At 40.6% G+C, this 57,671-nt stretch carries 58 protein-coding genes (1 of these 58 running past the window's edge); 42 read left to right on the top strand and 16 right to left on the bottom strand.

All coding sequences use genetic code 11. The features are described 5' to 3' along the window. Nucleotides 1-190: 190 nt before the first annotated feature. Both AAG807_RS18375 and AAG807_RS18380 read right to left on the bottom strand, forming a co-directional pair. Complete coding sequence (locus tag AAG807_RS18375; RefSeq protein WP_341907193.1) at nt 191-2,752, bottom strand: lamin tail domain-containing protein; 2,562 nt, start codon at nt 2,750-2,752, stop codon at nt 191-193. Between the two features lie 137 nt (nt 2,753-2,889). Next, nucleotides 2,890-4,011 (bottom strand): DEAD/DEAH box helicase, encoded by a 1,122-nt coding sequence (locus tag AAG807_RS18380; protein ID WP_341907195.1) that lies wholly within the window; start codon nt 4,009-4,011, stop codon nt 2,890-2,892. A gap of 252 nt (nt 4,012-4,263) precedes the next feature. Here AAG807_RS18380 and AAG807_RS18385 point away from each other — a divergent pair, with 252 nt between their 5' ends. Further along, nucleotides 4,264-5,277, top strand: a complete 1,014-nt coding sequence (locus AAG807_RS18385) for an aspartate-semialdehyde dehydrogenase (protein WP_341907198.1) — start codon at nt 4,264-4,266, stop codon at nt 5,275-5,277. Between the two features lie 25 nt (nt 5,278-5,302). After that, on the top strand, nt 5,303-6,133 hold the full coding sequence (locus AAG807_RS18390) for a DUF6089 family protein (RefSeq protein ID WP_341907201.1): 831 nt from the start codon (nt 5,303-5,305) through the stop codon (nt 6,131-6,133). 227 nt (nt 6,134-6,360) lie between these two features. Here the strand turns inward: AAG807_RS18390 and AAG807_RS18395 are convergent, their stop codons facing one another. The 10 genes from AAG807_RS18395 to AAG807_RS18440 form a co-directional block, all read right to left on the bottom strand. Continuing rightward, a complete protein-coding gene (locus tag AAG807_RS18395; protein WP_341907203.1) occupies nt 6,361-6,939 on the bottom strand; it encodes a DUF420 domain-containing protein in 579 nt (192 codons plus the stop codon). Beyond that, nucleotides 6,914-7,585, bottom strand: a complete 672-nt coding sequence (locus AAG807_RS18400) for an SCO family protein (RefSeq protein ID WP_341907208.1) — start codon at nt 7,583-7,585, stop codon at nt 6,914-6,916. The genes AAG807_RS18395 and AAG807_RS18400 overlap by 26 nt, the downstream gene beginning before the upstream one ends. A 52-nt stretch (nt 7,586-7,637) precedes the next feature. Then, nucleotides 7,638-8,336, bottom strand: coding sequence for an SCO family protein (locus AAG807_RS18405; RefSeq protein ID WP_341907210.1), 699 nt, complete (start codon nt 8,334-8,336; stop codon nt 7,638-7,640). Nucleotides 8,337-8,361: 25 nt separating this feature from the next. Continuing rightward, the gene (locus tag AAG807_RS18410; protein ID WP_341907213.1) at nt 8,362-8,730 is read right to left on the bottom strand and encodes a cytochrome C oxidase subunit IV family protein; all 369 of its coding nucleotides are present in this window, start codon (nt 8,728-8,730) and stop codon (nt 8,362-8,364) included. A 19-nt stretch (nt 8,731-8,749) separates the two neighbouring features. Beyond that, a complete protein-coding gene (locus tag AAG807_RS18415) occupies nt 8,750-9,802 on the bottom strand; it encodes a cytochrome c oxidase subunit 3 (protein WP_341907215.1) in 1,053 nt (350 codons plus the stop codon). Between the two features lie 21 nt (nt 9,803-9,823). Beyond that, nucleotides 9,824-10,879, bottom strand: a complete 1,056-nt coding sequence (locus AAG807_RS18420; protein WP_341907218.1) for a hypothetical protein — start codon at nt 10,877-10,879, stop codon at nt 9,824-9,826. A gap of 7 nt (nt 10,880-10,886) precedes the next feature. Beyond that, on the bottom strand, nt 10,887-11,786 hold the full coding sequence (gene cyoE, locus AAG807_RS18425; protein ID WP_341907219.1) for a heme o synthase: 900 nt from the start codon (nt 11,784-11,786) through the stop codon (nt 10,887-10,889). A 423-nt stretch (nt 11,787-12,209) separates the two neighbouring features. Further along, nucleotides 12,210-13,700, bottom strand: coding sequence for a hypothetical protein (locus AAG807_RS18430; protein ID WP_341907221.1), 1,491 nt, complete (start codon nt 13,698-13,700; stop codon nt 12,210-12,212). Then, nucleotides 13,700-15,241: a hypothetical protein gene (locus AAG807_RS18435; protein WP_341907223.1), complete on the bottom strand. Its 1,542-nt coding sequence runs from the start codon at nt 15,239-15,241 to the stop codon at nt 13,700-13,702. Before AAG807_RS18435 ends, AAG807_RS18430 begins: the two co-directional genes overlap by 1 nt. Beyond that, nucleotides 15,238-16,056 (bottom strand): 3'(2'),5'-bisphosphate nucleotidase CysQ, encoded by an 819-nt coding sequence (locus tag AAG807_RS18440; RefSeq protein ID WP_341907225.1) that lies wholly within the window; start codon nt 16,054-16,056, stop codon nt 15,238-15,240. The genes AAG807_RS18435 and AAG807_RS18440 overlap by 4 nt, the downstream gene beginning before the upstream one ends. A 207-nt stretch (nt 16,057-16,263) precedes the next feature. On the opposite strand from AAG807_RS18440, the gene deoC reads away from it, so the two are divergent. From deoC to AAG807_RS18470, 6 genes are all read left to right on the top strand, one after another. Further along, the gene (gene deoC / locus AAG807_RS18445; protein WP_341907228.1) at nt 16,264-17,184 is read left to right on the top strand and encodes a deoxyribose-phosphate aldolase; all 921 of its coding nucleotides are present in this window, start codon (nt 16,264-16,266) and stop codon (nt 17,182-17,184) included. Between the two features lie 83 nt (nt 17,185-17,267). Then, nucleotides 17,268-18,752 (top strand): aldehyde dehydrogenase family protein, encoded by a 1,485-nt coding sequence (locus AAG807_RS18450; RefSeq protein ID WP_341907230.1) that lies wholly within the window; start codon nt 17,268-17,270, stop codon nt 18,750-18,752. A 119-nt stretch (nt 18,753-18,871) separates the two neighbouring features. After that, the gene (locus tag AAG807_RS18455) at nt 18,872-19,753 is read left to right on the top strand and encodes an aldehyde dehydrogenase family protein (RefSeq protein WP_341907232.1); all 882 of its coding nucleotides are present in this window, start codon (nt 18,872-18,874) and stop codon (nt 19,751-19,753) included. Nucleotides 19,754-19,799: 46 nt separating this feature from the next. Then, on the top strand, nt 19,800-20,546 hold the full coding sequence (locus AAG807_RS18460) for a class I SAM-dependent methyltransferase (RefSeq protein WP_341907234.1): 747 nt from the start codon (nt 19,800-19,802) through the stop codon (nt 20,544-20,546). Continuing rightward, on the top strand, nt 20,539-20,961 hold the full coding sequence (locus AAG807_RS18465) for a hypothetical protein (RefSeq protein WP_341907236.1): 423 nt from the start codon (nt 20,539-20,541) through the stop codon (nt 20,959-20,961). Before AAG807_RS18460 ends, AAG807_RS18465 begins: the two co-directional genes overlap by 8 nt. A gap of 477 nt (nt 20,962-21,438) precedes the next feature. After that, a complete protein-coding gene (locus tag AAG807_RS18470) occupies nt 21,439-22,020 on the top strand; it encodes a hypothetical protein (RefSeq protein WP_341907239.1) in 582 nt (193 codons plus the stop codon). Nucleotides 22,021-22,177: 157 nt separating this feature from the next. On the opposite strand, the gene AAG807_RS18475 is transcribed toward AAG807_RS18470, so the two are convergent. Next, complete coding sequence (locus tag AAG807_RS18475) at nt 22,178-22,738, bottom strand: hypothetical protein (RefSeq protein WP_341907242.1); 561 nt, start codon at nt 22,736-22,738, stop codon at nt 22,178-22,180. A gap of 238 nt (nt 22,739-22,976) precedes the next feature. Further along, complete coding sequence (gcvH, locus tag AAG807_RS18480) at nt 22,977-23,354, bottom strand: glycine cleavage system protein GcvH (RefSeq protein ID WP_341907245.1); 378 nt, start codon at nt 23,352-23,354, stop codon at nt 22,977-22,979. A gap of 261 nt (nt 23,355-23,615) precedes the next feature. Here gcvH and prfB point away from each other — a divergent pair, with 261 nt between their 5' ends. Together prfB and AAG807_RS18490 are read left to right on the top strand one after the other, a co-directional pair. Then, the gene (gene prfB / locus AAG807_RS18485) at nt 23,616-24,698 is read left to right on the top strand and encodes a peptide chain release factor 2 (RefSeq protein ID WP_341907249.1); all 1,083 of its coding nucleotides are present in this window, start codon (nt 23,616-23,618) and stop codon (nt 24,696-24,698) included. A 102-nt stretch (nt 24,699-24,800) separates the two neighbouring features. Then, complete coding sequence (locus tag AAG807_RS18490; RefSeq protein ID WP_341907252.1) at nt 24,801-25,148, top strand: ArsC/Spx/MgsR family protein; 348 nt, start codon at nt 24,801-24,803, stop codon at nt 25,146-25,148. 99 nt (nt 25,149-25,247) lie between these two features. Here the strand turns inward: AAG807_RS18490 and AAG807_RS18495 are convergent, their stop codons facing one another. Then, nucleotides 25,248-26,123, bottom strand: coding sequence for a T9SS type A sorting domain-containing protein (locus AAG807_RS18495; protein WP_341907254.1), 876 nt, complete (start codon nt 26,121-26,123; stop codon nt 25,248-25,250). 129 nt (nt 26,124-26,252) lie between these two features. On the opposite strand from AAG807_RS18495, the gene AAG807_RS18500 reads away from it, so the two are divergent. From AAG807_RS18500 to AAG807_RS18510, 3 genes are all read left to right on the top strand, one after another. Next, nucleotides 26,253-26,573 (top strand): phosphoribosylpyrophosphate synthetase, encoded by a 321-nt coding sequence (locus AAG807_RS18500; protein WP_341907257.1) that lies wholly within the window; start codon nt 26,253-26,255, stop codon nt 26,571-26,573. 225 nt (nt 26,574-26,798) lie between these two features. Further along, the gene (locus AAG807_RS18505) at nt 26,799-28,199 is read left to right on the top strand and encodes an arginine decarboxylase (RefSeq protein ID WP_341907260.1); all 1,401 of its coding nucleotides are present in this window, start codon (nt 26,799-26,801) and stop codon (nt 28,197-28,199) included. A gap of 239 nt (nt 28,200-28,438) precedes the next feature. Continuing rightward, nucleotides 28,439-28,816: a hypothetical protein gene (locus AAG807_RS18510; RefSeq protein WP_341907261.1), complete on the top strand. Its 378-nt coding sequence runs from the start codon at nt 28,439-28,441 to the stop codon at nt 28,814-28,816. Between the two features lie 273 nt (nt 28,817-29,089). Here the strand turns inward: AAG807_RS18510 and AAG807_RS18515 are convergent, their stop codons facing one another. Further along, nucleotides 29,090-29,452, bottom strand: a complete 363-nt coding sequence (locus AAG807_RS18515; RefSeq protein ID WP_341907265.1) for a hypothetical protein — start codon at nt 29,450-29,452, stop codon at nt 29,090-29,092. Nucleotides 29,453-29,580: 128 nt separating this feature from the next. On the opposite strand from AAG807_RS18515, the gene AAG807_RS18520 reads away from it, so the two are divergent. From AAG807_RS18520 to AAG807_RS18660, 29 genes are all read left to right on the top strand, one after another. Next, nucleotides 29,581-31,692 (top strand): Ig-like domain-containing protein, encoded by a 2,112-nt coding sequence (locus AAG807_RS18520; protein WP_341907268.1) that lies wholly within the window; start codon nt 29,581-29,583, stop codon nt 31,690-31,692. 16 nt (nt 31,693-31,708) lie between these two features. Next, nucleotides 31,709-32,209 (top strand): ankyrin repeat domain-containing protein, encoded by a 501-nt coding sequence (locus AAG807_RS18525; RefSeq protein ID WP_341907271.1) that lies wholly within the window; start codon nt 31,709-31,711, stop codon nt 32,207-32,209. 104 nt (nt 32,210-32,313) lie between these two features. Further along, nucleotides 32,314-33,330: an AAA family ATPase gene (locus tag AAG807_RS18530; protein WP_341907274.1), complete on the top strand. Its 1,017-nt coding sequence runs from the start codon at nt 32,314-32,316 to the stop codon at nt 33,328-33,330. A gap of 6 nt (nt 33,331-33,336) precedes the next feature. Next, entirely contained in the window at nt 33,337-34,206 is an 870-nt protein-coding gene (locus AAG807_RS18535; RefSeq protein WP_341907277.1) for a DUF58 domain-containing protein, read from the top strand. Beyond that, entirely contained in the window at nt 34,203-35,117 is a 915-nt protein-coding gene (locus AAG807_RS18540) for a hypothetical protein (protein ID WP_341907280.1), read from the top strand. The genes AAG807_RS18535 and AAG807_RS18540 overlap by 4 nt, the downstream gene beginning before the upstream one ends. Continuing rightward, on the top strand, nt 35,114-36,139 hold the full coding sequence (locus tag AAG807_RS18545; protein WP_341907282.1) for a VWA domain-containing protein: 1,026 nt from the start codon (nt 35,114-35,116) through the stop codon (nt 36,137-36,139). Before AAG807_RS18540 ends, AAG807_RS18545 begins: the two co-directional genes overlap by 4 nt. Further along, nucleotides 36,132-37,259, top strand: coding sequence for a VWA domain-containing protein (locus tag AAG807_RS18550; protein ID WP_341907284.1), 1,128 nt, complete (start codon nt 36,132-36,134; stop codon nt 37,257-37,259). Before AAG807_RS18545 ends, AAG807_RS18550 begins: the two co-directional genes overlap by 8 nt. After that, entirely contained in the window at nt 37,256-37,996 is a 741-nt protein-coding gene (locus AAG807_RS18555) for a tetratricopeptide repeat protein (RefSeq protein ID WP_341907286.1), read from the top strand. The genes AAG807_RS18550 and AAG807_RS18555 overlap by 4 nt, the downstream gene beginning before the upstream one ends. After that, nucleotides 37,947-39,722, top strand: a complete 1,776-nt coding sequence (locus tag AAG807_RS18560) for a BatD family protein (RefSeq protein WP_341907289.1) — start codon at nt 37,947-37,949, stop codon at nt 39,720-39,722. Before AAG807_RS18555 ends, AAG807_RS18560 begins: the two co-directional genes overlap by 50 nt. Before the next feature lie 88 nt (nt 39,723-39,810). Next, entirely contained in the window at nt 39,811-39,978 is a 168-nt protein-coding gene (locus AAG807_RS18565) for a hypothetical protein (RefSeq protein ID WP_013686706.1), read from the top strand. 274 nt (nt 39,979-40,252) lie between these two features. After that, the gene (locus AAG807_RS18570; RefSeq protein ID WP_341907294.1) at nt 40,253-42,328 is read left to right on the top strand and encodes a M43 family zinc metalloprotease; all 2,076 of its coding nucleotides are present in this window, start codon (nt 40,253-40,255) and stop codon (nt 42,326-42,328) included. Nucleotides 42,329-42,444: 116 nt separating this feature from the next. Continuing rightward, on the top strand, nt 42,445-42,756 hold the full coding sequence (gene rplU, locus AAG807_RS18575; protein WP_144332450.1) for a 50S ribosomal protein L21: 312 nt from the start codon (nt 42,445-42,447) through the stop codon (nt 42,754-42,756). A gap of 35 nt (nt 42,757-42,791) precedes the next feature. Further along, nucleotides 42,792-43,061, top strand: a complete 270-nt coding sequence (gene rpmA / locus AAG807_RS18580; protein ID WP_341907301.1) for a 50S ribosomal protein L27 — start codon at nt 42,792-42,794, stop codon at nt 43,059-43,061. 129 nt (nt 43,062-43,190) lie between these two features. Then, nucleotides 43,191-44,465, top strand: a complete 1,275-nt coding sequence (gene serS, locus AAG807_RS18585) for a serine--tRNA ligase (protein ID WP_341907304.1) — start codon at nt 43,191-43,193, stop codon at nt 44,463-44,465. Between the two features lie 69 nt (nt 44,466-44,534). Continuing rightward, nucleotides 44,535-45,062, top strand: a complete 528-nt coding sequence (locus tag AAG807_RS18590) for a hypothetical protein (RefSeq protein WP_341907307.1) — start codon at nt 44,535-44,537, stop codon at nt 45,060-45,062. Nucleotides 45,063-45,069: 7 nt separating this feature from the next. Next, on the top strand, nt 45,070-46,899 hold the full coding sequence (locus tag AAG807_RS18595; protein ID WP_341907309.1) for a tetratricopeptide repeat protein: 1,830 nt from the start codon (nt 45,070-45,072) through the stop codon (nt 46,897-46,899). Nucleotides 46,900-47,217: 318 nt separating this feature from the next. Beyond that, nucleotides 47,218-47,583 carry an NADH-quinone oxidoreductase subunit A gene (locus AAG807_RS18600; protein ID WP_341907311.1) on the top strand — a complete coding sequence of 122 codons (366 nt, stop codon included), beginning with the start codon at nt 47,218-47,220 and terminating at the stop codon, nt 47,581-47,583. Further along, the gene (locus AAG807_RS18605; RefSeq protein WP_144332458.1) at nt 47,571-48,119 is read left to right on the top strand and encodes an NADH-quinone oxidoreductase subunit B; all 549 of its coding nucleotides are present in this window, start codon (nt 47,571-47,573) and stop codon (nt 48,117-48,119) included. Before AAG807_RS18600 ends, AAG807_RS18605 begins: the two co-directional genes overlap by 13 nt. After that, nucleotides 48,112-48,618: an NADH-quinone oxidoreductase subunit C gene (locus AAG807_RS18610; protein WP_341907317.1), complete on the top strand. Its 507-nt coding sequence runs from the start codon at nt 48,112-48,114 to the stop codon at nt 48,616-48,618. The genes AAG807_RS18605 and AAG807_RS18610 overlap by 8 nt, the downstream gene beginning before the upstream one ends. Nucleotides 48,619-48,714: 96 nt before the next feature. Beyond that, nucleotides 48,715-49,932 (top strand): NADH-quinone oxidoreductase subunit D, encoded by a 1,218-nt coding sequence (locus AAG807_RS18615; RefSeq protein WP_341907320.1) that lies wholly within the window; start codon nt 48,715-48,717, stop codon nt 49,930-49,932. A gap of 1 nt (nt 49,933) precedes the next feature. Further along, nucleotides 49,934-50,470 (top strand): NAD(P)H-dependent oxidoreductase subunit E, encoded by a 537-nt coding sequence (locus AAG807_RS18620; RefSeq protein ID WP_341907323.1) that lies wholly within the window; start codon nt 49,934-49,936, stop codon nt 50,468-50,470. Between the two features lie 2 nt (nt 50,471-50,472). Further along, entirely contained in the window at nt 50,473-51,816 is a 1,344-nt protein-coding gene (nuoF, locus tag AAG807_RS18625; RefSeq protein WP_341907325.1) for an NADH-quinone oxidoreductase subunit NuoF, read from the top strand. Nucleotides 51,817-51,828: 12 nt separating this feature from the next. Further along, complete coding sequence (locus AAG807_RS18630) at nt 51,829-52,797, top strand: 2Fe-2S iron-sulfur cluster-binding protein (protein ID WP_341907327.1); 969 nt, start codon at nt 51,829-51,831, stop codon at nt 52,795-52,797. 1 nt (nt 52,798) lies between these two features. After that, nucleotides 52,799-53,929 carry an NADH-quinone oxidoreductase subunit NuoH gene (gene nuoH / locus AAG807_RS18635; RefSeq protein ID WP_341907330.1) on the top strand — a complete coding sequence of 377 codons (1,131 nt, stop codon included), beginning with the start codon at nt 52,799-52,801 and terminating at the stop codon, nt 53,927-53,929. An 8-nt stretch (nt 53,930-53,937) separates the two neighbouring features. Then, entirely contained in the window at nt 53,938-54,477 is a 540-nt protein-coding gene (locus AAG807_RS18640; RefSeq protein WP_341907332.1) for an NADH-quinone oxidoreductase subunit I, read from the top strand. Beyond that, nucleotides 54,477-54,989 carry an NADH-quinone oxidoreductase subunit J gene (locus AAG807_RS18645; RefSeq protein ID WP_341907334.1) on the top strand — a complete coding sequence of 171 codons (513 nt, stop codon included), beginning with the start codon at nt 54,477-54,479 and terminating at the stop codon, nt 54,987-54,989. Before AAG807_RS18640 ends, AAG807_RS18645 begins: the two co-directional genes overlap by 1 nt. A gap of 1 nt (nt 54,990) precedes the next feature. Continuing rightward, nucleotides 54,991-55,320, top strand: coding sequence for an NADH-quinone oxidoreductase subunit NuoK (gene nuoK / locus AAG807_RS18650; protein ID WP_341907335.1), 330 nt, complete (start codon nt 54,991-54,993; stop codon nt 55,318-55,320). 3 nt (nt 55,321-55,323) lie between these two features. Beyond that, nucleotides 55,324-57,243, top strand: coding sequence for an NADH-quinone oxidoreductase subunit L (nuoL, locus tag AAG807_RS18655; protein WP_341907337.1), 1,920 nt, complete (start codon nt 55,324-55,326; stop codon nt 57,241-57,243). A gap of 3 nt (nt 57,244-57,246) precedes the next feature. After that, nucleotides 57,247-57,671, top strand: the beginning of a protein-coding gene (locus tag AAG807_RS18660; RefSeq protein WP_341907340.1) for an NADH-quinone oxidoreductase subunit M. It continues 1,030 nt past the right edge of the window; the window shows 425 of its 1,455 coding nt (coding positions 1-425); its start codon is at nt 57,247-57,249; the stop codon falls past the right edge of the window.

The following is a 57,671-nucleotide window of genomic DNA, read 5'->3' on the forward strand; positions in this document are numbered from 1 at the left end:
CCCAAAAGGAACTGACTTTGATAAAATTGATCCCAAACAGGTCGCTTTTGTTGAAAATCAAATCAATCATAGACCACGAAAAAGATATAACTTTAGATCTCCATTAGAAATGTTTAACCAAAAGTTGCATTTATAAGTTGAATGTACCATTTGCGAATTCGAGAATTTTCATGTTCTCGAATTTGCTTTTTCAATCTAATTTCCCAGCTAAAGTAAATCCAACCCGTTTCGCAAATTGCTTTCCACCACCATCAACTGAAAAAGCTTCAATCACAGCAATGTAAATTCCAATAGGAGCTTTTTGGTTATTAGACATCACTCCATCCCAAGTGAAACTTCCTTGTTGACCGAGCAATTCGCTTGAAAATAAGGTATGAACCTCTCTGCCTTGATTGTCGAATATTTTCAGATTAGCAATCATTCCGATATCAAAATTGTACTGAAACAACAAGACATCCTGAAAACCATCATTATCAGGTGAAAATATGGGTTCGGTTGTTCCGAATGTTGAAGAAACACTTCCCGATTGGTACTGGGAGTTTAATTTCCCCGGAGTTCCAAAACCGATGGTTTCCGCTGCGGTATGCCAATTGGAAGCATTGGATGAAGCGCCTTCCGGATTAATTCGTTCGAGCGTTTTGTTTTCGGTATCATCAATGAGGGATAAATGCCAATCCTCGTTATAACTTACTTTATCAATCACTACTGAATTGTAAATCAGTTGAATGGTTGAAGAGTCGTTGTTCAATGATGGAAGGGAAGTCGCATAAAATCGTCCTGGAACGGCTTCCGGGAAAGTACTTTTCTGATAGTTACTGTCCGGAGTCAGTACCACATAAGATCCGGGATTCAAAAAAAAGTTTTGGTCGAACTGGACAGTATCCTCATCCAAATTTGCAATGATCAGACCATTCAGATTAATCACTTTCGACGAGCGGTTATAAACTTCCACAAAATCAGACCCACCTGTTGCAGGATCGAACAGGATTTCGTTAATCACCAAATCTCCGGCTTGTGGAATATCAGCTAGTGCAAAGTCTCCGGATAAAGTGGCTGCATTCAACCAGCAATCGCTGACTGGTCCGTAAGAAAAACTGTAGTGCTGACTCAAGGTCAAATTCTGATTGAATATAATGACAGCCTGATTACTGAAAGCAGATGCGACGGAAATGGATTGAACGGTTAAATTGGGAGTTGTTGTTATGGTTGCATTGACCAAACTGGTTGAATCCATTCCTTCCGAAAAATGAACTTCCAGGTAATTCGGGCTAAGTGCCACTAAACTCGTAAGATTTGGAACTTGAGTATCGGGAGTGATATCGTAAACTGAATTTTGAACTCCGGGAGTTCCACCATTCGGATTGTTTGAAGCGATCCAATTGGATGCATCCGAGCAAGGATCATTCGGATTGATTAATTCAAGGGTATATCCGCCGTCTTGTTTTACAGGATCCCGATACCAATCATCGGTGTAAGAAATCCGGTCAATGAGCAGACCGGTATTGTCTTTTAGAACCACATCATCACTTGAATTATTGTAGCTGGGAAAACTGCTTACACCTGAAGAACCCGGAAAATCAGGCATATTTGCGGTTGCGCAAAGGATTCGATGCTGACCGGGATTGATAAATCCGGATGTAATAGTTCCGTCTCCGCTTTGGTCACCAAGCTTCCAACCCGACAGGTCGATATATTTAGTGCTCTTGTTGTAAATTTCGATGAATTCCAATTCCGGTAAGCCAATCACAGGTGAAGGATCCACCATGATTTCGGAAATCAAAACATCACCTTTTACAGCTATTTCACCTACCAGATAAGTGAAATTTCCGGAGAGATTAGTAGCGATATTTCCAAAAACATCTTCTATACTGGAAATGGTTATCGTATAATTCTGACCGTTTGTAAGGCTTGTTCCCAAAATCAGATGAAGCAATGCTCCATTTGTTCCATCGACAGAAACATTGGAAACCGGAACTGACGGATTGATAATATAATTACTCGTTTGAAGCATAGCAGTTCCTCCAACAGGTTCACTGAACAGGAGATCCAATTGTGAATTGGTGATCACACTGGAACTTACCAAGCTTGGAGCTTGCGTGTCAATGATTTCATCTCCAATGTATACATCGTCGTAGAAGAACTTCGCTGCATTGGAAGCTGTATAGGTCTGAAATACGCCAAAATGTGTCCCAAGTAGAACCGATGCATCCGTTCCGGTGTAAGGACTTCCATAATTTGTTCCGCCACTTGCATCAACAAAGAGCTTCCAAAGACCGGCATTGTCCCGCACAACTTTCACGTGGGTGGTGAATGAAGCAGCAATTTGACCATCCGGAGCAGCACAAATCTGGGTAGAAACCCCTGAAACAATTTTAAAAAGTCTTACTGCATCTGTTGCACCGGCTTCACCAAACTGAAGATAGAACCCATCTGGATTCGTGCTTAGATCGGCTGAATTGGATGTGAGATAAACCCTTCCAAAATTGCTTGAGCTTGGAGAAAAGGTTTGACGGACCAATAGTTCCCATTGTTTATTGTCCAGAGTAGATAAATTGTGCGGAGTTGATAAATAGGAACTTGCCGCAACCGTATTACTTAGTTGTAGTTCCTGTCCAGCATTTACAATGTAGGTGGAATTAGTTCCGTTCCATGCAGGATTTGCAGTGAAATCTCCATCGGAAAAATCATCAATTACCTGATTCCAACCAAAAAAGGGAAAAAGTAGTGCAAGTACAATGAAAAGTGTTTTCATAAAAAATAAGTCGGACTAAATATACAAAAGTCCGACTTGATGAAAAAGGAATTCAATAGTTTACATTGAAATTTCTGGATATCGTGATATTTGAACATCACACTATTGCGATGTTCAAATATTCTTATTTTGCTGTATTATTTCAGTTTTCGCTCCGGGATTTGCTGATTGGTCAACTTTTGAATCGCTTTCCAGGAAGCCTTTTCTTCACTTGAACACATGGTGTATGCAATTCCGCTTGATCCTGCACGACCGGTTCTACCAATGCGATGCACATAAGTTTCAGCTACTTCCGGAATTTCGAAATTGATCACATATTCCAATTGGTCGATATCGATACCACGCGAAGCAATATCTGTTGCAATTAAAAAACTAACCGACCGATTCTTGAAACCTGCTAAAGCTCTTTCGCGTGCATTTTGAGACTTGTCTCCATGAATTGCTTCAGCTCGAAGTCCGGATTTTGTCAACTCTTTTGCTACGCGATCTGCTCCGTGTTTCGTTCGGGTGAAAACGATTGCATGGCTAATGTTCTCAGTTTTGATCAATTGTTTTAAGAAATTGCGTTTATCTGCTTTTTCAACGTAGTAAACAAACTGTTCTACAATTTCAGCTGTTGAAGAAACAGGAGTGACGCGCACATTAACCGGGTCGAATAAGATCGTACCTGCAAGCTCCATGATAGTCGGAGAAATGGTTGCCGAGAAAAAAATATTCTGCTTGTTTTTAGGCAGGCGTGGAAGAATTTTTTTGATATCGTGAATGAAACCCATGTCCAACATACGGTCCGCTTCATCCAACACGAAATGTGTGATCTTAGATAAGTGAATATGTCCTTGGTTCATCAAATCCAACAAACGACCCGGTGTTGCCACCAAAATGTCTATTCCGGCATTTAATTGGTTGACTTGTTTGTTCTGATTTACTCCGCCAAAAATCACCATGGATCTCAACTTAGAGAATTTTCCATAAGCTTTGAAACTATCATTGATTTGATTTGCTAACTCTCTAGTTGGTGCGAGTACTAAACAACGGATAGGTCTTTTCCCTTTTACCTGACCATCGGGATCCAAATGTTGTAAGATTGGTAACGCGAAAGCCGCTGTTTTCCCTGTTCCTGTTTGGGCACAACCGAATAGGTCTTTTCCTTCTAATAAACTGGGGATTGATTGTTCTTGAATCGGTGTTGGAGTAGTGTATTCTAATTCTTTTAGTGCATCCAACAAATGTGGAAGCAAGTTTAATTCATCAAATTGCATGAAATTGTTCTGTAAAATTGTCCGAACTGATTGTCACGTGTGGTGAACTTTTCCTCACTTCAAATCGGCAGAAAATGATTTTTTCCAGTGCAAAGGTACAATATTCAATTGAGAATGGATAATTGAGAATGGAAAAGGGGAGTAATTTGAAGTTAGGAATGCTATTCCTTCTAAATTATCCGTTTTCATTTTTCCATCACTTCCGCCGTATATACCCTGAAATCAGTTATTTTTGTAAAAATTTTTTTGGTTATGAGAGTAGCAGTTGTCGGAGCAACAGGAATGGTTGGAAATGTGATGTTGGAAGTTTTGAAAGAACGTTCATTTCCTATAACGGAATTAATCCCTGTGGCTTCAGAGAAATCGGTTGGTAAGAAGATCGAATTCGGAGGATTGGAATTTCCGGTTGTGGATTTGGCGACTGCTGTTACGATGAAACCGGATGTTGCTATTTTTTCTGCCGGTGGTGAGACATCTTTGGAATGGGCACCGAAATTTGCAGAAGTTGGAACTACTGTTATTGATAATAGCTCTGCCTGGAGAATGCACCCCGATAAAAAATTGATCATCCCGGAGATTAATGGAGATATTCTGACTGCTTCGGATAAGATCATTGCGAATCCAAACTGTAGTACCATTCAATTATTGATGGCTCTTGCACCACTTCATAAAGCTTATGGCGTGAAACGTGTGGTTGTTTCCACCTATCAATCAATTACCGGAACGGGAGTAAAGGCAGTTCAACAATTGGAAAACGAACGTGCAGGAATCTCGGGAGAAATGGCTTACAATTATCCGATCGATAAAAACTGTATCCCTCATTGTGATTCATTTATGGATAATGGATACACCAAAGAAGAAATGAAGTTGACGAATGAGACCAAGAAAATATTAGATCCGTCAATCTCCGTTACTGCTACTGCTGTGCGTGTTCCTGTTGTCGGTGGGCATTCGGAAGCGGTAAATGTGGAATTTGAAAAGGAATTTGATTTGGCGGATGTTCGCAAATTACTTCATGAAACAGAAGGAGTTACCTTGAAGGATGACCCAACAACGAATTCGTATCCAATGCCTCGTTTTGCACAGTCTAAAGACGATGTGTTTGTAGGAAGAATCCGAAGAGATGAGAGTCAGGAAAAGACTTTGAATATGTGGGTGGTAGCCGATAATTTGAGAAAAGGAGCAGCAACTAATGCGATTCAAATTGCCGAACTCCTGATGAAGAAAGGGATTTTGACTCCGATGACTATCGAATCACACAATTAATCGATTTCAATTTCGTTATAGCCTTATGCAGAGTAGAATTCTGGTTTTAGTGATTTGTATTTTAACTTCTTATTCATGGAGTCAAAAGGCGCACAGACATAATGGTTGGTCGCGCTCTGAAATTGGCTTTATGGCTGGAGGAAGTTATTATATCGGTGATTTGAACCAAGCTCATTTTAAGCATACGAATCTGGCGGGACAGCTCTTGTATCGTTTCAATATCAATGCACGTTTGGCTTATCGTTTAAATTTCACCTACGGGAAGATCGAAGGGTATGACAGCGAACAAAGCAATGCATTCTATAAAAATAGAAACCTCTCATTTCAATCCGATTTATTTGAATTCGGTTCAGGTATAGAAGTGACCTATTTCCCCTTTGAAATTGGAAACAGAAGATATAAGGGAACAGCTTATCTATTGGCAGAATTGTCTTTGACCCGAATTAATCCGAAGGCGAATTACAATGGGGCTTTGGTCGAATTGCAACCTTTGGGAACAGAAGGGCAAGGAACTGATTTGGCGGATAAAGGAAAATACTCACGAATTCAATTGGGAGTTCCGATTGCGGTTGGAGCACGTCTTTCACTTTCTCCGAATGTTGCTTTGAATATTGAATACGGAATCCGATTCATGTTTACGGATTATTTGGATGATGTTGGTGGATACCGTTATGCAGATCCGGTACTTTTGGCTGCTCAGAATGGTCCGACTTCAGCTGCTCTCAGCAATAGAAGTTTGGATGGAAATCGTTTCGGACAACGCGGGAATCGTGCATCCAGAGATTGGTATACCTTCTTCGGAATCGGTTTGATGATTCGTATGGGCGGAAAAGGAAATTGCCCTTCAGATTTTTAATCTATAAAATCAAATTCCTTCAGGATTCGCTGCAACTCTTTTTACTTTGTTGGAAGAAGAGAAATTTATTTGCGTTAATTCAAGTCTTCTGTCAACTTTTTTATGTTTCGCTCTACCAGTTTAAACAATTTATTATTGCGGATACAGTCCCAATTGCGCGACACTAAAATCGTATCACGACATGAAAATTTTCACCCGACAGGGAGTAAAGTCGTAATTAGGAATTATCAATGTTGATAATAAGGAGAAATCATCAAATAGACAACCACACCACTTGCAGCAACATAAAACCACAACGGCCAAGTGATTTTTGTCCACTTGCGGTGTTTATCATAGTTGCCTTCCCAAGCATGTAAATAAGAGAACAGCACCATTGGAATGACAGCAATACTTAAAATGATGTGTGTAATCAGAATCAAGTAGTAAGTGATTTTACTGGCAGATGATAAGGTTGCCAGTTCATACTTCTCCAATTCACCGCTTCCATCCAAATCCCCATAAATGGTTGAATCGGAAGTCATATGGTAAGCCACATAGCAAAGTAGGAAAAGAACAGAAAGCACCATGCAAACTTTGATGATTGCCTCGTGGAGACTGATTTTCTTCTGTTTGATAGCAACTAGTGCAACCACCAGGAGAATGGCAGTGAGAGCATTGATACAAGCATAAATCGAAGGCAAGAAAGTCAAATCAACACCTTCAATTTTGACTTTAAAGCATACGGCTACAGCAATTGGAATAACAATTGAAAGCGCAATGATCAATTTGCGAATTCCGTGTTTAGTGTTGTTTTGAGTTGACTCCATATTCAATTTCTAATAATTTGCGTAAATCGTTGTTTAACTTATCCACTTCCTTTGTTTGAGTGCCCCGATAGACACCTCTCACATAACCTTCCTTGTCAACCAGAACCATTCCATCACTATGAGCAAATCCGCCCGCTGCCATTGGATCCTTATCCGCGTGAACCATGAAATGCATCACACCTAAACGATGTGTTTTAGCTTCATCACCAGTGAAGAAATACCAGTTTTTGGTTTGGATTCCATTGTTCTTGATGTATGTTTTTAGAATGTGTGGCTGGTCTGTTTTCGGGTCGATGCTGAATGACATGAACTGAACTTCAGAAGCAAGGTCCTGTGTCAATAGATTTAACCGTTTCATTTGAGAAATCATCGGTGGACAAATACTCGGACAACTCGTAAAGAAAAAATTGGCAATCCAGACCTTTCCCTTCATTGACTCGGATGTAATCACATTCGAATCTTGATTCAGATAGGAGAAAGCGGGAATTTTAGGAAAAATGGTATCTATGGATTCAACACCATCTGTCTCAGAAAAAACAATGTCGTAATTCCCAAAATAGGGAAGTGCTTTTGGTTTCTTTTCTTGTTCTGTTTTACAACTCGTAAATAAGATTAGAATCAGCGCAACATGTAAGATCCGTTTCATTATTATTGTAATTAATTCTTTCTGTTGAACCGCGCTGCCGCTTGTTCTTTAATCAATCCACCTTGGCGGATTTCTTTTTCAATTTGAATGCTTTGATATCGTATTCCTTTTCTAAAAGAGCCATATGGTCACGCATGGTACGGATCGTACTTTCCGTTTTTCCGGGTAAAACCATTCTTAAATGATTGCTTTTATCCGATAGAAGCATGAGTTCCTGGAAACCGAATCCTCCGAAGTATTTTTTATCCTCCTGGAGTAAGGTCTGACCGTTGTGTTTGATGTTATAAAGCGCTTTTGCATCTCCGGAAACAATCAACCAGATAGAAGGGTCGAATCCTTCCACACGATCCTTTAACATGAATTCCACGTCTTTGATTCGCTTATCCGGATTTCCGGCACCATCTGTCAAAATGGAAACCAGTTTGACATGATGCAGTCTCTTTTTGTTCTCTCTAAGTGTTTGATAAATCAGTTGATCCAAGTGCCAAATAGTTATACCACAAGAATCCGGACAGGATGGTTGAATGGTTGTATACAACACAATTTGATTCTTGAAAGACTCATTGGTATAAACCTTTCCTCTGGCATCCGTAAAGGAGAATTTTGGAATTGCTCCGTAATCATCCAACTCTTTGAATTTGTGTTCGCAACCTCGAGTGGAGATGAATATTAAAATAAGAGCCGGTCCGAATAAAAGCAGTAGTGCGAACACTGATTTTAACGAACCGGCCTTAGAATTTGACTTAGCCATTGGCTATAAATCGTTTAAGTGAAAACTATCCTCCGTATGTTTCCCATGCTGTGTGAACGGCGTTAGCCTCAGTCAGAGCTATGAAAATAAGGTAAATAACAAAAATAAAATACGGAACTAAAATGCAATATTTCAATACTTTTCGTTCATCACCTAAGTGCATGAACACCAATACAATGTAACCAGCTTTCAACAATGTCAATCCGATGAATAGGATCTTAACCATCCACCACATCGGGTTGTCTTGATGAACCATTGCTCCTACAGCAACTTCAAATGCAGTAATTACTGTAAGGATAGCTGTTACTAACCAAATCTTGCGACGAATCTTTTTACCAGCCTCTTCGCTATGGTGAGCATCTAATGAATATTCAATAATATCGTCTCTTTCCATGATATATCGTTCTAAAAAATTAAACTAAGTAGAAGAATGTAAATACAAACACCCAAACTAAATCGACAAAGTGCCAGTACAATCCTGTTTTCTCAACCATCTCATAATGTCCGCGCTTGTGGTAAGTACCACGGGAAACACCTAAGAAAATCAAGATATTGATCATTACTCCTGAGAATACGTGGAATCCGTGGAAACCTGTAATGAAGAAGAAGAATTGTCCGTATTGAGATGGACCATATTCGTTGCTTTGTAAATCAGCACCGTAAATGATTGCTCCTTTTTTTCCTGAGTTAACAGATTCCCAATATTTCACTTCAGCATCTTTTCCATGGATTTTCGTCACTTTAGGTAAAGAGTGTTCGTTTCCATCAGTCTTGATGATCAACTCCATGTGTTCATCGTTGTGCTTTTTCCAAGTTGCAACTGAACCATCGTGAAGGGTGATCTTTCCGTCCTTTACTTGTCCGTTCATAACCGCTGTACGGAAATGGTGGAACAATTCGTCAGGAGTTTCTTTAATCACATCTCCAACTTTGTGGTGTTTTCCAGCTTGAACTACTGTAAAGCTTTCCAAATCTCCGAAGTGACCTTTCACAATCGCACGGGATCCTGTATGCTCTCCGGATAGGATTTCAACACTTCCGAAATGAGAACCGTGAATAAAGTGAGACCACTCCCAAGCTTGAGAACCCAAGAAGAAGAAACCACCGATGATGGTAGCAATCATCCACTTCATTACACCTTTCTTATCCATTCGGTGACCTGCTTCAACAGCCAATACCATCGTTACAGATGATACGATCAAGATGAAGGTCATCAAAGCCACATACATCAACGGATAACCATGACCTAAGAAAGGCAAGGAGTCAAAAGTCTCTTCACCGATTGGCCATGCGCTCTGCGTCGTGTGGCGCGTATAACCATAAGCAACTAACAATCCACCGAATGTCAATGCATCCGATACCAAGAAAAACCACATCATTAGTTTTCCGTAACTTACGTTAAACGGAGAAACTTTCCCGCTCCAAGCGGTTGCTGCGTCGACATGTGTTGTAGCGTGTCCAGCCATTTTATAATTTTTTGTGCAAGTTTAATGAATAAAAAGCAAAAAAAGCAACAAATAAATCCATAATACACCTAAAAAATGCCAGAAAATAGCAAGGGTGCGTATTGGAAGGAAATTATCAATTGCTAATTTGCCTGAGAATGAATGAATTGAAGCTCGAAACATGAAAAACAATGTCACCACAATATGTAATAGGTGTAAAGCAGTCATCAAATAAAGGTATGCACTTGATGTATCGGAATCACCGTCGAGTCTCAATTGTAATGGTGCAGACAGTGGGTTTCCTTTCAAATAAAGCGTTCTATCCTTATATTGAAGCTCTTGTTTCTTATAAAATATTTTAAAGTCTTTCCCGAATTTTCCTTTGTGGAAGAAATCTCCGCGACCGTCACGTAAATGCCATGAAAATTGTTCCAAACGGATCAAATCAACGGGTTTCAATTCAATGGAATCCTGAACATAGAACTTCCCATCTTTCAACTTGACCTCTTGGCTTTTATACCGAAGCGTATACTTATCCAAATTGGCAATTTTAGGATTTTTGGCCCTGGTAATTGCTTCAAATTGTTTCGCGAAAAGACCGATTTCTTTTTTCTGCTTTTCAGAAATGACTTTTCCGGCAATTAAGTAATCACTGCCGTCCACTTCCATGTATTTGCCATCCACTTCCAATTCATAATAGTCACCGTAGCGTCCTTCGGAAACTGTTATTTTAGAGGATAAAGCTGAACCGTTTTCATTGAGTTGTGAATAACCTTGCCATTGAAAATAAGCAAATCCAACTCCAAGAATAAAAGTGAGAGGAACAATTGTTTTGAGTATGGCAGCATTTCCCCTTTGTGCAATTTTGATTCCAATAAATAGAACAATACTGCTTAAGATAATCAGTGCGGTAGAAATGTAGAATGCCGGTGGGAAATCGTATTTCACCCAAAATGTATCTCCTGCACTTACAATGTAACCTGAGGATAAACCTGCAAATAACATCATGATACTGAAAATTCCCACGTAAATGAGATTTTTTCGCATTTTCTCCCGAATCTCAGGAGTCAATTCTTTGTCGTATTCTGTTTGAGACATGTGTTTTTTAAAAAAGTGTACCGTGTTTCCACAATGCCTCCATGATTTCAGGAAGATTTCTGTCGAACACGTATAAAAATTGAACTACGGGTAACCAAATGAAGGATGCAAACATGAGTTTTCGCGCATCAGCAATTGTAAGACTCAGGAAAAGTTTATAGGCTTGAAGGAAGAATAGGATGGAACAAGTTCCGGCTATAATTAATGTAATGTCGCTCGTCCAGCCCATTAGCCAAGGCAATAAGGAAAAAGGAATTAGCGCCAATGAATAGATCATGATCTGAAAAGCAGATCCTTTGGTTCTTCCTTGTTTGGAAGGTAAAAGTGAAAATCCTGCTTGTTGATAATCGTCATATACCACCCATGCAATTGCCCAGAAATGAGGAAACTGCCAAACAAATTGCACGAAGAATAACACTCCTGGAACTAATCCGAAACTATCAGATCCGGCAACAGCACCGATCATCGGAGGAAGAGCTCCTGGAAACGCACCTACAAAAACAGCCCATGTAGAAATGCGCTTCATCGGGGTGTAAATAAAAACGTAAGATACGAATGCGGCTAAACCAAGCAGCATTGACCCCAGATTTAATTGGTAAAGCATCCACAATCCGGGAAGTAAACAAAGGGCAATAACAATTAATCCTTCATTCACAGACATTTCGCCCATTGGAAGCGGTCTTTTTCCAGTTCGGTTCATGAGTACATCCAGCTCGCGTTCCCAAATTTGATTGCATCCGTTTGAAGCAGCTGTTACCAGTAAACCACCGAGCATTAAGTAAACCATTTCCAGCTTGTCGCTACCTCCAACAAACAAATATCCGGAAAGGGCTGATAGAACAACAAGGGCTGAGAGTCTGAATTTGGTGAAATTCATGTACATCTTCACTTTTTTGCCTATACCCATAATTACTCTATTTAAAGACTGTGCAAATGTACACATCAAGTTGGAAATAGCACCCAACTCTAATTCAAAATTTCAAATGGCGGTTAAATTAGATTGATTTTAGATAACAATAATTTCAAGTATTCTTTAAAATGAACCAAATGTTACTTAGTTCTTACCTATTATTAATTTCTGTGGGTTTGATTTAACTTTAAAGATACCTTTGTTCTGTATCAGGTTATGAGTTCCTTTTAGGAATCTCAAAAATCGGGTCATAGGTGTGTTAGTTTGAGGGAGGAAGTGGTAAGCCTCCCTCTTTTTTTGCCCTAAATTTCCGTGCTCTAAATTTCATATTGAAAACCGGGGTTATATATTGATAAGATTAACACATTGTTCCCAAATATCAATCTTCCAACGTCATACGATTAATTTCTTTGTTTTTGATTATCGGATCTTTCGTTCGTTGAACAGGTTACTGCGCATACCTAAACAGATCAATGGACTCGTGCGGGATTCCATTTCACCCCAACTGTATTGCATTCCCGCCTGAAGATAAAGTTCCAATTGCAGTTTACTCAAAGTGGTGGAAGCATTTGCCTGAAAGGAAAGTGCCCGCTGAGTAATTCCTTGACCAATCGTGTTTCCATATTCTTTTGGGTGGGAAGTATAGCTTTTGTAGATGTCTCCTCCATAACTGATGGAAGAATCGTCGTATCCCTTTAAGTAGAAGGAAGAAAAAAGTGTCAATTGGAAGTTCTTGAATGGAATTTGAGCTGTTGCAAGCAATTCAGCAAAATTACTTCCCAGATAATGTCCAAGCGGCAAACCGAGCGAACCGTTATTCTGTCCGGAAGAAATATGGGAGAAGGTATAAGGTCGAACCAGGTTGCCTTCGAATTGATAGGACCATTTTTTGAATTGACCTTTGACTCCCAATTGCAGACCGTATTTGTTTGCCCACCATTTAGAACGCTTTGTGATTTCTTTCAATACAAATTCATCCAAGGGCAATTGGAAATAGACGCAGTGTTTTTTAGAACCAAAGTAATAAGAGGACTGAAGTGCAAGGAGCACATTGTCAGTCGATCCCAAGCTGTATTCCTGTGGGCGGAAGAACACGAATGGATTCAGGTATTCCACTTCATAACCTCTTTTGTAGGTACTGTCCTTGGATTGGAAAATGACGGATTCCAGCAACATGATATTGAAATTCGACCCGATATTCATACTGAGGTAATGCGTTGTATTGTATTTCCAATCGCGGGTTTTGTTGGCGTAATTATTATCGTGTAAAAATTGGTAGAGTAACCCGTATTCCAGATTCCAAAAATTCACCCGGAACTGGACAAATGGATTTGGGGCAACCTGATCTCCTTGAATCAGTGAGCGGTAGCCTTCACCAAAAAACTGATTGTCTATTCCGGCACTGATGTGAAGCATGTCGTTTGGTGTATACCCCAGTCGTGTTCGAATATCTGTGAACCAATAGGCATCCCGATTTTGCATGGGTGAAAAAGCCACATGTGTTTGGGTGTAATCTTCCCTCAAACTCCAGCCCGAAGTTAACAAGGTGCGATTGTACCACTTGCCCCAAGTTTTCTCGAAATTGAATCCGACGGCTGCCCGGTAATTAATTGCAGTGTCGTATTGAAAATAACTATCCGATGCCGGAAGAATAACAAACGGTCTTTTAGCTTCTTTGGGATTGGAAAAAAGAGGGGTGTTGTTCTGCTTGATTTCAATGATAAACGTGTCAGAAGTGTTTGTTTCCAGATTTAAGGGATTCGCACGAATCAGCGGTTGAATAGAATGATGAAGGTTTCGTTTGTAAGGAAAGTCCGGCTTTAAACTGAAATTACGAATGCGATCAATCTTTCCCTGAGAATGCCCCAGGAAGCAGATGAAAACGGTTGCTATGAGAATTTGGATCCGCATCAGAAGTCGAAATAATGATTATTTAGGGCAGTTCGAATCCCCAGGTTGAACCAATAAGACTGTTCATTTTGCAATGGATTTTTCACCATTCTCAACTTTGCCGAACCAAAGATTTCCAATCCATATCCGTGATTGAAGTTATACCCCAATTCGAAGGTCTCATAAAGCACTTGTTGATTTGTTCCGGAAGCGGCTTCGTAAACAGGTAACAATTGTCTGTAATTATCCGATTGATTCAGGTAGTAATTGGTGGAAGAACTAACGAATAAATGATTCCATTCCGCACGAAGACGGATGATTACTTCATCCACGCCAGCTCCCATCGGATGTCCGATCGGAAGATTGAAATTGCTGTAATTGATTCTCGGATTGGAAGATTTATATGCGTTTGAAGAAGTGTGATTGTATTCTACATGAACCAGATAATTGGGAGATTTGAATGGCCAATACCGGATTCCGATCTGACCCACATCACTGGATTTGGAATAGGGATTTCTCCCGTATTGTCCATACAAAAGTACTTTCCATACTCTCCAATTCAGATCGAGACCCAAGTAAGCATAACTTTTTCCATTGATTCCTTCCTGAATCGTTGCTGCACCAGGAATCGGGATATAAAACCCACCTTCGACTGCCTGTTTCTGAATGGAGTCTCCCCTTGTCCAGGTTCCACCTTCAATCAATCCGATCCGAAGATGCTCGGTCGCCTGGAAATAGATCGACCCGATACTCAATGCTTTCCGTTCGTAAAGTGCCTCCCCATTGCTGGCATAAGGAACCCGAAGTAAATTCAATCCTTGCAACCGGATTAACTGAAAATTCCATTTTTTACCCAAGGTATAATTCACCCGGAAATTCATAGTCGGGAGCGAATTGTCAGAATAGAGCATGGAGCGATAACCACTTCCGACAAAAATCGGATTATTTCCTGCAGAGACAGATAGGCTTTTCAAAACTTGCCATTGCACCATTCCGGTTGCATATGCGTAATCAAATCCATTTGTTTTAAAGGGTTTTGTACGGGCGCTTCCGGGAATCACAGCATTTACCTGATGGTAGCTTGAATCAGAGCTGTTCGGATAAAATTCCCCTCGATTGGTGACATATTGCTGAGCGTAATAAGGTAAAACAGCTTGGTTTTCATAAAAAGATCCGGAAAAAAAGACCTTGTTTTTCATGCTTCCTTCTATCCGGAGACCACGAACATTCAGGTACTGACTCATAGCGGTATCTCCGCGTTCAACACCCGATTGGATATCCAGAATGGGACTTGCCCAAATAGCACCTTCTTTTTTAATGACCTGAATGATTTCCCGCTGATATATGTAGTGTCCAACCGTTGCATAGCGCAACTTTTGTTCCTTTGTTGTGTTGTAGTAATTCACCTGATTGTCGCTCACCGGGAAAATAGGAGTAAAGGAAGAATCAGTGAAAAAGGAAATATCCTTGAAGTAGGATTCAATTGGTAAAACGCGGTATTGTTGTCCAAATAGTGTGGAGACTAGAAAGAATGAAAAGAAGGTATTTAGTACTAGTTTCATTTATTCATCAGGTCAATGAGAGCCTTTGTTTTTACAATGAAGTGGGGATTGTATAAGCTTTCCTTATTGTAAGTAAGTGCTTCATTGGTTTCAGCATTCACAACTATTCCTCCCAAGGCTTCTATAATTGCTTGTCCGGCAGCAATATCCCATTCCATCGTAGGTGCAAATCTCGGATAAACATCCGCCTTTCCCAAAGCTAAATCGAAAAATTTTAATGCACTTCCTTTTTGTTGGAATTCCACTTCTCCGAATTGCTCACGCATGGCTTGATTGAATACAAGGTCATTCCCGGAATGATGGGAGCGACTTCCTGAAATTTTGAGCGGGTTATTGACTTCCATTTTGGGACTGATCTTTTTCCAATTTTCGGGTTGATTAATCTCATCAAATGAAAGGACGGTTACCTGAAAATCGGTTCCACCAAAAATGATTTCCTGATTGACAGGCGATGCTATGAATCCCAGAATGGAACGGTTTTGATCAACCAATGCAATGCAAACTGCAAACTCTCCGTTTTTTTGGATGAATTCTTTGGTTCCGTCCAACGGATCTACAACCCAAACAGTTTCCCATGTTTTTCTGATTTCAAATGGAGAATTCTTGATTTCCTCCATAATGGTTGGAATTCCGGTTTGTTCCAATGCTTTTTTAAGGATTGAATTGGAAATCAGATCCGCCTTGGTTAGAGGACTTCCATCCGTTTTCAAAGAAGGATCAAAATCTGTCTCATAAATTTGCATAATTGCCTTTGAAGCTTCTACGCAAGCTTTGAGAACAATCGGAATAAAAGTTTGAATTTCTGAAATAACCATCGGTTAAAAGTAATGAGAAAAGAGGAATGGTGAAGCTAAAGTTAGTTGAAAATGAAAAGGTGAAGGGGAGAATCGGATAAGAGTACACTTATCCTTCTTTTACCCGGGTAATAAAGTGGCTAATTCCTTTTAGTATCAATTCTTCCTCAAATTTAATCGCCAGTTAATTTCGTATCAGTATCTTTGATTAAATCCCATTCATAGGATATGAATAGAAATAAAACATTCAAGAATATTCCGGATTTCAAACTTTCTCCATCTGTCGATAAAGTAGGAGTGGAAGAGCGCGTAGCCCGGTTTCAAACCAGAAGTATCAAAAATGAATCAAAAGTTCAAGGCTTGAAAATGGTGTTGAATATGATCGATCTGACCACCTTGGAAGGGAAAGATACTCCCGGAAAAGTACGTCAGTTGTGCTACAAAGCTCAGCATTTACATGATCTACAGGATGGGTTGCCAACGGTAGCCGCAATTTGTGTTTATCCGACAATGGTCGCAGAAGCAAAAAAGGCATTGGGAGATTCCGGTGTCAAGGTGGCGTCTGTCTCTACGGCTTTTCCTAGCGGACAATCGACCATGGAAATCAAATTGCTGGACACGAAATTTGCAGTGGACAATGGTGCTGACGAAATAGATATGGTCATTTCCCGAGGAAAATTTTTAGCAGGTGAATACAACTTTGTGTTTGATGAAATTGCAGCAATAAAAGAAGCTTGTGGCAAAGCACGATTGAAAGTCATTTTTGAAACAGGTGAACTGGCATCTCTCGATCAAGTGCGCAGAGCAAGTGATATTGCCATGTATGCAGGTGCGGATTTCATCAAGACTTCTACCGGGAAAATTCAACCTGCTGCAACTATGCAAGTGACTTATACGATGCTTTGTGCAATCAAGGATTTTTACAGAAAAACCGGAGTGAAAGTAGGAATGAAGCCAGCCGGTGGAATTTCTTCTTCCAAGTTGGCATTGCACAATCTGGTCATGGTGAAAGAAACATTGGGGAACGATTGGTTGAATAACGACTGGTTCCGATTTGGAGCAAGTTCGTTGGCAAACGACGTACTGATGCAATTGGTAAAACAAGAAACGGGGCACTATCAAAGCGCCGATTATTTTTCGATAGATTAATCCTCCCCCTCAGTCCCCCTCCAAAGGGGGAAGCCTCTCCTCCCTTGAGGGAGGATCAAGGAGGGTGGCTTTAAAAATATAAAATGGCAAAAAAGAACCATAAGGAGAAAACAACTTTCGACTTCAACGGCGGATGGGATTACAGCCCTAGTCCGGAAAGTACCAGTCATGTAAAACTCAAGGAACGCTACGATCTGTATATCGATGGAAAGTTCGTTGCGCCAAATTCCGGTAAGTACTTCCAAACAACGAATCCGGCAACGGAGAAAGTGATTGCAGAAGTAGCTTACGCCGATGAAAGTGATGTGGATAAAGCAGTAAAAGCTGCCCGTAAAGCGTATGAAAACGTCTGGTCGAAACTATCTGCAAAAGAACGCGGAAAATACATTTATCGCATTGCCCGTCTGATGCAGGAAAAAGCACGTGAATTGGCAGTTGTCGAAACACTGGATGCTGGAAAAACGATTCGTGAATCACGGGACGTGGATGTTCCCTTGGCGTGTAATCATTTCTTTTATTATGCCGGTTGGGCAGATAAATTGGAGTATGCGTTTCCAAATAGAACCGTTAGTGCGTTAGGAGTTGTAGGACAAGTTATCCCTTGGAATTTTCCGCTTTTGATGGCTGCATGGAAAATTGCACCGGCTTTGGCAGCAGGAAATACAGTAGTTCTGAAACCTGCAGAAACAACACCTCTTACTGCTATGTTATTGGCAGAGATTATCCACGAATCAGGATTGCCGGCAGGTGTGGTGAACATTTTGACAGGTTACGGCGATACCGGAGCAGCGATTGTAAACCATCCGGATATCAATAAGATTGCATTTACAGGTTCAACGAATGTTGGAAAGATCATCCAGAAAGCGGTTGCCGGAACAGGAAAGAAATTGACCTTGGAATTGGGTGGAAAATCCGCAAATATCGTATTTGAAGATGCTCCGATCGATCAGGCTGTGGAAGGAATTGTAAATGGAATTTTCTTCAACCAGGGACACGTCTGCTGTGCAGGTTCGCGTTTGTTCGTTCAGGAATCGGTTGCAGAGGAAGTGATCCAAAAATTGAAAGATCGCTTGGACACCTTGTATGTCGGAGATCCCTTGGATAAAAACACAGACATTGGAGCCATCAATTCGAAAGAGCAGTTGGAAACCATTCAGAAATACATTAAAATCGGGAAAGACGAAGGAGCGAGCATGTATGAAAGTTCGTGTGAGCTTCCAAAGAAAGGATACTTTGTTCGACCAACTTTATTTACAGATGTGGCGCAATCCAGTAGAATTTCGCAAGAAGAAATTTTTGGGCCGGTGTTAACGATTCAGACCTTTCGAACAATCGATGAGGTGATCCAAAAGGCAAATAATTCCCCTTATGGTTTAGCAGCAGGAGTTTGGACAGATAAAGGATCACGCATCTTTAACCTGACGTCGAAATTGCGAGCTGGAGTTATTTGGGCGAATACCTACAATAAATTCGACCCGACTTCTCCGTTTGGAGGATACAAAGAAAGCGGTTTTGGACGTGAAGGAGGTTTGCAAGGATTGGGAGCTTATTTGAGAGTGGAAAGATAATTATTGCATATAAATTGGGGTAATCCTCCCCCTCAGTCCCCCTCCAAAGGGGGAAGCGGATTGAATCTCTCCCTTTGGAGGGAGATAAAAGAGGGAGGAAAAACGAGATTTTACAAATTATGTCACGATTGGAAATACTAAAAACATACAAGATCTTCATTGGCGGACAATTCCCGAGAACGGAATCCGGAAGATATTACGCACCCTTGGATAAGAAAGGTCAGCCTTTGGCGAATATGTGTTTATCGTCACGGAAAGATTTCAGGAACGCAGTGGTTGCTGCACGAAAAGCCTTTGGATCCTGGTCCGAGAAAACGGCTTTTAATCGCGGACAGATTTTGTATCGCATTGCCGAAATGCTGGAAGGTCGAAAAGGACAGTTTGTGGAAGAATTGGTAAAGCAAGGAAGCACAGAGGCAAAAGCGAAACAAGAAGTCGAGTTAGCAATTGACCGTTGCGTTTATTATGCCGGTTGGTGTGATAAATACCAGCAGGTTTTCAGTTCGGTGAATCCGGTAGCAAGCAGTCATTTCAATTTTTCAGCTTTGGAGCCCATGGGAGTTGTGGGAATCATCGCTCCGCAAACAAACGGATTGATCGGCTTGGTTTCAACGATTTTACCGGTGATTGCAGGAGGAAATGCATGCATTGTTTTGGCATCGGAGAATTTGCCGTTATGCGCAATTACCTTCGCTGAAGTGTTAGCTACTTCCGATCTGACTGGCGGAGTGGTTAATATCCTGACCGGAACTGAAAAAGAGTTGGTGGAACAATTCCATAGCCACATGGATGTGAATGCAGTGGTTTACGCCGGGGGAAATAAAGAAAACGCTTTAGCAATTGAAACCGGTGCGGACAGCAATGTGAAACGCATCTTTGTTTATGAGAACGATTTCACCAAAGCAACGGATGAAAATCCTTATTACATCACAGATTTACAAGAATTGAAAACGACTTGGCATCCGATTGAGAATGTGGGAGGGGCGACGAGTAGTTATTAGTTCAAAATTCAATTCAGATAGCTATTGGGAGTAAAATTCAAAAGAGTTGAAAGATAACTTCTCACATAACTCGAGCAACTACGCACAATTTCGCCCGACTTATCCGAAAGAGGTCTTTGCGTTTTTGAAAACCATTCTGACGGGAAGAGAACGCGTTTGGGATTGTGCAACAGGAACCGGACAGGTTGCCGAAAACTTGGTCGATCTGTTTGATGAAATAGAAGCGACCGATTTGAGTGAAAATCAATTGAAAAATGCGGTTTCTCATTCCAAAATCCGGTATTCGCAGCAAATTGCAGAAGAAACTAATTTCCCGGATCATTATTTTGATTGCATCACTGTGGGGCAGGCCATCCACTGGTTCGACTTTGAAAGATTCTATCAAGAAGTAAAACGTGTGTTGAAACCGGACGGCTTGTTGGTCGTTTTGGGTTACGGAAATATTCAGGTTGGGAAAGAAGAAATTCAATCCGTGATTACCAGATTGTATTCCGGAATTCTAACTGGTTATTGGGATCCCGAACGTCATTTCATCGATGAAAACTACCAAACGATTCCTTTTCCGTTCGAGGGAATAGCGCATCCTGAATTTCAAATTAAAAACACTTGGAATCGGGAACAACTCTTGGGTTATTTGAACACGTGGTCGGCTGTGAAGCATTATAAAGACAAGCATCCAATCAATCCGATTGATCTGATTCTTCCGGAAATGCCGGCTTTTGAAGCAGTAGAGATTTCGTTCCCTGTCTTCATGCGAATCGGAAAAAATCAACCAATTTTGTCGAATGAGTGAGCTTAATCCGGACGATATTCCATTTTTGATCCTCTTGGTCTTTGCTTTTTTGCAGGTGATCTATTTCATGATTTACTATGGCAGATACAGTCGGCTGAATCAAAAGTTGGTGAAGATGGATCGACTCGAAAAATCCGGAATAATTGCTCAAAGCAGTATTGACCTTACCCGGACGAATACCAACCTCCGGATTCAAAGAATGAAACGGGTATGCTATTTACCCAACGCTATAATCCTGGTTGTTCATTGGATTTTTAACGGTGTTCACTTTGGAAAATCTTTTGAGACCAGTAATTTTTTGGAACCGGTTTACATCGGTTTGGCAGGAGCGTTTCTCATCCTGTTGGGGAATATCACCAAAGGCGCACAAATTTTTGATCCGAACAGGAGATTCTTTAATAGAGGTAGATTCTAAACAGCTAAAATAGGATGATTTCCTTTCGGAATAGGAGATGTCATCTGTTTCAGCAATTTTCAGCAGCGGAGAGAATCCCAATTCCACGACAGTAAGATTTTTACCTCCCTGCGAAAAACCTAACCCGTTCTTACAATTGATATGTTGAATAGAAAAGACCTTCGATTCTAGCAACCGATTCCGGAAAGTGCTTGACATTTGGGATCCTGATCCCGTCTTTTCGTGAATCGGTCTAGAATGGAAGGTTGCTTGAACGCTGGAATTGGGACGAAGGCATTTTTGCTTACTTTTTTTGCCTTGGAAAAAAGTAAGGATTCTTCATTTCGACCCGCGTTTTTTCATTTTGAAAAATTTTCACATTTTTTTTCATTTTGAATAAATAGGCTCAATTACTTGCTATAGAAGAGTTTGAGCTTATTTTGGCATTCATGGCACATCCATTGCCTTTGGTTAAGCGAACCAAAAAAATTGGAAATCATGGAAAAGATGAAATTAAAAAACTTGTTTGCAATCGGGACGATGGTAACAGGATTATTGGCAGCAACGCCTTCTTTTGCTGGGAATACAGAAGGTTCAATTGAAGGTAACAGATACCAAAACCGTAAAGAATACAAAGACATGAAAGCTTCCATGTCACGCATTGAAAAGGATCGGGAACGCATTGCTTTTCACAAAGCGGAATTCAAAAAAAATAAAGAAGCAGGTTTGGTGATTGAATCACACATGAGTAAAAAAGAACTCCGAAAAGCGCAAGCCGATCTGAAAAGGGATAAAAAATACTTGCGTATTGACAAATGTGATTTACAAGCCGATCAGGCAACAGCGGTACATCAAGCGAATTTAGAGCGAAAAGCAGCCAAAAAAGAATTGCGTTTAGCTAAAAAGGAATTACGTAAAGATGTCCGTCAAGAAAACACTGCTGATTTGAAAACAGATGCGGCTTTGGTAGAGACTTTAACACTTAAGAAAGAGTTGAAATCAAAACAAGCAGAGGCATTAAAGGATGATGTATATGCATTCTTCATTTACCTCGACGAAGAAATTGATGAAGTTGTTTAATAGTAGCAGATTAAACACATAAATCGGGGCTGTAAGATAGGGACAGCCCCTTTTTTATTTCTTTTTTTCTCGTTCTCACACTCAAACTCATCCTGTTTCAAAAGTTGCTTGAGTGTAGCTGAAACTTATTGAACCCTTTAAACCTTTTGAACTTTTTCTATTTCTTCCGTTTCAAAGTAAACGGCTCCACATGAACGATATCGCTTTTGTAATAACCGTCAATTTTACTATCGTCAATCGTTACAACATAAGATTCTGTGGTTTCACCGGTTTCTTCATCCGTATCTGTATTGGTGGTTACTTGCGAAAAGAACGGTTTCAACTGGTCAGCAGTCACTCCTTCTTTTGCATTCATGGAATGAAGTTCCAGATCCTTCCCTTTTTTGATCACCTTGAAGACATTCAATACAGGTGCTTTCCCCATACATAAATAGTAATCCTTCCCCAATTTGTTAACAGAGATCGAATCGTTGATTTTCATGTGAGAATCTCCTTCGCCACTGTTCATGATCAGCTCATCTGATTTGATAACAACTGTGGTTTTCATCTCTGTTCCTTCCATCATTCCCTGGAAACTTTCAGGATAAATCAATTCATAGTTTCCCACCATCGATTTTGGAAAAACTTTTTCCGCTTTTCCGGGAGCATTTGTGGAAGTGATAATGGTACAGGAATTTAGAAAAATCAAGAACCCCGTGATGTATAACGCTATTTTCATCAGATACTATTTTTGTGAAAGGTACATATTAAATTAGTTGAAACCGTGAAAATCAAAAACCGTGCCCTGGAAAATAAGGCTTATTTAACTCTGTATGTAAACACTAGAAAGAGTTATCAATTATGAATTATCAAGAAGGATTTCGCTCTTGATAATTCATAATTAGTTTTTGATAATTAAAAAAAAACTCCGACCCGCATAACGAATCAGAGTTCTTAATATTTTCCTGATATCTTTATTATCCTACTAATGCTTGGTATCCCGCAGCATCCAATAAACCATCCATTTCGCTTGGATTCGTCAATTTCACTTTGATCATCCAACCAGCTCCATAAGGATCTTTGTTCACAGCTTCAGGATTTGATTCCAAACCTGAGTTAAACTCAATGATTTCTCCAGAAACGGGCATGAACAAGTCAGAAACTGTTTTAACCGCTTCAACCGAACCGAAAACTTCTTCCTGATCCATTGTTTCGCCTACTGTTTCAATCTCAACATAAACAATATCACCTAATTCACCTTGAGCGAAATCAGTAATACCGATTGTTGCAACATCACCTTCAACACTTACCCACTCGTGGTCTTTTGTGTATTTTAAATTTGCTGGAATATTCATCTTGTTATTCTTTTAAAGTCGTTTTCTCGGTGCAAATGTAATTTTTTTCCGCTAGGAAGCCTCACTAGTTGACCTCTTTTTAAATAAGCTTTTTGAAATATTTAACCGCAAAGAGTGAAAGACCGCGAAGGAGTTTATTATTCAGATCTTTGCATGCTTTGTTTCTCTGCGTTTATATCGTTGAGTTACGAGAAAACTTTTCAATTTTTCACTTCTCATTTTTTGAATTTTCCATTTTGAATTTTGAATTAACTTTGCATCATGGTAAACAGTGACCAACTCAAAGAAATTAATCAACGCATTACTGCGATTGCAAACTATTTGAAAATTCCGGAAAAGGAAATGCAATTGCGTGAAAGTGAATTGAAGACGCAGGACCCGGGGTTTTGGGACGATCCGAAAAAGGCAGAAACACAAATGAAAGAAATTCGTGGACTGAAATTTTGGATCGAATCGTATACGCGTTTAAAATCTCAAGCCGATGATCTGGAAGTATTAATCGAGTTTGTGAAGGAAGGTGCCGCTGAAGAGTCGGAATGCGACGATGCATACCAGTCTTTGCTTGCGACGATAGAAGAAGTGGAATTGAAAAACATGCTTTCCGGAGAGGAAGATGCCCTGAGTGCTGTGATCCAGATTACTGCAGGTGCCGGTGGTACGGAAGCATGTGACTGGGCTGGAATATTGATGCGCATGTATCTGATGTGGGCTGAAAAAAGCAAGTACAAAGTAAAAGAGCTCAACTTTCAGGAAGGTGATGTGGCTGGAATTAAAACCGTAACGCTTGAGATCGAAGGTGAATTTGCTTTCGGATATTTGAAAGGTGAAAATGGGATCCATCGTTTGGTTCGTGTGAGCCCGTATAATTCTCAAGGAAAACGCATGACTTCCTTCGCTTCAGTTTATGTTTATCCTTCTGTGGATGATACGATTGAAATCTATGTCAATCCGGCGGATATCTCATTTGAAACCTTCCGTTCAGGTGGTGCAGGTGGACAAAACGTAAATAAGGTGGAAACCGCGGTTCGTTTACGACATGCTCCTTCAGGAATTATCATTGAGAACTCCGAATCCCGTTCACAATTGGCTAACAAGGAAAAAGCGATGCAGTTATTGCGTTCCCAGTTATATGAAATTGAATTGCGTAAACGCGCTGAATCAAGAGAGCAGATTGAAGCAGGAAAGAAAAAGATTGAGTGGGGATCGCAAATCAGAAGTTATGTACTGGACGACAGACGAGTGAAAGATCACCGGACAGATTATACGGTAAATGACCCGGATAAAGTATTGGATGGGGATTTATTGCCTTTCCTGAAGTCTTATCTGATGATGTACGGTAGTTAACAAAGACTTAAGACAAAAGATTAAAGACAGAAGACTTGAATCGTTTGTCTGATAAAAATCGAGTCTTAAGTCTATTGTCTAAAATCTGATGTCTTTAAAAAAATGAAAACAATCATATACCACAATACCCGTTGCTCAAAAAGTAGGGAAGGCCTTTGCGTTCTGGAAGAGATGGGTGCTGATATCGAAATCAGGGATTATCTGATGGTTCCTCCTACTTATGAGGAATTGGACAATCTGTTGAACTTGTTGAAAGCGAAACCTCTTGACATCATTCGTCAGAAGGAACCCATTTTTCTTGAAAAGTATTTGGGGAAGAAACGTACCCGAAAACAGTGGATCCAATCCATGATGAAATACCCGATCCTCATCGAACGACCAATTGTGGTGAGGGGAAATCAAGCGATAGTAGGCAGACCTCCGTCTTTAATCAAAGATTTACTTGCTTAAAAATAAAAATAACCGCGAAGAAGCAAAGAGCGCAAAGAAGAACAGTATCTTGCCTCTGCGATCTTAGCGTCCTTAGCGGTGAAAAATAACTCCGTATTTCTATTCTTTGATTACAATTTCTTTAAACGTTCCTGCTTGAGTAGCTACTTGAACGATGTAAACTCCTTTCGGTAATTCGGATAGATTGATCCAGGCAGCATTGTTTTCAATCGAATAATTCACCGAAACCGATTGACCAAGGGAATTAACCAATTTCAGCGTTTCAATAGCAGAAGCACTTTCTATTTTTGTGATTGATGAAGCCGGATTTGGAGCGATGTGAAGTTTCATTTTTTCCAATTCATGGATGCCTAATGCGGAATTGGTATACTGAATCGAATCACAAGAAATACAACCGCCATTGGGTGTGTTCGTCAGGATGCAGCAGAAGAATTTGTTAGAAGAATTGGAAGCTCCCGGCGTATAAGTAACAAGCGTTCCCGGTCCCATGTAGGGCGATGATTGACCTTGACCGGTTCCATCTGTCCACATAATCATTTGATTCATAATCATAAATGGTGGCATAGATGAATTCAAGGTAATAGAAACCTGGTTTGGTCCTACAATGGATGAATTAAATGCCGAATAACAAGGAAAAGGGACTTGGACCATTGCTGTGTCGGAAGAGCAGGATGTACAGCCAAGCATATCCGATACACACAATTGATAAATCACACATCCATAATTATTTTGAAGAGTTGCAGCATCTATTGTAACACTGTCACCACCTGGGCTGGTAGTATATGGGACAGGAATTCCATTCCCGTCAGTTACGGTCCAGGAATAGACAAATGGAGCTGATCCGGTTGCATTGACTGCATTCAAGACGTAATCATAAGTGCTTAATAAACTGTCGTTTACCTGTACGCTGCATTGTGCATGCGAAAAGGAGAAGCCTCCCAAAGTAAGGGCAATGCTGAGTAGTAATTTTTTCATGTTTAGTGTTTTGTATATGGAGAAGACGTCTAATATTCGTCTCAGTTGCTTAGGAATTGAAAACGGATTTAAAAAGAGTTTAGCAGGAATCTTTTTCGTTATCTTTAAGAGAATCAAAATGGTGCAATTATGGAACAACGGAATTTCGAAACGGTTACTGAAGCAGTGAATGATTTGAAAAAACGCGGATATACATCGGATTTATCGATGGAGGCGGATAAGGATTATCTTTTCTGTAACTCTACTGCAACACAATTGTCCCCGGAGGATTTCACAATCGATGAGGTGTACCGTTTTGAAGGAATGACTGATCCGGGAGATGAAATGATTGTTTATGCGATCTCTTCCAGTGAGAAAAACATCAAAGGAATCGTTGTCAACGCTTTCGGAATTTATTCGAGTTATAGAGCCTCGAAATTGGTGGAGTACCTCACCAAACATCGCGATTAGTGATTCGCATGTCAAACTCGTTCGGACGGATATAACTGCCTAAAAAGAGAGCCTGGAAGTACTTCTCCATAAGACTTCTCTGAAAAGGAATGCAATTTTTAATTTTTTACCAGTCACATCCCAATCTTTACTCTAAATTTGCACCGAATTATTTCAGGAATAATTTAGTTGGTTTTGTAGAACTTTTAAGAAAGATTTCCGTAGGAGGAGTGCAACGTGTAGCGAATGAGAACAAAATACATTGACCTTATCGATCAGACATTTGATTTCCCACAAGATGAGTTTCACTTGAGAGAAGATCGTTTGATGTTCCATGGTATTGATTTGATGCGATTAATTGAAGAATATGGCACGCCATTGAAATTCAACTACTTGCCTCAGATATCGCACAATATCCAACGAGCCAAAGGCTGGTTTCGAGAAGCAATGAACAACTTGGGTTATTCGGGAAACTATTATTATTCTTACTGTACAAAAAGCTCCCACTTCTCCTTTGTTCTGGATGAGGTTCTGAAGAACGACGTGCATATTGAAACGTCTTCCGCATTTGATATCGATATCGTAAAGAATGTCCTGAACGCAGGAAAACTGAAAGAAGGAAGTTATGTGATTTGCAATGGATTCAAACCTCCGAAGTATATTCAGAACATCGCAGACCTGATTGAGGATAAGCGCTTGAACATCATTCCGGTGGTGGATAATACGGCAGAAATTCACGATTTGATCGCCGCCACAGGAGAAAATGAATTGAAGATCGGAATTCGGATTGCTTCGGAAGAGGAACCGAAATTCGAGTTCTACACCTCCCGTTTAGGGATTCGGTACCGTGAAATTGTTCCGTTCTACAAAGCGTTCATTCAGGATAATCCGCGTGTGCAGATCAAGATGCTTCACTTTTTCATCAATACAGGAATCAATGATACTTCGTATTACTGGAATGAGTTGACAAAGTGTCTGCGTATCTATTCAGATTTGAAAAAGGTTTGTCCTACATTGGATTCGTTGAATATTGGTGGAGGTTTCCCAATCAAGAAGTCTCTGGCTTTTGATTTTGATTATGCTTACATGGTTCGCGAGATCCTGATGCAGGTGAAACGCGTTTGTGCGGATAATGACATCCCGGAGCCAAATATCTACACCGAATTCGGATCATTCACAGTAGGTGAAAGTGGAGGAGCAATCTTCAATGTATTGCATCAGAAACAACAAAATGACCGGGAAAAGTGGAACATGATCGACAGTTCTTTCATGACCAATCTTCCGGACACCTGGGCCATTAACCAACGATTCATCATGCTGGCAATCAATCGGTGGAATGATGATTATGAACGGGTACTTCTTGGCGGATTGACCTGTGATTCGGATGACTATTACAATTCGGAACAACATTCAAATGCGATCTATCTTCCAAAGTTTGATAAGAATAAACCACTCTATATTGGATTCTTTAATACGGGTGCTTATCAGGAAACTATCGGTGGATACGGTGGGCTGAAACATTGCTTGATTCCGGAGCCGAAACATGTACTTATTCAACGAGATGAACACGGAAAAATCGTGTCGGAGCTGTTCTCTGAGGAACAAACTGCAGATGATTTCATGCGGATTCTAGGCTATCGCCCATAAAAGTGCTAAATCGAATTAGTTATTTAGTTCTAGGTTTTTAGTTGAAATTGTTGTATTTTTCATGCTTGATATGGGTTGCAGTTAATTATTTCAGAATCAATTGCTTTCCTGACTATTGAATTGCTAATTCGAACAAAAAGCGGAATTAATTCATTTTTAAACAGAGTTTACTGAAAGTTTACAGTATTTTTGCACTCTCTTTTAAGAAACGTAAACGAAAAATAACAAACAAGGTAAGAATGACGACACATATTCAGACCATTTACACCGAAGACAAAACACCTTTTGCTGAAACCGTGAATTCTTGGTTGGTAGCATTAGGCTTTCATGTTTTGCCATTTCAGGAAAATGATGAATTGACGGAAAAAATTGATGCTGTTGTTATTTTCCACGATAATCACAACTTCGATAAACGAACTGCTGAATTGCGCGATTTGTTTGAAGTTCATCAAGCTCCGATCCATAAAATCGATCTAAGTGGAACGATGAACGTTGCCTTATCTCATTTGTCTTTGTTTTTCGACCGCACAAAATGTAAAGATGTTTTGTTCATCGGTAGTGAAGGAATCAAGGATCATCCGAAGATGGATATCTTCAAGGAGAAGTGGAATTTGTAAGACATGTTTTTGAAATTCAAAATAATTTAAAAGGACGACATTTGTTGTCCTTTTCTGTTTCCACTAAAAATGTCCTCCCCCTTTTGTCCCCCTCCAAAGGGGGAAACCAGATTTCCCCAAAACAAAGCACAATTGTCTCTTTTTGTTTAATTGAACTAGATAAGCATATATTGTATTGAAAGCATTTTCAAACTCCCCCTTTGGAGGGGGATTAAGGGGGAGGATAAATTTGATTGTGATAAATTGAAACTTTTTAACTTTTGCATTTTCAATTTACTTCACATAATCCTGTTTCAACACCAATACATACTGATCGCCATCCAGTTTCGAATATCCTTGTTCATAACAGAAATAATAGGTATTTCCCTTTTGGGTTTGGTACGTGTTCGTATAGTAATGAAAATTGAACCCTTCTTCAGCTAAAGTAATTGCATCGACCGTCCGTTTTCCTGTCGGATTCAAAGTCGCTAAAATCCGTCGGTTCTTCCTCAAAATATTGTTGATACGTCGAACATATTTAGTAGCATCTTCGTTCAATCGGTTATTATAAGTATTTCTGCAGTAGTCGGAACAGAATTTCTGATCCTTTCGACCACTCAATTTCTGTCCGCATTCCAGGCATTTTCTCTCTAGCATCTTATTCAGTGATTTCATCTATTGAAGTAGAAAAATAGTCGATTTAGACAAAAGGTGTTTAATATTTTAAAAAAAAATTGATTGCTAATACATTATGGGATATGTTTGTGTTCAAAACACTACCGTTTATGAAGAAAATTTACTTTTTGCTGTTTTTGATCTGTCCTTTTCTGAGCTTTGGTCAAACAAAAGAAATCACATTTGCCGAGCTTACCGTTGGTAGCGGGATGTATTTTGGTGCTGTCATGACGCCGACAGATATTACAGTTACTGTTCAAGGACCTTCGGATCGCTTTTTGGCATTCGGATTCGGAACGGGAATGGCTACAGGAAATGATGCAATTATCTGGTCGACATTGGGAACCGGAGCTGCACCTCTTCAATTACGAGATCACCGAATGATTGGGCAAGGTAATGAACCTACTGTTGATGCACAACAGGATTGGACGGTTGTTTCCAATAACGTTTCTGGTGGAAACAGAACCATTGTGGCATCAAGGGCTTTAAGTACTGGAGATGCGAATGATGTGACATTTAATTTTGCAGCAACGACTCAAAACTTATTTTGGGCGAAAGGACCCAGCGCAACCAATCAATTACAATATCATGGGGCAAGTAACCGTGCCAGTGGAATTGTTCGCACTTGGATTGTTCCGGATGTCACTCCACCGACCATTTCAAATACCACTCCTGCAGATAATGTAATTGGAGCCAGTGTTACAACAAACCTGACGATTAACTTTTCCGAGAACATCTCTTGGGGAACCGGATCATTGACTCTGTATGATGGAAATGATAATGTCATTCAAACTGTTTCCAGTGGAAACCCGAATGTGACGATTACCGGAAGTAGTTTTTTCTATAATCCACCGAGCAATTTAATTCTGAATACGCCTTATTACGTTAAAATTGATGCAACGGCATTTAAGGATGCGGCAAATAACTTTTTTGTTGGAATTGCGGATAATGTCACCTGGAATTTCAATACCAATGACGTCACTGCACCTGTCTTGACTGTTGCGCCATTTGTTCCTGCAGATAATGCAGTTGGTGTTGCCCTTACGACACCGCTTTCTATTACATTCAATGAAGCAGTTCAGGCTGGAACGGGAGTCATTCAATTGTATTCCGGATCAGGAACACTAGTTGAATCATATGATGTGCTAACTAGTCCGCTCATTTCTTTTGCTGGTTCAACCGTTACTATAAATCCAACAGATCTGGTATTGAATACCAACTATTATGTGAATATCCAATCCGGAGCGGTTAAGGACTTATCCAATAATAACTATGCAGGATTTACAAATAATACAACCTGGAATTTCAATACGAATGATATAACTGCACCACTGGCTGTTGCACCGTTCTCTCCTACTGATGAGGCTGTGAATGTTCCCACTACCGGAAATTTCAGTATTTCGTTTACGGAAGACGTACAAATTGCATCAACGGGAGCGATTGAAGTTTATACTTCCACAGGAACTTTGGTGGAATCATTTGGCTCAGGATCCGCCCAACTATCCGTAAGCGGTGCAACCGTGAATTTTTCCACTACCAATCCACTTGCTGAAAATACCGCGTACTACGTAAACATTACATCCGGATTTATAGAAGATCTGAGCGGAAATGATTTTGCGGGGATCACGACGAATACTTTATGGAATTTCACCGTTGGGGATTTCACTGCACCGACCATTGCGAGTTTAAATCCTGCTGATAATACTGCTAACGTGATGCTAGATGTAAACCCTGCAATTACCTTTAGTGAACCAATTGCACTGGGCACCGGAAGTTTCTTTTTGGTAAATGAACTTGCAGGAACCTCAGAAGAATTCAGTAGTTCGCTTGGAAATGCATTAATCAGTGGAAATACGGTAACTCTTAACCTGGCTCTTGCTCTTCAAATGGCTGGGCACTATCATGTTTTAATTGACAACAATGCAGTGGAAGATTTGGCTGGAAATGCATTTGCAGGAATTTCGGATACAACCGCTTGGTCGTTTACAGCAGTTTTGGAAACAGGACTCCAGGAATTATCCTTTGACAACTATTCCTGGAACGGAAAAGAATTGGTCATTAAAGCGGCTTATTCTGAAGGCGAAATAGTAGATGTTAGCGGAAGATTGATCCGACGCATAAATTCAAAGAAGACAATTCTGGACAATCTTCCTACGGGAATCTACACGGTTCGAATTCAACAAAATAATGCATCATCATTCTTTAGGATCTATGTGGATTAAGACCCGACTTTTTCTGGTGTGTTTACTATTTGCGGGATTTTCAGCTCATTCTCAAGATGTTTTTGAATCTGCACGGACAGGAAATATCAAGCAGTTAAAGAAACTGATCTCACTGAATAAGGACACTATTCAGAAAGTGAATTCAATGGGTTTTGATCCCTTGATGATTGCTTGTTACCGCGGTCAAACCAAATGTGCAGTATTTTTGATCGAACATGGAGCAGATGTCAATCGTCCGTCAGCTGAGGGAAGTGCTTTACAAGCAGCTTGCTATCAAAATAATACAGACCTAGCGAGATTGTTGATCGCCAAAGGAGCACAATTGAATATTCAGGGACCTGATGGCAATACAGCATTGATGTATGCGGTTTTGAATCAAAATGAAAAGTTGGTTGACGCACTAAGAAAAGCAGGAGCAGATCTGGAACTGAAAAACAAGGATGGACAAACGGCCTATTCACTTGCGATGACTCAGAGTAATTCCGAAATTCAAAAACTGGTTCAATTGCCTAGATAACAGCATGTGAAGCCCGTGATTAACAAGTGACTTAACATAAATTAACAGCATTTGCAACCCCCAAAGAACATTCTTTCACATATTTGCGACCTTAGGCTTAAACTATGATGGACATACCTAATTTATCTCCTTCGGAGCAGCTGCAGGTAATTGCAGGTGAAATTAAAACAGAAGGATTAAAATACGATTTATTGCGTCGTGAAATTGGAAAAGTAATTGTTGGACAAGAGAACATGGTTCGAAGTCTATTGATTGCATTGCTTGCAGATGGACACGTTTTATTGGAAGGTGTTCCGGGATTAGCAAAAACTCTGGCGATCCGAACACTTTCAAGTGCCGTTTCCGGACAGTTTTCAAGAATTCAGTTCACTCCCGATTTACTTCCGGCGGATGTTACAGGAACCTTGATTTATCAGCAAAAATCAGAACAATTTGCGGTCAAGAAAGGTCCGATTTTCGCCAATTTCGTATTGGCAGATGAGATTAACCGCGCACCGGCAAAAGTTCAGGCAGCTTTATTGGAAGCGATGCAGGAACGCCAGGTTACAATAGGTGATTCGACCTATGAATTACCCAAACCATTTTTAGTACTGGCAACTCAAAATCCGATTGAACAGGAAGGAACTTATCCTTTGCCGGAAGCACAGGTGGACCGGTTCATGCTAAAAGTATTTATGGGTTACCCATCCAAGCAAGAAGAACAATTGATATTGCGTTCCAATGTGAGACCGGAAGGACTTGAAAAAATTTCGCACGTCATGCATCCGGACGATCTGATAAAAGGAAAACACTTGGCGCGTTCCATTTACCTGGATGAGAAAGTGGAGCGTTATATCGTTGATATAGTTGATGCAACTAGGAATCCTGCCACTGCGGGAATTTCAGAAATTTCAAAGTACTTGTCTTATGGAGCATCACCAAGAGCATCCATTAATTTGGCTTTGGCTGCAAAAGCAAATGCTTTCCTGGAACAACGTGGTTTCGTCATTCCGGATGATGTGAGAACTGTTGCTATGGATGTACTTCGTCACCGCGTCGGTTTAAACTACGAAGCGGAAGCTGACGGAGTGAAGCCCGAACAGATCATCGAACGTTTATTACAGCGAGTAGAAGTTCCCTAATCAATCATGGATAAGGAAGCCTTACTGAAGCGCATTCGTACCATCGAGCTTCAAACTCGCGGTATGACTGAACAGGTATTCGCCGGACAATATCAGTCTGCGTTTAAAGGTCGAGGTATGTCTTTTAGTGAAGTCAGATCCTATCAGATTGGAGACGATGTAAGAACTATTGATTGGAATGTCACTGCCCGTTTCAGGGAACCATTCGTGAAGATCTTCGAAGAGGAAAGGGAATTGACCGTCCTTCTGATAATAGATGTTTCAGGCTCTATGTATTTTGGACAAGGAAAAGATTCAAAAATATCGCTGGCAGTTGAATTGGCTGCAACCCTGGCATTCTCTGCGGCGAAGAAAAATGATAAGGTAGGAGCTCTTTTTATTTCCGATGAAGTGGAGTATTATGTGCCGCCCAAAAAAGGATTCGGACATGTTCATTTCCTATTGCGAAAGCTGATTAATCTTCAACCGAAATCGGGAGGAACAAGTTTGGATACGGGGCTGAAATATGCCCGGAATATTTTCAAGCAACGAAGCATTTGCTTTGTGATCAGTGATTTTTCCCAACTGGAACTAAGCAAGGAAGGTTTTGCAAATACGGCGAGAAAACACGATTTGGTGGCACTTGGTGTGCGTGATCCCGGAGAAGCGAATCTTCCCAATGTGGGATTTGTCCGTTGGGTGAATGCAGAAACCAATACAACCAATTGGATTGACAGTTCTTCCACTCAGGTAAGAAGGGATTACGAAAAGAATCATATCCTCCGAAAAGAGAAGACCGAAGCCTTTTTCCAGCAATTGGGAATTGATGCGGCCTTTTTCGAAGTGGGAGATCATGTATATTTACCATTGCTCCAATTATTCAAACGACGAAAATGAGAGGGATTTTGTCCATATTGGCATGTTGTTGTTTTGGAGCAGGGTTTGCACAGACAAAGCGCGTTTATTGGGCGGAAGATTCCGTTCGGATTGGTGACAAGGCTCAATTGACAATCCTGGTAAAGAATCAACCGAAGAAATTTGATTACAATCCTATTTCAGGCGTATTTATTTGCGACGTCAATCACAAAGGCGAAACACTTTGGAAACCCGGTGGAGAGTTGGAGATAGAATCATTCCGGGATTCAACCTACACGCAAAAAGGAATTAAATACTGGAAAGGAGTTTACACCTTGATTGCCTGGGATTCTGCAAAATACCGTTTACCGGAATTATGGCTCACCTGGAAGGATTCCACCTTTTCATTTCGAGCACCGAATCTTTACGTCGGATTCGTGAAGAAAAAGGTGAAGGAGGGAATAGATGAAATTCCCATTGAACCGGAAGAGGATTCCTTGCGATTACTTAAAAAATATTGGTGGGTTTTGCTTATTGTAGCAGCCGGAGTAACCATTGGAATTCTTTGGAACAAACGAAGAAAGATTCAAAAATCGGAGGAGTTGAGTCTAAGGGAACGAACCTTGCTTGCAATAAAACAATTGAAAAAAAGGGAGGATTGGCTTCACGGCAAAACCAAGTCACATTACGTGGGGTTCTCAGCAATATTGAAAATGTATTTGAGTTCGAGATATGAACTGAACCTGATGGAACGGACTACCCGGGAAACCATCACCTTATTGAAACTGAAAGGGCTCGACTTTACCATGATCCGAAGAATTGAAGTGCTTTTGAGAGAAGCAGATATGGTAAAATTTGCCAAGACGGAATTGGATCCGCTGCACATTCAATCCAGCTTATTTAGACTGGAAGAGATAGTCACCGAATTAAGCCCATTAGAAATTCCGGAATGAGTCGCTATTTCAATATCTGCTTTTGGGAATATGATTTCTATAATCCACACATGCTTTGGCTGCTGTTGGTCATTCCGGTATTGTTGTTTTTCTGGGAGTACCTACAAAAAAGCCGGGTTGGTCAATTGAAATATGCGAGTTCCGAAGAAGAACAATTGGCCTATTCAATTGGCTGGGTTCGTTACATCAGATGGGGAATAAACACTTGTTATGCACTTTCCATGGGGTGTTTGGTCTTGACCCTGGCTGAACCCTATAATACTTCCATAGATCCTCCAAAGATTGATTACAAGAACGGAATCGATATCATTTTGGCTATTGATGCTTCTGGATCCATGTTGGCTCAGGATTTTGATCCGAATCGTTTGGAAGTGGCAAAACGCGTAGCAAAAAAGTTCGTGGATTCCAGGAAAGGGGATCGGGTTGGTTTGGTTGTTTATGAAGGAGAAGCATACACTGCTTGTCCTGCAACATTGGATTATAAATTATTGAAGGAACAGATCTCTGCTATTGAACCGGGTTTTTTGGAACCGGGAACAGCTATTGGAAGCGGTCTGGGAGTGGCGGTAACGAGACTGAGGAGTGATAGTTTGCCTTCCAAAGTCATTATCTTATTAACGGATGGAAGCAGTAACACCGGTCCGGATCCGATGGAAGCAGCTGAATTGGCAAAGCAGAAAAAATGCAAGGTTTATACCATTGGTGTTGGAGCGAATGGAATGGCACCCACTCCGGTTTCAACGCCGTTTGGAGTCGTTTATCAGAATGTTGCAGTAGAAATCGACGAGGTGATCCTGAAAGATATTGCGAAGCTGACCAATGGGAAATACTTCCGGGCACAGGATGAAAAATCCCTGGAAAAGATATACGCTGAAATTGATAAATTAGAAAAACGAAAAATGGAAGACCAGCATCTGGCAGTGGAACCTCCTTTAACATTATTCCCGTTTTTCATTTGGAGTATGATTTTTTCAGGAATAGCCTGGGGTGTTCAACGCTTGAAATTCAAATTGGATGATTAAGGAAGCGAATACATATAATCGGTTGATGAGGCTGTTACTTCTTTCAGAAGGAATCTGGTGGACATTGGTGCTGATCGGGTATTCATTGCTTCCTTTGGACCGCTTTGGAGTGAAGTTGCTTCACCCCGAAATGCTTGGATTGTGGGCTGTCATTCCCCTTCTGGCAACTGGTTCCTGGATTCAATGGAGTTGGAAGGCAAGAATCTACCAGGAATATTCAGGTTATGGATCTACCCGGATGTTGTGGGTGAAATTCGAACCGATTAAGGCATTCCTGCATTATTTTTTATTGCGCAGCACTTATTTTTTCGTAGTTCTTGCCATGGCTCAGCCGGTAGCAGGGTCCAAAAAAGTGAATGGTTCCAAACGCATCCTGGATTTGGTAATTTGTCTGGATATTTCAAATTCGATGAACACCAAAGATATGGGAGGTACGGAAGTGAGTCGGTTGACAGCAGCGAAACAGGCAATTGGCGAGTTGCTGAACCAATTGAAAGGCGAACGGATTGCCGTTGTGGTGTTTGCCAACGATGCGTATACACAGCTGCCTCTTACCATGGATTATGGCGCGGCAAAATTGTTTGTTCCGGATATTGAAACGTCCATGATTTCAGACCAGGGAACAAATATCGGCAGGGCATTGGAAGTGGCACAAGAGCAGTTCAAAGATACGGAATCCGGAAAAGCGATTCTGGTCATTACGGATGGCGAAGACCACGAAGCACTTTGGAAAAAACAATTGGAGGAATTGAAAAAGAAGCATGTGGAATTGGCTTATTTGGGACTTGGATCAACTAAAGGAGGACTTATCCCAAATAATCCGTATGATATTTCAGATGGGTACAAACGCGAAAACGGACAGGCGGTTGTGTCAAAAATTGATAAGAATGGATTGACCAAAATGGCAAGTGAATCAGGTAGCATTCTGGTTACCTCCGATAGTCCGTTCCCAAATATTTATGATATCGCAACGAACTACAAGAATACCAAGAATAAGCAGGTCATGAAAGTGGAATTTAATGTAGATAAAAACTATTTTTACGTCCCTACAATACTGGCACTACTTTGTATGATTTGCTACTTCTTTTTACCGATCATTATTAATCCCAATAAGGCATGAAAACGGCAATTCTTACTCTTTTGTGTGCTTTGGCTTTCAACTCTTTTGGGCAGGAATGGAAAGATACGCTCAACGAAGCCAGAAGGTTGTACAAAAAAGGAAACTACAAAGAAGCGTTAAAGTATTATAAAAGAGCCGAAAGATTAGCTCCAAATGATGTAGATTTGTCTCAAGAGATTGGTCAGACTGCGTACCGTGCAAATGATTTTGAGACAGCTTCAGAAAGTTTTGAACGTCAGGCGAATAACGCTCCTACAAAAGAAAAAGAGATTCGTGCTAGAACAAGTTTGGGTGAATCCCGTATGAAGCAGCAAGATTTCCAGGGAGCGATTGATGCATACAAGGATGTTTTAAGATTGGATCAGGATAATGAAAGAGCAAGACAACGATTGGTTGAGGCTAAAAGATTATTAGAACAACAGAAAAAAGAACAACAAAACAAACAAGACAAAGAGAATAAAGATCAAAATAAAGACAACCAAAATCAACAAAACAATAATCAGAAAGATCAGAAAGATCAGAAAGATCAGAAAGATCAGAAAGATTCAAAGGATAAACAAAACCAAAGCCAGCAAGATCAAAAGTCTCAACAAGAAAAGAGCGAACAGAAAAAATTACAAGACAAGGAAACCGAACGCAAACTAGACGAGTTTAGTAAGCAGGAACAGAATACAAAGAAAAGATTGGATGGTTCAAAAGGTACTACAGGTGGTAAAAGAGCACGAAAAGATTGGTAATCATCAATGGCAATTGCTGTTGGTTTTGTTCACATTGGTGAGCCAGATATCCGTTGCTCAAAAACCAGTGGTTGCTCTGACATCCGATAAGAAGGAAATCGGAATCGACGAACACCTGAACTTCACCATTACCGCGAACGTGGAAGGATCGATGAAAATTAATTTTCCTGTGGAGTTTGAAGTGGATTTTGGTGTCATGCATGGAATGGAGCAGAAGATGGATCCAAGTGGTAAAATCAAAACTTACTACTACATGCAACAATCGGGAACCTTCAAGAAAGAAGGAACCTATTCATTCTATGCTTATACAACCTATAGAAATAAGGTCTACAGATCGAATAAGATAACGATCAAGGTCAATCAAGCTACCGAAGAGGATGACAATGTGAACTCAAACGATCCCGTTTTTGGTTTCATCCAATGTAAGAAGACGAGTGTATACGAAGGAGAACCCATTTTACTGAAAGCGAAAGTGTTTTCATACATCAATATTGAGTATCTCGAAGGATATTCCGATTTTAAAGCGGATCTTTCGATGGAAGAACATGCATTCCCTAATGGTCGTGTAGAAGTGGAGGAAACGCGGGTGAATGGAAAAGATGCCTTAGCTTTCGAATACGGAAAACAATTGTTGATCCCGGTGGGAACAGGGAAGTGTCATATCAAACCATTTGAAATGGCATTGCGTTGTCACGGCTCCCTGTTTTCAAAAACCATGCGTCTGCGTTCTTCCGGATTGTATATCAATATTAAACCTTTACCGGGTAATGCCCCGAAAGATTTCATAGGAGCAGTTGGTGAATACAGGCTCTCTCAAAAAAATCCGACCAAGGAAGTAAAAGAAGGAGAAGTTTTCACCCTTGAATTAGTGGTTTCCGGAGTTGGGAATATTCATAATTCCAACACACCGAAATTAAAACTGCCAAAAGGCTGTTCGATTTATGGAGATCCCGAGCGAATCGAAGATATTGAATTCACCGAGATGGGTGCAGAAGGAATGATCACCTACCGTTTCAATATTCAGGTATTGGAAGATCATAATTTGGAATTCAGCGCACCATCGATCAGTTATTTTGATCCGGAAAAGGAAAAATACCTGACAATTAAAGGGAATTCATTCAATGTAAGAGTAACACCCGATAAAAGTTTTAATCCGATCGTTTTATCCAGTCCTAGTCCGGGAACACATTCCGATATGGTTGATTTGAAAACCCAAAAGAAATCGACCACAGCAACAAAAACGGAATCTTCCTCCAAATCCAGATTGTGGGTGAGTATTGTTGCCCCAACAAGTTTACTGGGAATTTTATTCGTGTTTTTAGCTGTAAGAAGACGTAAGAAAAAAGAAGAGGTTCAGAACGAAATTTCGATAGAGAATGATTTGCCTAAAGGACCGGTTTTCTTGAACGAAACGAAGGAGCCGGCTAAAGCGGAAGTGATTGATTATTGGGTTGATGCCGAAAGACACGTGGAAGATCCGAGCGTATTTGCGATTCTTTTACCGAAAGCAATCATTCAACGGATTGAACGGTGCGAGAAATGCAATTTCCAATCACGTGAGAAAGCTTTTGACCGATTATTGGATACAAATCCGGAAATCGCTAAAGGATTGAGGGAAATCATTGAAATGTGCGATCAATACCGTTATGGATTTGGAGCTGAGCGCTTAGAAACGAAAGAGATCTTGGCAAATGCTGAAAACTTGTTGAGTCAATTACCTTCTTAAGCTCTTTTTTGACAGAAAAATTGCTTCAAACGGATTCACTTTTGATTTTTTTACTACTTTTATCCCACAAAACACAAATTAGTACATCATGAGCGTTTTTGGTATCGTATTGTTTCTTTTGATTGGAGGTATGGCATTTTGGATGTTGTTATTCTTAATGGGCTTTGTTCTTCCTTTTTGGATTAGCTTGGGAATCAGCCAACAAATGCGTCCAAAACGTGTGTTTGAAAAAGAAGATGATTCAGAGGCAAAGTAATTTGCACAACCATATTTGATTGAAGACCCCGACATTTATCGTCGGGGTTTTTTTATGCCCTGAAAATCCAAATTCGAGTTTGCTTCGTAACTGGGCAAAAGGATATTGTAATAGAATTCCTAAATACTAACTTTTGCGTTGAAAGACCAATCCTTTACAAGGGTTGGTCTTTTGTTTTCAGGAATGTTGAACAAAAGGAAATTAAATGATGAAAGGGCAAAAGACTTTCAAAGGAACAATCTATCTTTGATTCACTTACTACTAGTTAATAAATATGAACCGAATCCTTTTGTTCGTTATCGCATTTGCGGTATCCAATTCATTTGCACAACAAATGCTTCATTGCGGGAGTGATGAAATGGAAAGTAAATTGTTTCAGGAACACCCGGAATACAAGCAAGCTTTTTTGAGATCCCGGAAAAAATTGGAGACATTTACCAAGCAATTCCAGGAAAGCTCAACGAAATCCGGTGCGACTTATACCATTCCTGTCGTTTTTCACATCATTCATAACAATGGAGCGGAAAACATCAATGATTCACAGATTTTCGATGCCATTGAACAAGTAAATCTGCAATACCGGAAACAGAATCCGGATACCAATCAGATTGTTTCCGCTTTTCAATCCATCGCAGCGGATGCCGGGATAGAGATTCGTTTAGCGCAAATCGACCCGAATGGAAATTGCACTTCTGGAATTACCCGAACGGTCTCTCCGTTGACTTATACCGGAGATCATCAGGTGAAAAGCCTGATCCATTGGCCACCGGAAAAATACCTGAATATTTATGTTTGTTTTGATGCGGCCGGATTAGCAGGTCATGCATTAATGCCAGCAGTTGCAGATACAATCCCGGAATGGGATGGAATTGTCATTCGCCACGATTATGTAGGGACAATAGGAACTTCAGATTATTTTCGACGAACGGTTCTTTCCCATGAAATCGGTCATTATCTGAATCTCTATCACATTTGGGGAGGGAATAATGTTCCGGGTTTTTACTATTTACCAGTAGGAAATGCCGGAAATTGTGCTTTTGATGATGAGGTAACAGACACACCAAATACCATTGGTTGGTCTTCCTGTAATTTAAATGCGAATTCCTGTAGTAGCCTGGACAATGTCCAGAATTACATGGATTATGCCTATTGTGCATTGATGTTTACCGAAGGACAAAAAGTGCGTATGCATGCCGCATTGAATGCTTCCGTAGCAAATAGAAATAACTTATGGACTCCTGCAAATTTGGCTGCTACCGGAACCGACGATCTGGTGAGTCAGTTGTGTGAAGCAAAATTCGAAACAAGTAAGCAAATTGTTTGTCAAGGAGATTCCATTCTATTCAAAGATGTTTCGTCGCATGGTATAACAAGCAGAATTTGGAACTTTGAATCTGGAATAGTGAACGGGTCATCTTCCAACGATACTGCAATAGTAGTTTACAATCAAGTTGGGAAGTTTGATGTGACACTGAAAGTCAGCAACGGTTTAGACACGCTTGAATTGGTTTTATCCGATTACATTACAGTAATTCCAAATTTGGGATCAACCTCAGGAATTGTGGAAGGATTTGAAGATAATCTGGCAGGATTTTCCAATCGTTGGCATGTAAGAGAGGTTGGGCAGCCATTCAATTGGGAAATTGCCAACACAGGCTTCCAAAGCAATCAGTCGATCAAGATCACTAATTTTGACGGAGGTTCGAATCAGGTTTACGAATTCTTTTCAGACCCATTGGATCTGTCCGGATTCACCAGTTTGGCAGTTGCAATTGATTGGGCTTATGCGCAACAATTAGCAAGCAATACAGATCTATTCCGCATATTTATTTCCAATGATTGCGGGGAAAACTGGCTGGTTAAGAAGACGTATTCGGGAACCAGTACACTCAAGTCTGTCAGTCAGTTTATGACTACTCCGTTCACTCCGGCATCATTGAATGAATGGGCTAGTGATACGGTGATAATCAATGGTGCGAGTAATTTTACGGATCATACCCAAGTTAAATTCCGCTTTGAATCGAAGGGTGGGAATAATTTCTATTTGGATAACATTCGGATCGGGAAATTGAATGAGTTGGGACTACATGAGGTCGGTTCCGGGAATATGCTGGAGATTTATCCGAATCCTTCAGCAAAGGATGGTTTTGCGACCTTGAAATGGGATGTAAATCTAAATCCTGGTGAAATCCAATTGGTAGATGCTCAGGGACGGATCATGTTTGAAGATCAAAAAGTAAATGCGGTGGATTCCTATCAGGTTCCTTTGATAAACTTAAATTCGGGATATTACTTTGTAATCGTAAAAAGTCTAACTGGAATCAATTCCGTACCTTTGATTTTGAAATAAGGAGTGGAGAATTTCGTTTTTCAACTGATTTTTGCTAAGATTTTTTACTCTACACAGTAAATTGTTGAAAAACTTTGCTATCTTTGCCCTCCAAATTAAATTTTAAAACATCTGTTATGTACGCAATAGTAGAAATAGCAGGGCAGCAATTTAAAGTGCAAAAAGACCAAAAAATCTTTGTACACCGTTTAGACGCTGAAGCAGGATCAAAAGTAGAATTTGATCGTGTTTTATTGGTAGACAATGGTGGAAAAGTGAATATTGGCGCCCCAGCTATCGCAGGAGCAAAAGTTACTGCTCAAGTGAATGATCACGTTAAAGGTGATACAGTTATCATTTTCCGTAAGAAACGACGAAAAGGATATGTGAAAAGAAACGGTCACCGTCAATCTTTTACACAAATTACGATTACAGATATTAAAGGGTAATTCTCTGTCATTAGACGGATAAAAAATTAGAAAAGATGGCACACAAAAAAGGAGTCGGTAGTTCCAAAAACGGTCGCGAATCACATAGCAAGCGTCTAGGAGTGAAAATTTTTGGTGGACAAGCTGCAATCGCTGGGAACATTATTGTTCGTCAACGCGGAACTGCACACCACCCAGGAGAAAATGTTGGGATTGGAAAAGACCACACATTATACGCATTAACTGACGGAACAGTTGAATTCCGCAAAAAAAGAGATGCTCGTTCGTTTGTATCGGTAGTTCCATTTGAAACTGCGGAAGCTTAATCGAATAATAGTACATATTTTGATAAAGGCGAGTTCCGAAGTTTTTCGGAATTCGCCTTTTTTTATGTTTTAATTTACCAATTTTAAACCCGGTTCGCCTTGGCGGATCAACACTCAAATTCAATTCATATGTTAGAAATGACCAAAATCCGCGCTGAACGTGATGAGATCATCACAGCACTTAAAAAGCGCAACATTGATGTAACAGAGACTATTGATGCAATCATTGCGAAAGACCAACAATGGCGTTCAGCAAAAACATCCATGGAATCCATTACGTCCGAATTGAACAAGATTGCAAAAGAAATTGGTGAATTCTTCAAAAGTGGTAAAGCTGCAGAAGCAGAAGCCGCCAAAGCAAAGACGGCAGATTTAAAGCTCGAAGAACAACAGCTGAAAACGGAAGTGGACACACTTGAAAATGAAATCACCCAGTTGCTTTATCAAATTCCGAATGTTCCAAACAGTTTAGTTGTTGCCGGAAAGAGCGAAGAGGATAATGAAACAATCGAAGTAGTTGGAGAGCCTGCGGTATTGCACAATAAGGCGGTTCCTCATTGGGAACTGACCAAGAAATTTGATTTGATCGATTTCGAATTAGGTGTTAAGATCACAGGTGCAGGCTTCCCTGTTTACAGAGGAAAAGGAGCAAAATTGCAACGCGCATTGATTCAATTCTTTTTGGATGAAGCGGAAAAAGCAGGTTACGAGGAATTTGTCGTTCCTCACGTTGTAAATGAAGCGAGTGCTTATGGTACGGGACAACTTCCGGATAAAGAAGGTCAGATGTATCACATGCCTGTGGATGATTTGTATATGATTCCAACTGCTGAGGTTCCATTGACAAATATTTACCGCGACGTGGTTTTACCGGATGAAAATTTCTCCATCAAAATGACCGGTTATACTCCTTGTTTCCGTCGTGAAGCAGGAAGTTATGGGGCACATGTGCGTGGTTTGAATCGCTTGCATCAGTTTGATAAGGTGGAAATCGTTCGTATCGAGCATCCCAAAAACACGGATCGCGCATTGACCGAAATGATAAACCACGTGAAAGGATTACTCGAAAAATTGGGTCTGCACTACCGTATTTTGCGTTTATGTGGTGGAGATACCGGTTTCGCATCTGCTATGACTTACGATTTTGAAGTTTATTCTGCAGCGCAGGAGAAATGGTTGGAAGTAAGTTCTTGCTCCCGTTTTGACACGTTCCAGGCAAATCGCTTGAAATTGCGTTTCAAAGGGAGTGACAAGAAAAAAAATTACCTGGCACATACGCTGAATGGTTCGGCTTTGGCTTTACCAAGGATTATGGCTTCCATCATGGAAAACTATCAGACCTTGGACGGGATTGAAATTCCGGAGGTACTGCATAAATACACCGGGTTTACGAGAATAGATTGAAATAAAACAGATAGGGGTGAAAAATTTTTCGCCCCTATCTGTTTTTGGGATTTTATGTAATTTAGTGTCATGCTCAGAATCGGATTTTTTCTAGTACTGCTTACATTCTTGTTCTCTTGCGAAAGCAAATTGGGGAAGTTTGAAGAAGATGTGCTTTTTACAAAGGCAAGTAATGATTCTGTGCAGAAAGTTCTTCAGCAGTTGGATACGAACCAAGTATTGAAGTTGCGCGGAAAATCAAAAATAATGCTCCTGAATTTCAATATTGAATTAGGGAACGATACCTTGGACATGGAGACTGCAAGGGAAATCGACGGATTTATTCAGGCTTACCGTGCAACGGATTATTTCACAACTGAAATCAGGGAATTAAGAAAAGCACAGATTGAACAGCACGACAGGCTCCTGAAATTGCAATCGGACATTGAAAATGGTGCCGGCGACAGATCTTCATACTATGATCACGTTCAGTTGGAGCGAAAAGAAGTCGAACAGATCCGTGCTCATAGTTTGAGATTGGAGAAACAATTTATGGATTTTAAACAATCTTACGAGCAATTTAAACCTACATTTGAGCGTTTTAAAGTCGTACACTAAATAAATCATGAAACACGCACTAATTTTTTGTTGCATACTTTTTTCCTTTGCCCTTTCAGCTCAAACGAGCACGGATCAGCAATTAGCGAATTTGTACTACAACAATGGCGAGTTTGCAAAGGCACTTCCGTATTTCGAGAAAATTCTCACCAAGGAAAGCACCAAGTTCGATCAATTGCGCTACGTGGATTGTTTGGAAAAAACCAATCAGGTAAAGGATGCGGAAAAATTTTTAAAGAAATTGGTCTCGTCCAATTCCACTGATTTCGATTATACCATTGCACTGGGCGATTTATACGAACGCACCGAACGGACTTCCCAAACTGAAAAGCTCTACAGCGAACGAATTAAGAAAGTTGCTTCGAACGGATATGAGGTGATTGAATTGTATAATGCATTCATCAAGAAAGGGAAAGTTGATTGGGGATTGAAAACACTGGAATCCGGAAGAAAAGAGTTGAAGAAGAATTATCCGCTACAAATGCAATTTGCAGAAGTTTATGCCCTCTTGGGCAGAACAGACGAGATGATTGACGAGTATTTTGATATCTTGGATCAGTATCCGAATTATACCAGCAATATTCAGAACGCATTAAGCAAACAAATTGATTTTTCAGAGGATAAGACAGGAGTATATCAGAAGCTGAAAGACAAGCTATTGGTCCGGATCCAAAAGAAGCCGAATGATTTTGTGTATTCCGAAATGCTTATCTGGCTTTTTATACAGAAGAAGGAATTCAAGTCTGCCTTAATACAAACGCAAGCTTTGGACCGACGGGAGAAAGGGACGGGAAATCGGGTGATGGACTTGGCGGAAACATGTGTCGAAAACAGCGATTATGCAACAGCTCGTTTAGCTTATAACTACGTGATCGATCAGGGTACTCAGAATCCGAATTATTATGCTGCTTACAGTTCCTTGTTGAATATCCGTTACCGTGAAATCACAGTCGAGAAAAAATACCAGCCGCAAGATATCATCGATGCAGAGAAAGAATACCGACAAGGCTTGAAGTTATTGGGTTGGGGAAGAAATGCAGTGTATACTGCGAAAGAATTGGCGGAAATCAAAGCCTATTATGGAAACGATGCCAAAGGAGCAGCCGATTTGTTGGATAGTTGTTTGGCGGTGAATGGATTGTCAGATTTCGAAAAAGCACAGATCAAAATGGCTTTGGCAGATGTATTGATTCTTCAGGATGATATTTGGCAAGCTTCCTTGTACTACATGCAAATCGACAAGGATTTTAAGTTCGAAGCCATCGGCTCGGAAGCGAAATTCAAAAATGCGCGGATCTTCTATTACGATGGCGATTTTAAATTCGCTCAATCACAGCTGGATATTTTGAAAGAATCCACCAGCAAGTTGATCGCCAATGACGCCATGAAATTGTCTGTGTTGATTACGGATAATTTGGGCTTGGACAGCAATTACACCGCGATGTATCAATTCGCACAGGCAGATTTGTTACTGGAACAACACCAATTCGATAAGGCATTCAAACTCTACGATTCAATCAATGCCGCATTCCCGGCTCACGGTTTGGCGGATGAGATCCTATTTCGAAAAGCTCAGGCTATGCAATATCAGGGTAAATGGCAAGATGCTTTGGATTATCTGAATAAAATTATCACTTATCACATGGATGATATCCTGGCTGATGATGCTATTTTCACGATCGCTGAAATTTACGAGCTGAACCTTCACGACAAAGAAAAAGCGACCGAATACTACAAGAAAATCTTGTTCGAATGCAAAGGAAGTCTATTGACCGTAGAAGCCAGAAAACGCTACCGTGCATTGCGCGGTGATGTCTCCGATTCGGAGGATTTGTAAGTAGGTGATCTTTTTCAATTGGTTACTGAGCGCAGTCGAAGTACCAATTTTCAATTAGTCTGAGTGTGGAAAATCGCAACAACCATCCCGATTTTGGAGAAACGAATCTTTTAACAAAATCATTTTGAAATGGAATTCGCATAGACTTTCGTTATAAACAAGCCTTTATCATCGTCCTACAAATCCTTTTCTTCGACCAATGTTTTCCCTAGCTTTCTAAAGTATTTAAGCGTAATTTAGATTGAATCTAAATAGAATTTTGCGCCATTTGGTCTTGTTAAAAAGTATTAAATTCGCCTGTCTTAAAAACTAGAGATTATGTCTTCTGCAGAAGATTACTTACCGATATTACTCCAGGCAGGTGTTGCTCTGGGTTTTGTTATACTTGTTTTAGTGGTGGCTCCCATGTTGGGACCAAGACTGAAAGGTAAAAAGAAAGATGCCAACTGGGAATGTGGTATTGAAGAAGTCGGAAACGCTCGTTTCCCGATCTCCATTCGTTATTTATTAACCGCAATTTTATTCGTGTTGTTCGATGTGGAAGTTATTTTCTTCTACCCGTACGCTGTGAATTTCAAGGCTTTAGAAATGGATGGATTGATTGCAGTAATTATTTTCGTGGCATTCTTCCTTACAGGATTTTTCTACGTACTTAAAAAAGGTGCTTTAGAATGGGAAAAGTAGAAATTATCAATGGTGTAGAAACCATTAATGGAGAAGGCTTCCAATTGACATTGCTTGACAAGGTGATTGGAGCAGCTCGTGCGAATTCCGTTTGGCCCTTGCCATTCGCTACCTCTTGTTGCGGTATCGAATACATGGGAACAATGGGAAGTAACTACGACGTGGCACGTTTCGGAATGGAACGCATGTCTTTTTCTCCACGCCAGGCAGATCTATTGATCGTTGCCGGTACCATCTCGAAAAAATTAGCTCCGATTTTGAAACAAGTGTACGAACAGATGGCTGAACCGAAATGGGTTTTGTCTGTTGGTGCTTGTGCTTGTTCAGGTGGGATTTTTGATACGTATTCTGTTTTGCAAGGAATAGACCGTGTAATTCCTGTGGATGTTTACGTTCCGGGATGTCCGCCAAGACCCGAGCAAATCATTGAAGGGTGTATGAATATTCACCGCTTGGTGAAAAGCGAATCATTACGTCGTCGTTATTCAGACGAATACAAACATTTGTTGAAAAAATACGATTTGAACGATGAGTAATTTGACAAACGAAGCAGTACTGGCTCGCATTCAGGAAAAGTTTGGTGATGCGGTACTTCACAATGAAGAGCCTTACGGATTATTGACAATCGAGATTCAGGCTGACAAAACACATGATTTAATTGCTTGGTTGAAAACAGACGAAGTATTGAAAGTATCCTTTTTGACTTTGATTGGGGCAGCTCATTTTCCAAACGATAAAGGACGCGAAATCTGTGTAAACTATCACCTGCATTCCTTAGTGAATAATGTGCGTATGCGTGTTCGTGCATTTCTTCCGATTGAAACTCCAACTATTCAATCCATCGTGGACATCTATGTTGGTGCAGATTGGCAAGAGCGTGAAACATACGATTTCTTCGGAGTGATTTTCGAAGGACATCCGAATCTGGTTCGCATTCTAAATGAAGACGATATGGATTATTTCCCGATGAGAAAAGAGTACCATTTGGAAGATGCAACAAGAGAAGATAAAGATGATCGCTACTTCGGTAGATGAAAAAGCACCGCTTTTGATAAAGCAACAAGCGTTAGTGCAGTTGCCAAAGGGAAGCTTAAAACGTAAATAAAAATTAGAGTAGCTAATAAAGAAACTATGAGCGGTACTCCACATAATAAAAGCTTGTTTGCTGATGAAACCATCGACGGACAAATAGCAACACTAAACCTGGGGCCAACTCACCCTGCAACACATGGAATTTTCCAAAACGTGTTGACAGTGGATGGAGAGAAGATTTTAGGTTCTGTTCAAACAGTTGGTTACATTCACCGCGCTTTTGAAAAGTTGGCTGAAAGAAGACCTTATAACCAGATTACCCCGATTACAGACCGATTGAACTATTGTTCTTCCCCAATCAATAACATGGGATGGGAAATGACAATGGAGAAACTGATCGGAGTGAAAGTTCCAAAGAGGGTGGATTACATGCGTGTGATCATCATGGAATTGGCGCGCGTTGCAGATCACTTGGTTTGTAATTCCGTAATTGGTGTGGATACCGGAGCATTGACAGGGTTTACCTACATGTTCCAACAACGTGAGTTGATCTATGAATTGTATGAAGAAGTGTGTGGTGCACGTTTGACTACGAACATCGGTCGTATCGGAGGTTTCGAACGCGATTTCTCTCCGACATTCCACGTAAAACTGAAAAAATTCCTCAAAGAATTCAATAAGCACTTCCAGGAGTTCGATGATTTGTTATTGCGTAACCGCATTTTCATGGATCGTACGATCGGTGCAGGACCTATTTCCGGTGAACGGGCATTGGATTACGGATTTACAGGTCCGAACTTGCGCGCAGCAGGTGTGGATTACGATGTTCGTGTAATGACTCCGTATTCTTCTTATGAAGATTTCGATTTCATTATTCCGGTGGGAACACAAGGTGATACCTATGATCGTTTTTGTGTACGCCAGGAAGAGATTCGTCAGAGTATGAAGATCATCGAGCAGGCATACAACAATATGCCGGAAGGAAGCTACTTCTCTCCGGATGTTCCTGAATTCTATTTGCCTACAAAAGCAGATGTTTACACGAAAATGGAAGCATTGATTTACCACTTCAAAATTGTAATGGGTGAAACACCTGTTCCGGTTGGGGAAGTATATCACTCAGTAGAAGGAGGAAATGGGGAATTAGGATTCCATTTGATTTCAGATGGCGGAAGAACACCATACAGACTTCAATTTAGAAGACCTTGTTTTATTTATTATCAAGCATATCCGGAAATGATTATCGGTCAAACCATCTCAGATGCCGTATTGACGCTAAGTAGTTTGAACGTGATTGCAGGAGAATTGGACGCATAAGATGAGTATATCAGTTACACATAATAGTACAGATCAGGCTGAACCACAATTCAGTGCTGAGAAATTGGTTGAAGTACAACGCTTCATCAACATGTATCCGGAAGGAAAGCAGAAGAGTGCATTGATGCGTATTCTTCATTTGGCAGAAGAAGAATTCGGAGGTTGGTTAAGTGTACCGACCATGAATTATGTTGCCGGTTTGTTGAATATCCAACCGATTGAAGTATACGAGGTGGCAACTTTCTATACCATGTTTAATATTGAGAAACCTGGGAAAGTTGTTTTGGAAGTATGCAGAACAGGACCATGTATGTTGGTTGGTTCGGATCAGATTATCGAGCACATTGAAAACCGATTGGATATCAAAGTTGGTCAGACTTCAGCAGATGGAATGTTTACATTGAAAACTGCAGAATGTTTGGGAGCTTGTGGTTATGGTCCGATGCTACAATGCGGAAAACATTACCACGAACACTTGACTCCTGAGAAAGTAGATGAGTTATTGGATACCTTGCGTAAAGAACATTCAGAGAAATAGGAATGGGAAGAAAATTATTATTGGAACATGTAAACGTTCCTGGAATCGAAACATTTGAAGTCTACCGCAAAAACGGTGGTTACCGTTCTGTAGAAAAGGCTTTGAAAACGATGTCTCCGCAAAATGTGGTAGAAGAAGTTCAAGCATCCGGATTGAGAGGTCGTGGAGGAGCAGGATTCCCTACCGGAATGAAATGGTCTTTCCTGGCAAAACCGGAAGGTGTTCCGCGTTACTTATTGTGCAACGCAGATGAATCCGAACCCGGAACTTTCAAGGATCGTTACCTGATGGAGAAAATCCCACATCTTTTAGTAGAAGGAATGATCGTTTCTTCCTACGCTTTGGGATGTAATCAATCATACATTTATATCCGCGGAGAATACATGTGGGTTTTGGAAATTGTGGAAAAAGCAATTGCCGAAGCTTATGCAAATGGATTCCTTGGAAAAAATATCTTAGGTTCCGGATACGACTTGGATTTAGCTATTGCACCGGGTGGTGGAGCTTATATCTGTGGAGAAGAAACAGCATTGATCGAATCATTGGAAGGAAAACGTGGAAATCCACGTATTAAACCACCATTCCCGGCTGTAAAAGGGTTGTGGGGATGTCCGACAGTAGTAAACAACGTAGAATCTATCGCAGCAGTTGTTCCCATCGTCAATGATGGAGGAGCTGAATACGCAAAAATAGGAATTGGAAAAAGTACCGGAACAAAATTGATTTCAGCTTGTGGAAACCTGGTAAAACCGGGAGTTTACGAGATTGAATTGGGAATGACGGTGGAAGAATTCATCTACTCAGACGAGTGGTGTGGAGGAATCGCTAACGGAAAGAAAATCAAGGCATGTGTTCCTGGTGGATCTTCCGTTCCGATTTTACCGGCAAACCTGATTACCAAAACAGCGGAAGGAACAGATCGTTTGATGTCATACGAAGGTTTGGCAGAAGGTGGTTTTGCAACCGGATCAATGTTGGGTTCAGGAGGTTTCATCGTATTTGATGAAGACCAATGTATCGTTAGAAACACATGGAATTTTGCGCGTTTCTATGCACACGAATCTTGCGGACAATGTTCACCTTGCCGTGAAGGAACAGGATGGATGGAGAAAGTACTTCGTCGTATCGAAAACGGTCAGGGTCATATGCACGACATTGATTTGTTGGCTGAGATCAACAAGAAAATAGAAGGAAACACGATTTGTCCGCTAGGTGATGCAGCAGCATGGCCGGTAGCAGCGGCAATCCGTCATTTTAGAGAAGAATTTGAATGGCATGTCACACATCCGGATGAAGCGGTAAAACGCAACTTCGGGATTGCGTCTAATCACATGCCTTTAGTATAAAAGAGATCCATTATGGTAAAAGTTATCATTGACGATATCGAAGTAGAAGTAGAACCGGGAACAACCATCCTGAATGCTGCTCGACAAATCGGTGGAGATGTAGTTCCTCCTGCAATGTGCTATTATAGCAAGTTGGAAGGAAGTGGTGGTAAATGTAGAACATGCTTGGTTGAAGTAGCCGCTGGTTCTACTGCAGATCCGCGCCCGATGCCCAAATTGGTTGCATCTTGTTCGACTCCGGTAATGGATGGAATGATTGTAAAGAACAAAACTTCAGAACGCGTTTACGATAACCGTGCTGCAGTAACAGAGTTCTTGTTGATCAATCACCCGTTGGATTGCCCGATTTGTGACCAGGCTGGTGAGTGTCACTTACAGGACCTTGGTTTTGAGCACGGAAAAGAGGGAACGCGCTACGAAGAGAAACGCAGAACCTTTGATCCGATCGATATCGGTGACAAGATTAAATTGCACATGAATCGTTGTATTTTGTGCTACCGTTGTGTTTATGTGGCAAATCAATTGACAGATAAACGTGTTCATGGTATCATGCACCGCGGAGATCACGCAGAAATTTCTACATACATTGAGAAAGCAATCGATAACGATTTCTCCGGAAACGTAATCGATGTGTGTCCGGTCGGAGCATTGACAGATAAGACATTCCGATTCAAAAGTCGCGTGTGGTTCTTGAAACCGATGGAAGCCTCTTGTGAGTGCACCAAATGTGCCGGAAAAGCGGTCGTTTGGATGTTTGGAGATGAAATTTACCGTGTTACAGGTCGTAAAGACAAATACGGTGAGATTGAAGATATCGATGGAAAAACAGCCTGGATCTGTAACGAATGCCGTTTCGACAAGAAAGACAAGACCAAATGGAATATTGAAGGACCACGAGTGATTAACCGTCATTCCGTGATTTCTCAAAATAAATACCTGGTTGACGAGCGTCTTGAACTTAAAAAACTAACAGGAAAGTAAGATGATCATAAAATTAATCATAGTTGTTGTTTTATTCGCAGTAACACTGGGAATAGCGGCTTATCTGACTTTAATGGAGCGAAAAGTCGCAGCTTGGATGCAGGATCGTATCGGACCGGATAGAGCTGGACCATTCGGTTTGTTGCAACCACTTGCAGATGGTGGAAAGATGTTCTTCAAAGAGGATTTCAGACCGACCAATGCAGATAAATGGCTATTTATCATCGGACCTGGAATTGCCATGTTTACTTCACTCATTACGGGTGCGGTGATTCCTTGGGGACCGGATTTGAAAATTGCCGGTGAATCGATTGCTTTGCAAGTTGCTGATGTAAATATTGGAATCCTCTTCATTATGGGAGCCGTTTCCATTGGTGTTTACGGAATCATGATCGGAGGCTGGGCTTCCAATAACAAGTTCGCCTTGTTCGGAGCTATTCGCGCAAGTTCGCAAATGATTTCCTACGAGTTGGCAATGGGAGTTTCTGTCATTACGATTGTCATGATGACCGGATCATTAAGCATAAGAGAAATTGTTGACCAGCAACACGGTTTTTGGGAAGATGGATGGTTCTCCTGGAACGTATTCAAACAACCGATTTGTTTTGTTGTATTCCTGATTACTGCTTTGGCGGAATGTAACCGCGCTCCTTTCGATTTGGCGGAATGTGAATCCGAGTTGATCGGTGGTTATCATACCGAATATGGAGCGATGAAACTAGGATTCTTCCTATTCTCGGAATATGTAAACATGTTCATTTCTTGCGCAGTTATTTCGGCTTTGTTCTTCGGAGGATACAACTTCCCGGGAATGGATAACTTCTCCGGAAATACTTTGGCAATCATAGGAACCTTGGTTTTCTTCGCGAAAACATTCTTCTTCGTCTTCGTTTTCATGTGGATTCGTTGGACATTACCTCGTTTCCGCTACGATCAGTTGATGCACATCGGTTGGAAAAAAATGATTCCGATTGCTTTGATCAACTTATTGATCACGGGAGTTGTGATTGCTTATACGGAAGGTTGGTTCTCTAAAGACAAGGAGAGCGAATCTGCAAGTAATGCAAAAATGGAGCAGCCTTTGGGTTTGAATACCTCCTATGGAAAGACTAAAACTGGAAATAGCTTATAAATATTCGAATGGAAAGTTTATCAAATCGTAAAAAAGTTGTTTCGAACAAGAAGATGAGCTTCATGGAGAAACTGTACTTCCCGGCAATTTTGGGAGGTATGTGGATTACCTTTAAGCATTTATTCAAGAAACACAATACCCTTAAATATCCGGAAGTGAAGCGCGAGTATGTTCCCGTTTATCGTGGACAACACGTGCTAAAACGTGACGAACAGGGTCGGGAGAATTGTACTGCATGTGGATTGTGTGCGGTCGCTTGTCCTGCAGAAGCAATCACCATGACTTCTGAAGAGCGCAAAAAAGGAGAAGAGAATCTATACAGAGAAGAGAAATACGCTTCAACATATGAAATCAATATGTTGCGTTGTATTTTCTGTGGTTTGTGTGAAGAAGCATGTCCGAAAGAAGCAATTTTCCTGACAGATCGTATCGTTCCGACTTATTTCGAGCGCAACGATTTCATCTACGGAAAAGATAAATTGGTGGAACCGGTTGATCAGCGTGTGGACATTAGTAAAAGACAATTAACCGGAAAAAGACCTGCGTAATGAGTTTAGACATTCTATTTTATATTCTTGGTGGATTGACTATCGGAACAGCCCTGATGGTTGTTTTGAGTAAACACCCGGTGAGAAGTGTTTTGTACTTAGTACTGACTTTCTTCTTAATCTCTGCAAACTACGTATTGATGAATGCCCAGTTCATTGCGATTGTGAACATCATCGTTTATGCCGGAGCAATCATGGTATTGTTCCTCTTCGTTTTGATGTTATTGAATCTCAATAAGGAAAATGAGCCGAAGCATTCACCCATGATGACTATCGGTGCCGGTATTGCCGGAGGAGCTTTGTTCTTAGTGGTCGTTGCAGCAATGCGCGATGCAATTTTGGCAACTCCGATGATTGATGCGAATTCCGAACAAGTGGGATTAGTTGAAAATCTGGGGAAAGTCCTGTTTACAAAATATGTACTTCCTTTTGAGGTTTCTTCGATCTTGTTCCTTGCCGCAATGGTTGGAGCAGTTCTTTTAGCGAAAAAAGAAAAACAAACTATAGAGTAATATGTTATTAGCGACATTATTTGAATCCGGTGTAAAGATCGAACACTACATGGTACTTGCTACGGCATTGTTTGTCATTGGTGTTTTTGGAGTGCTTTACAGAAAAAATGCAATCATCTTATTGATGTGCATTGAATTAATGCTAAATGCGGTGAATCTGTTACTTGTAGCGTTTTCAACTTATTTTGGACAGGCAGACGGACAACTTTTCGTGTTCTTCATCATGGTCGTAGCGGCCGCTGAAGCAACAGTAGGTTTATCGATCCTGGTGCTTCTGTTCAGAAATACCCGTTCAGTGGATATTCGATTGTTTAATAAATTAAAAAACTAAAACATGTCGGTATCACAAATTCTCCCTTTGATCCTTCTGCTTCCTCTGATTGGAGCTTTTATTAACGGTACAATAGGAAAATCACTTTCAAAAGTGATGGTCGGAACCATTGCAACCGGAGTCATGGCGATTTCATTTGTTCTTGCCGTGATGGCTTTTATGAGTGTTCAACACGGTGAACCGGTAACGGTTCATTTGTTCACGATGATAAAAACCAGTTCCTTTTCGTTGAATGCACGCCTTTTTGCAGATAACTTATCCCTTTGGATGACCTTGATCGTAACCGGTGTCGGAACTTTGATTCATTTGTTCTCCATGGGTTACATGAAACACGATGCGGGCTATTACAAGTTCTTTACGTATTTGAATCTCTTCATCTTTGCCATGTTAATTTTGGTTTTGGGAAGCAACTACTTCATGCTGTTCTTTGGCTGGGAAGGTGTAGGAATCTGTTCTTATTTGTTGATCGGATTCTGGTACCAGGATTTCAAAAACACCTTGGCTGCACGTAAGGCATTCATCATGAACCGTATTGGTGACCTGGGTTTGTTGATCGGTTTATTCCTGATCCTTGGAAAATTCGGAACACTCGAATATGCAGAAGTTGCAAAAGCAGTAATGACAGAAGGATTTGAAATCTCTGAAATGCTGATCTTCGGAATCACGATCTGTTTATTCATTGGAGCAACCGGAAAATCGGCTCAAATCCCTTTGTTTACCTGGTTACCGGATGCAATGGCAGGTCCAACTCCAGTTTCTGCATTGATTCACGCCGCAACAATGGTAACAGCAGGTATTTTCTTGACAGTACGTTCAAACTACTTGTTCGAGCATGCACATCTGACAAAAGAAATCATGTTGTATGTCGGGTTGGCAACTTCGATTATCGCAGCATTTATCGCGATGCGTCAAAACGATATCAAGAAAGTCTTGGCTTACTCAACGGTTTCTCAATTGGGAATGTTGTTCGTTGCGCTGGGAATGGGAGCTTACACAGCTGCGATGTTCCACGTTACGACTCATGCATTCTTCAAAGCATTATTATTCTTAGGTTCGGGAAGTGTGATTCACGCTATGTCGGACGAACAGGATATCCGTAAAATGGGTGGATTACGCAAGAAAATTCCGATTACACACATCACATTCCTTATCGGGACTTTGGCAATTTCAGGTATTCCATTACTTTCCGGTTTCTACTCGAAAGATGAGATTATCGGTCATGCATTTACGGACAACAAGTTTGTATTCGGAGCATTGATGTTCAGTTCAGCACTAACAGCAATTTATATGTTCCGTTTGTACTTTGTTACTTTCTACGGAAAGTTCAGAGGAACACATGAACAAGAGCATCATTTGCATGAAGGTCCTGCTTCCATGACTTTACCATTAATCATTTTGGCAGTTCTTTCCATTTTTGGTGGATTATTGAACTTGCCGGGGGTTTTCTTAAAGAATGGAACACATTGGTTATCTCATTATTATGCGCATAATGTAGCGGGTGACGGAATGAAAGTAGCCGAACACGGTGATACAACGATGACATTGATCTTAATGTGTATTGCAGGAGCCATGGCAGTTGTAATTGCGGGTATTACTTACACGGTTTATGTTACTAAAAACAGTATTCCTAAAGAAGATGCCGATTTAAAAGGATGGGAGAAAGCTTCAGCAATGAAATTATACTTTGATGAGATTTACAATTTCTTGTTTGTAAAACCGGTTCTTTGGATTTCTGAAAAAGGAGCGCATTACTTCGAAGGAGCATTTTTGAACCGTGGAGTAGTGGGAATTGCAAAAGTGATTGGAAAATCGGGCGACTTGGTTCGTAAAATTCAAACAGGAAGAACAGACAATTATATTCTTTGGATGGTTTTTGGAATCATCGGATTGATTGTTTATTACATTATCTACTATAAAAACTAAGACGTGGAACTACTTTTATTTATTTTACCAGTTTTCTTTGCGTTATCGGTATTGATCGTCCCGAAAAGTGGCGTTCGTGCATACGGAATTATCGGTTCGCTTGCCGTTTTAGGAGTTGTGATAGCATGTATGATGCAGTACAACAATGATGGAACTATTCATTTCTTTGGAAGCAATAAGGAATGGCTCCCTGAAACGGGAATCACTTTAAGTTTCGGATACGATGGAATTTCATTGATCATGTTGCTATTGACAGCTGTCTTGGTTCCATTGGTTTTGGTTTCCAATTTCAAGAATGAATTAGCTGAGAATCGCTTGTTTACTAGTATGGTTTTCTTCATGCAATTGGGATTAATCGGCGTATTTATCTCCATGGATGGATTGTGGTTCTATGTTTTCTGGGAAATCACCCTGATTCCAATTTTCCT

This window comes from Fluviicola taffensis DSM 16823, assembly GCF_943372375.1.
GTDB lineage: Bacteria > Bacteroidota > Bacteroidia > Flavobacteriales_D > Crocinitomicaceae > Fluviicola > Fluviicola taffensis_A.

Excerpts from the sequence above, each read along its gene's own strand:
- nuoK (WP_341907335.1), top strand. The coding sequence starts at position 54,991 with ATGTTATTAGCGACATTATTTGAATCCGGTGTAAAGATCGAACACTAC.
- AAG807_RS18605 (WP_144332458.1), top strand. The coding sequence starts at position 47,571 with ATGGGAAAAGTAGAAATTATCAATGGTGTAGAAACCATTAATGGAGAA.
- AAG807_RS18465 (WP_341907236.1), top strand. The coding sequence starts at position 20,539 with ATGAGTGAGCTTAATCCGGACGATATTCCATTTTTGATCCTCTTGGTC.
- rplU (WP_144332450.1), top strand. The coding sequence starts at position 42,445 with ATGTACGCAATAGTAGAAATAGCAGGGCAGCAATTTAAAGTGCAAAAA.
- rpmA (WP_341907301.1), top strand. The coding sequence starts at position 42,792 with ATGGCACACAAAAAAGGAGTCGGTAGTTCCAAAAACGGTCGCGAATCA.
- AAG807_RS18560 (WP_341907289.1), top strand. The coding sequence starts at position 37,947 with ATGGTTCAAAAGGTACTACAGGTGGTAAAAGAGCACGAAAAGATTGGT.
- AAG807_RS18555 (WP_341907286.1), top strand. The coding sequence starts at position 37,256 with ATGAAAACGGCAATTCTTACTCTTTTGTGTGCTTTGGCTTTCAACTCT.
- AAG807_RS18645 (WP_341907334.1), top strand. The coding sequence starts at position 54,477 with ATGAGTTTAGACATTCTATTTTATATTCTTGGTGGATTGACTATCGGA.
- deoC (WP_341907228.1), top strand. The coding sequence starts at position 16,264 with ATGAATAGAAATAAAACATTCAAGAATATTCCGGATTTCAAACTTTCT.
- serS (WP_341907304.1), top strand. The coding sequence starts at position 43,191 with ATGTTAGAAATGACCAAAATCCGCGCTGAACGTGATGAGATCATCACA.
- AAG807_RS18470 (WP_341907239.1), top strand. The coding sequence starts at position 21,439 with ATGGAAAAGATGAAATTAAAAAACTTGTTTGCAATCGGGACGATGGTA.
- nuoL (WP_341907337.1), top strand. The coding sequence starts at position 55,324 with ATGTCGGTATCACAAATTCTCCCTTTGATCCTTCTGCTTCCTCTGATT.
- AAG807_RS18570 (WP_341907294.1), top strand. The coding sequence starts at position 40,253 with ATGAACCGAATCCTTTTGTTCGTTATCGCATTTGCGGTATCCAATTCA.
- AAG807_RS18375 (WP_341907193.1), bottom strand. The coding sequence starts at position 2,752 with ATGAAAACACTTTTCATTGTACTTGCACTACTTTTTCCCTTTTTTGGT.
- AAG807_RS18390 (WP_341907201.1), top strand. The coding sequence starts at position 5,303 with ATGCAGAGTAGAATTCTGGTTTTAGTGATTTGTATTTTAACTTCTTAT.
- cyoE (WP_341907219.1), bottom strand. The coding sequence starts at position 11,786 with ATGGGTATAGGCAAAAAAGTGAAGATGTACATGAATTTCACCAAATTC.
- AAG807_RS18530 (WP_341907274.1), top strand. The coding sequence starts at position 32,314 with ATGATGGACATACCTAATTTATCTCCTTCGGAGCAGCTGCAGGTAATT.
- AAG807_RS18455 (WP_341907232.1), top strand. The coding sequence starts at position 18,872 with ATGTCACGATTGGAAATACTAAAAACATACAAGATCTTCATTGGCGGA.
- AAG807_RS18395 (WP_341907203.1), bottom strand. The coding sequence starts at position 6,939 with ATGGAGTCAACTCAAAACAACACTAAACACGGAATTCGCAAATTGATC.
- AAG807_RS18505 (WP_341907260.1), top strand. The coding sequence starts at position 26,799 with ATGAGAACAAAATACATTGACCTTATCGATCAGACATTTGATTTCCCA.
- AAG807_RS18490 (WP_341907252.1), top strand. The coding sequence starts at position 24,801 with ATGAAAACAATCATATACCACAATACCCGTTGCTCAAAAAGTAGGGAA.
- AAG807_RS18610 (WP_341907317.1), top strand. The coding sequence starts at position 48,112 with ATGAGTAATTTGACAAACGAAGCAGTACTGGCTCGCATTCAGGAAAAG.
- AAG807_RS18550 (WP_341907284.1), top strand. The coding sequence starts at position 36,132 with ATGATTAAGGAAGCGAATACATATAATCGGTTGATGAGGCTGTTACTT.
- AAG807_RS18420 (WP_341907218.1), bottom strand. The coding sequence starts at position 10,879 with ATGTCTCAAACAGAATACGACAAAGAATTGACTCCTGAGATTCGGGAG.
- nuoH (WP_341907330.1), top strand. The coding sequence starts at position 52,799 with ATGATCATAAAATTAATCATAGTTGTTGTTTTATTCGCAGTAACACTG.
- AAG807_RS18475 (WP_341907242.1), bottom strand. The coding sequence starts at position 22,738 with ATGAAAATAGCGTTATACATCACGGGGTTCTTGATTTTTCTAAATTCC.
- AAG807_RS18400 (WP_341907208.1), bottom strand. The coding sequence starts at position 7,585 with ATGAAACGGATCTTACATGTTGCGCTGATTCTAATCTTATTTACGAGT.
- AAG807_RS18430 (WP_341907221.1), bottom strand. The coding sequence starts at position 13,700 with ATGCGGATCCAAATTCTCATAGCAACCGTTTTCATCTGCTTCCTGGGG.
- AAG807_RS18500 (WP_341907257.1), top strand. The coding sequence starts at position 26,253 with ATGGAACAACGGAATTTCGAAACGGTTACTGAAGCAGTGAATGATTTG.
- AAG807_RS18630 (WP_341907327.1), top strand. The coding sequence starts at position 51,829 with ATGGTAAAAGTTATCATTGACGATATCGAAGTAGAAGTAGAACCGGGA.
- AAG807_RS18410 (WP_341907213.1), bottom strand. The coding sequence starts at position 8,730 with ATGGAAAGAGACGATATTATTGAATATTCATTAGATGCTCACCATAGC.
- prfB (WP_341907249.1), top strand. The coding sequence starts at position 23,616 with ATGGTAAACAGTGACCAACTCAAAGAAATTAATCAACGCATTACTGCG.
- AAG807_RS18435 (WP_341907223.1), bottom strand. The coding sequence starts at position 15,241 with ATGAAACTAGTACTAAATACCTTCTTTTCATTCTTTCTAGTCTCCACA.
- AAG807_RS18545 (WP_341907282.1), top strand. The coding sequence starts at position 35,114 with ATGAGTCGCTATTTCAATATCTGCTTTTGGGAATATGATTTCTATAAT.
- nuoF (WP_341907325.1), top strand. The coding sequence starts at position 50,473 with ATGGGAAGAAAATTATTATTGGAACATGTAAACGTTCCTGGAATCGAA.
- AAG807_RS18405 (WP_341907210.1), bottom strand. The coding sequence starts at position 8,336 with ATGGCTAAGTCAAATTCTAAGGCCGGTTCGTTAAAATCAGTGTTCGCA.
- AAG807_RS18595 (WP_341907309.1), top strand. The coding sequence starts at position 45,070 with ATGAAACACGCACTAATTTTTTGTTGCATACTTTTTTCCTTTGCCCTT.
- gcvH (WP_341907245.1), bottom strand. The coding sequence starts at position 23,354 with ATGAATATTCCAGCAAATTTAAAATACACAAAAGACCACGAGTGGGTA.
- AAG807_RS18520 (WP_341907268.1), top strand. The coding sequence starts at position 29,581 with ATGAAGAAAATTTACTTTTTGCTGTTTTTGATCTGTCCTTTTCTGAGC.
- AAG807_RS18535 (WP_341907277.1), top strand. The coding sequence starts at position 33,337 with ATGGATAAGGAAGCCTTACTGAAGCGCATTCGTACCATCGAGCTTCAA.
- AAG807_RS18620 (WP_341907323.1), top strand. The coding sequence starts at position 49,934 with ATGAGTATATCAGTTACACATAATAGTACAGATCAGGCTGAACCACAA.
- AAG807_RS18600 (WP_341907311.1), top strand. The coding sequence starts at position 47,218 with ATGTCTTCTGCAGAAGATTACTTACCGATATTACTCCAGGCAGGTGTT.
- AAG807_RS18415 (WP_341907215.1), bottom strand. The coding sequence starts at position 9,802 with ATGGCTGGACACGCTACAACACATGTCGACGCAGCAACCGCTTGGAGC.
- AAG807_RS18380 (WP_341907195.1), bottom strand. The coding sequence starts at position 4,011 with ATGCAATTTGATGAATTAAACTTGCTTCCACATTTGTTGGATGCACTA.
- AAG807_RS18510 (WP_341907261.1), top strand. The coding sequence starts at position 28,439 with ATGACGACACATATTCAGACCATTTACACCGAAGACAAAACACCTTTT.
- AAG807_RS18515 (WP_341907265.1), bottom strand. The coding sequence starts at position 29,452 with ATGCTAGAGAGAAAATGCCTGGAATGCGGACAGAAATTGAGTGGTCGA.
- AAG807_RS18565 (WP_013686706.1), top strand. The coding sequence starts at position 39,811 with ATGAGCGTTTTTGGTATCGTATTGTTTCTTTTGATTGGAGGTATGGCA.
- AAG807_RS18615 (WP_341907320.1), top strand. The coding sequence starts at position 48,715 with ATGAGCGGTACTCCACATAATAAAAGCTTGTTTGCTGATGAAACCATC.
- AAG807_RS18590 (WP_341907307.1), top strand. The coding sequence starts at position 44,535 with ATGCTCAGAATCGGATTTTTTCTAGTACTGCTTACATTCTTGTTCTCT.
- AAG807_RS18385 (WP_341907198.1), top strand. The coding sequence starts at position 4,264 with ATGAGAGTAGCAGTTGTCGGAGCAACAGGAATGGTTGGAAATGTGATG.
- AAG807_RS18640 (WP_341907332.1), top strand. The coding sequence starts at position 53,938 with ATGGAAAGTTTATCAAATCGTAAAAAAGTTGTTTCGAACAAGAAGATG.
- AAG807_RS18540 (WP_341907280.1), top strand. The coding sequence starts at position 34,203 with ATGAGAGGGATTTTGTCCATATTGGCATGTTGTTGTTTTGGAGCAGGG.
- AAG807_RS18495 (WP_341907254.1), bottom strand. The coding sequence starts at position 26,123 with ATGAAAAAATTACTACTCAGCATTGCCCTTACTTTGGGAGGCTTCTCC.
- AAG807_RS18440 (WP_341907225.1), bottom strand. The coding sequence starts at position 16,056 with ATGGTTATTTCAGAAATTCAAACTTTTATTCCGATTGTTCTCAAAGCT.
- AAG807_RS18450 (WP_341907230.1), top strand. The coding sequence starts at position 17,268 with ATGGCAAAAAAGAACCATAAGGAGAAAACAACTTTCGACTTCAACGGC.